This is a genomic window from Stenotrophomonas sp. Sm6012 (assembly GCF_030985895.1).
Taxonomy (GTDB): Bacteria; Pseudomonadota; Gammaproteobacteria; order Xanthomonadales; family Xanthomonadaceae; genus Stenotrophomonas; species Stenotrophomonas forensis.
Genome location: NZ_JAPTFX010000023.1, coordinates 1 through 41555 on the forward strand (window position 1 = coordinate 1; position 41555 = coordinate 41555).

40 protein-coding genes and 2 pseudogenes are annotated in these 41555 nt (G+C 64.6%); 16 read left to right on the forward strand and 26 right to left on the reverse strand.

From position 1 onward, the window contains the following. A pseudogene (locus tag O0J73_RS06470) lies at positions 1–75 on the forward strand (GntR family transcriptional regulator); the annotation flags it as partial. 19 nt (positions 76–94) lie between these two features. On the opposite strand, the gene O0J73_RS06475 reads toward O0J73_RS06470, so the two are convergent. Continuing rightward, positions 95–427, reverse strand: a complete 333-nt coding sequence (locus O0J73_RS06475) for a hypothetical protein (RefSeq protein ID WP_308308273.1) — start codon at positions 425–427, stop codon at positions 95–97. Positions 428–578: 151 nt separating this feature from the next. Here O0J73_RS06475 and O0J73_RS06480 point away from each other — a divergent pair, with 151 nt between their 5' ends. After that, positions 579–1526: a nucleoside hydrolase gene (locus O0J73_RS06480; RefSeq protein ID WP_049458919.1), complete on the forward strand. Its 948-nt coding sequence runs from the start codon at positions 579–581 to the stop codon at positions 1524–1526. A 4-nt stretch (positions 1527–1530) separates the two neighbouring features. Here the strand turns inward: O0J73_RS06480 and O0J73_RS06485 are convergent, their stop codons facing one another. From O0J73_RS06485 to O0J73_RS06515, 7 genes are all read right to left on the reverse strand, one after another. Further along, positions 1531–2790: an MFS transporter gene (locus O0J73_RS06485; protein WP_006423946.1), complete on the reverse strand. Its 1260-nt coding sequence runs from the start codon at positions 2788–2790 to the stop codon at positions 1531–1533. Between the two features lie 78 nt (positions 2791–2868). Continuing rightward, on the reverse strand, positions 2869–3882 hold the full coding sequence (locus O0J73_RS06490; RefSeq protein ID WP_308308275.1) for a hypothetical protein: 1014 nt from the start codon (positions 3880–3882) through the stop codon (positions 2869–2871). A 97-nt stretch (positions 3883–3979) separates the two neighbouring features. Next, positions 3980–4390: a hypothetical protein gene (locus O0J73_RS06495; protein WP_308308276.1), complete on the reverse strand. Its 411-nt coding sequence runs from the start codon at positions 4388–4390 to the stop codon at positions 3980–3982. 31 nt (positions 4391–4421) lie between these two features. Continuing rightward, a complete protein-coding gene (locus O0J73_RS06500; RefSeq protein ID WP_308308277.1) occupies positions 4422–5558 on the reverse strand; it encodes a metallophosphoesterase in 1137 nt (378 codons plus the stop codon). Positions 5559–5619: 61 nt separating this feature from the next. Beyond that, positions 5620–7158, reverse strand: coding sequence for a TerC family protein (locus tag O0J73_RS06505; protein ID WP_279943727.1), 1539 nt, complete (start codon positions 7156–7158; stop codon positions 5620–5622). 43 nt (positions 7159–7201) lie between these two features. Then, positions 7202–7426 carry a helix-turn-helix transcriptional regulator gene (locus O0J73_RS06510; protein WP_005408494.1) on the reverse strand — a complete coding sequence of 75 codons (225 nt, stop codon included), beginning with the start codon at positions 7424–7426 and terminating at the stop codon, positions 7202–7204. Between the two features lie 13 nt (positions 7427–7439). Next, positions 7440–7907, reverse strand: coding sequence for a DUF2975 domain-containing protein (locus tag O0J73_RS06515; RefSeq protein ID WP_197563856.1), 468 nt, complete (start codon positions 7905–7907; stop codon positions 7440–7442). 250 nt (positions 7908–8157) lie between these two features. Here O0J73_RS06515 and O0J73_RS06520 point away from each other — a divergent pair, with 250 nt between their 5' ends. Continuing rightward, positions 8158–8469 (forward strand): metalloregulator ArsR/SmtB family transcription factor, encoded by a 312-nt coding sequence (locus tag O0J73_RS06520; RefSeq protein ID WP_006423919.1) that lies wholly within the window; start codon positions 8158–8160, stop codon positions 8467–8469. 24 nt (positions 8470–8493) lie between these two features. Further along, positions 8494–9885: a DUF2867 domain-containing protein gene (locus tag O0J73_RS06525; RefSeq protein ID WP_308308278.1), complete on the forward strand. Its 1392-nt coding sequence runs from the start codon at positions 8494–8496 to the stop codon at positions 9883–9885. A gap of 22 nt (positions 9886–9907) precedes the next feature. On the opposite strand, the gene O0J73_RS06530 is transcribed toward O0J73_RS06525, so the two are convergent. The 6 genes from O0J73_RS06530 to O0J73_RS06555 form a co-directional block, all read right to left on the reverse strand. Next, on the reverse strand, positions 9908–10411 hold the full coding sequence (locus O0J73_RS06530; protein ID WP_006423917.1) for a GNAT family N-acetyltransferase: 504 nt from the start codon (positions 10409–10411) through the stop codon (positions 9908–9910). 13 nt (positions 10412–10424) lie between these two features. Continuing rightward, a complete protein-coding gene (locus tag O0J73_RS06535) occupies positions 10425–10862 on the reverse strand; it encodes a hypothetical protein (protein ID WP_197563850.1) in 438 nt (145 codons plus the stop codon). A 70-nt stretch (positions 10863–10932) separates the two neighbouring features. After that, on the reverse strand, positions 10933–12675 hold the full coding sequence (locus tag O0J73_RS06540) for a GGDEF domain-containing protein (RefSeq protein WP_308308279.1): 1743 nt from the start codon (positions 12673–12675) through the stop codon (positions 10933–10935). A 160-nt stretch (positions 12676–12835) separates the two neighbouring features. Continuing rightward, the gene (locus O0J73_RS06545) at positions 12836–13861 is read right to left on the reverse strand and encodes an AI-2E family transporter (protein WP_006423859.1); all 1026 of its coding nucleotides are present in this window, start codon (positions 13859–13861) and stop codon (positions 12836–12838) included. 81 nt (positions 13862–13942) lie between these two features. Further along, positions 13943–15010: a sensor domain-containing diguanylate cyclase gene (locus O0J73_RS06550; RefSeq protein ID WP_308308280.1), complete on the reverse strand. Its 1068-nt coding sequence runs from the start codon at positions 15008–15010 to the stop codon at positions 13943–13945. A 116-nt stretch (positions 15011–15126) separates the two neighbouring features. Then, positions 15127–16161 carry a LacI family DNA-binding transcriptional regulator gene (locus O0J73_RS06555; RefSeq protein ID WP_006423855.1) on the reverse strand — a complete coding sequence of 345 codons (1035 nt, stop codon included), beginning with the start codon at positions 16159–16161 and terminating at the stop codon, positions 15127–15129. Positions 16162–16256: 95 nt separating this feature from the next. On the opposite strand from O0J73_RS06555, the gene O0J73_RS06560 reads away from it, so the two are divergent. Genes O0J73_RS06560 through O0J73_RS06580 form a run of 5 tightly spaced genes read left to right on the forward strand, consistent with a single transcriptional unit; the run spans position 16257 to position 20892 of the window. Then, entirely contained in the window at positions 16257–17309 is a 1053-nt protein-coding gene (locus tag O0J73_RS06560) for a sugar phosphate isomerase/epimerase family protein (RefSeq protein ID WP_308308281.1), read from the forward strand. Positions 17310–17336: 27 nt separating this feature from the next. After that, positions 17337–18554: a nucleoside permease gene (locus tag O0J73_RS06565; protein ID WP_006423851.1), complete on the forward strand. Its 1218-nt coding sequence runs from the start codon at positions 17337–17339 to the stop codon at positions 18552–18554. A gap of 12 nt (positions 18555–18566) precedes the next feature. Further along, positions 18567–19691, forward strand: coding sequence for a Gfo/Idh/MocA family oxidoreductase (locus O0J73_RS06570; protein WP_308308283.1), 1125 nt, complete (start codon positions 18567–18569; stop codon positions 19689–19691). Positions 19692–19710: 19 nt separating this feature from the next. Next, entirely contained in the window at positions 19711–20577 is an 867-nt protein-coding gene (locus O0J73_RS06575) for a sugar phosphate isomerase/epimerase (RefSeq protein WP_308308284.1), read from the forward strand. An 18-nt stretch (positions 20578–20595) separates the two neighbouring features. After that, a complete protein-coding gene (locus O0J73_RS06580; RefSeq protein WP_040008546.1) occupies positions 20596–20892 on the forward strand; it encodes a cytochrome c in 297 nt (98 codons plus the stop codon). Between the two features lie 30 nt (positions 20893–20922). Here O0J73_RS06580 and O0J73_RS06585 read toward each other — a convergent pair whose 3' ends face one another. From O0J73_RS06585 to O0J73_RS06605, 5 genes are all read right to left on the reverse strand, one after another. Then, positions 20923–21696 carry a DUF1080 domain-containing protein gene (locus O0J73_RS06585; protein ID WP_197563845.1) on the reverse strand — a complete coding sequence of 258 codons (774 nt, stop codon included), beginning with the start codon at positions 21694–21696 and terminating at the stop codon, positions 20923–20925. Next, complete coding sequence (locus O0J73_RS06590; RefSeq protein WP_197563844.1) at positions 21681–22256, reverse strand: gluconate 2-dehydrogenase subunit 3 family protein; 576 nt, start codon at positions 22254–22256, stop codon at positions 21681–21683. The genes O0J73_RS06585 and O0J73_RS06590 overlap by 16 nt, the downstream gene beginning before the upstream one ends. After that, a complete protein-coding gene (locus O0J73_RS06595; RefSeq protein WP_308308285.1) occupies positions 22256–23941 on the reverse strand; it encodes a GMC family oxidoreductase in 1686 nt (561 codons plus the stop codon). The genes O0J73_RS06590 and O0J73_RS06595 overlap by 1 nt, the downstream gene beginning before the upstream one ends. 27 nt (positions 23942–23968) lie before the next feature. Continuing rightward, the gene (locus O0J73_RS06600; RefSeq protein WP_308308286.1) at positions 23969–24865 is read right to left on the reverse strand and encodes a TIM barrel protein; all 897 of its coding nucleotides are present in this window, start codon (positions 24863–24865) and stop codon (positions 23969–23971) included. Between the two features lie 217 nt (positions 24866–25082). Then, positions 25083–25886 (reverse strand): hypothetical protein, encoded by an 804-nt coding sequence (locus O0J73_RS06605; RefSeq protein WP_308308287.1) that lies wholly within the window; start codon positions 25884–25886, stop codon positions 25083–25085. A gap of 2723 nt (positions 25887–28609) precedes the next feature. Between O0J73_RS06605 and O0J73_RS06610 the strand changes: the two genes are divergently transcribed. Then, the gene (locus tag O0J73_RS06610) at positions 28610–28879 is read left to right on the forward strand and encodes a helix-turn-helix transcriptional regulator (RefSeq protein ID WP_032966097.1); all 270 of its coding nucleotides are present in this window, start codon (positions 28610–28612) and stop codon (positions 28877–28879) included. Between the two features lie 155 nt (positions 28880–29034). Here O0J73_RS06610 and O0J73_RS06615 read toward each other — a convergent pair whose 3' ends face one another. Then, entirely contained in the window at positions 29035–29994 is a 960-nt protein-coding gene (locus O0J73_RS06615; protein WP_231347508.1) for an NIF family HAD-type phosphatase, read from the reverse strand. A 399-nt stretch (positions 29995–30393) separates the two neighbouring features. Between O0J73_RS06615 and O0J73_RS06620 the strand changes: the two genes are divergently transcribed. Beyond that, entirely contained in the window at positions 30394–30858 is a 465-nt protein-coding gene (locus O0J73_RS06620; RefSeq protein ID WP_231347569.1) for a protein-tyrosine phosphatase family protein, read from the forward strand. A gap of 51 nt (positions 30859–30909) precedes the next feature. Here the strand turns inward: O0J73_RS06620 and O0J73_RS06625 are convergent, their stop codons facing one another. Continuing rightward, complete coding sequence (locus O0J73_RS06625; RefSeq protein WP_231347509.1) at positions 30910–31344, reverse strand: helix-turn-helix domain-containing protein; 435 nt, start codon at positions 31342–31344, stop codon at positions 30910–30912. A 104-nt stretch (positions 31345–31448) separates the two neighbouring features. Between O0J73_RS06625 and O0J73_RS06630 the strand changes: the two genes are divergently transcribed. From O0J73_RS06630 to O0J73_RS06650, 5 genes and pseudogenes are all read left to right on the forward strand, one after another. Beyond that, entirely contained in the window at positions 31449–32066 is a 618-nt protein-coding gene (locus O0J73_RS06630; protein ID WP_114618997.1) for a cation diffusion facilitator family transporter, read from the forward strand. Positions 32067–32269: 203 nt separating this feature from the next. Then, entirely contained in the window at positions 32270–33547 is a 1278-nt protein-coding gene (locus O0J73_RS06635) for a TolC family protein (protein WP_114618996.1), read from the forward strand. A gap of 137 nt (positions 33548–33684) precedes the next feature. Then, positions 33685–34491 (forward strand): annotated as a pseudogene (locus tag O0J73_RS06640) (efflux RND transporter periplasmic adaptor subunit); the annotation flags it as partial. 8 nt (positions 34492–34499) lie between these two features. Beyond that, the gene (locus tag O0J73_RS06645) at positions 34500–37697 is read left to right on the forward strand and encodes a CusA/CzcA family heavy metal efflux RND transporter (RefSeq protein ID WP_308308288.1); all 3198 of its coding nucleotides are present in this window, start codon (positions 34500–34502) and stop codon (positions 37695–37697) included. After that, positions 37694–37972 (forward strand): hypothetical protein, encoded by a 279-nt coding sequence (locus O0J73_RS06650; RefSeq protein WP_231347512.1) that lies wholly within the window; start codon positions 37694–37696, stop codon positions 37970–37972. Before O0J73_RS06645 ends, O0J73_RS06650 begins: the two co-directional genes overlap by 4 nt. Before the next feature lie 30 nt (positions 37973–38002). On the opposite strand, the gene O0J73_RS06655 is transcribed toward O0J73_RS06650, so the two are convergent. Genes O0J73_RS06655 through O0J73_RS06675 form a run of 5 tightly spaced genes read right to left on the reverse strand, consistent with a single transcriptional unit; the run spans position 38003 to position 41343 of the window. Next, complete coding sequence (locus O0J73_RS06655) at positions 38003–39307, reverse strand: arsenic transporter (RefSeq protein ID WP_308308289.1); 1305 nt, start codon at positions 39305–39307, stop codon at positions 38003–38005. A gap of 18 nt (positions 39308–39325) precedes the next feature. Next, positions 39326–40051, reverse strand: coding sequence for an arsenical resistance protein ArsH (gene arsH, locus O0J73_RS06660; RefSeq protein WP_262243038.1), 726 nt, complete (start codon positions 40049–40051; stop codon positions 39326–39328). Next, the gene (arsC, locus tag O0J73_RS06665) at positions 40048–40461 is read right to left on the reverse strand and encodes an arsenate reductase (glutaredoxin) (RefSeq protein WP_338322621.1); all 414 of its coding nucleotides are present in this window, start codon (positions 40459–40461) and stop codon (positions 40048–40050) included. The genes arsH and arsC overlap by 4 nt, the downstream gene beginning before the upstream one ends. A gap of 7 nt (positions 40462–40468) precedes the next feature. Next, positions 40469–40999, reverse strand: coding sequence for an arsenate reductase ArsC (locus O0J73_RS06670; protein WP_231347514.1), 531 nt, complete (start codon positions 40997–40999; stop codon positions 40469–40471). Beyond that, positions 40996–41343: a metalloregulator ArsR/SmtB family transcription factor gene (locus O0J73_RS06675; protein ID WP_099484974.1), complete on the reverse strand. Its 348-nt coding sequence runs from the start codon at positions 41341–41343 to the stop codon at positions 40996–40998. The genes O0J73_RS06670 and O0J73_RS06675 overlap by 4 nt, the downstream gene beginning before the upstream one ends. Positions 41344–41555 lie beyond the last annotated feature (212 nt).

Below are 41555 nucleotides of genomic sequence, written 5' to 3' on the forward strand. Positions count from 1 at the left end.
CACCTGCACCGCATCCTGAAGATGCATCGCGGCCGCCAGCTGCTGACCCCGGGCCGTACCGCGCAGTCGCTGGCCGGACCCCCTTGACGTCTCATCAATCGCCGCCACCGCAGCTGCCGCCGTCACTGCCACCACCATCACCGCTGCAGTCGGAGCTGCTGTGGCCGTGATGGCTGTGGCTGTCACTGGAATGGCCACCCGAGTAGTCGTAGGCGCCGCCGAGGCCGTTATCGCCCCGGCTGCCCGAGCCATCGGTGGTGGCCACCGCCATGCACAGGATCGCGCCGACCAGCGGCAGTAGCCAGACCAGCAGCAGCTGCACCGTGCGACCGCCTGCCGACAGGCCGTCGCGCCGGACAATGAGCACCGTGGCGACCAGATTCAGGCTCAGCACCAGCAGGACCAGCAGAAGGGCGAGGATCAACATGCGGCGGTTCCGTGCCTGGACTGGCCGCATTATGCCGCCCCGCCCCGGCATTGGCCCTGCCTGTCATGAAGATGGGACAATGTAGGGCGCGCCGGCCTGCCCCGTGGCCGCCGGCGCCCCCCGCACCACACGGAAGAAGAAGAACAACAACATGCTGAAAGTCATTTTCGATACCGACCCGGGCGTCGACGACGCCCTGGCCCTGCTGTACCTGCACAAGCACCCGCAGATCGACCTGATCGGCGTCACCACCACCTTCGGCAACGCCTCGGTTGAATCGACCACGCACAATGCGCTGTACCTGAAGCAGGCCTGGGGCTTTGCCGCCCCGGTCGCGCGCGGCGCGGCAGGCCCGCTGCAGCCGGAAGCCACTCCGGAAGCGTGGCCGGTGCACATCCACGGCCACAACGGCCTGGGCAACCACCCGGTGCCGGCGCAACTGGACGTAGCCGCCGACGCGCGCCCGGCCGCGCAGCTGATCATCGACCTGGTCCGCGCCCACCCGGGCGAAGTGACCCTGGTTGCCGTGGGCCGCATGACCAACCTGGCGCTGGCCCTGCAGCAGGCCCCGGACATCGCCGGCCTGGTGCGCGGCGTGGTGATCATGGGCGGCGCCTTCCACGTCAACGGCAACATCACCCCGGCCGCCGAGGCCAACATCTGGGGCGATGCCGAAGCGGCCGACGTGGTGTTCACCACCAATTGGCCGGTCACCGCGATCGGCCTGGACGTGACCACCCGCGTGGAGATGGACCGTGACGGCCTGGACACGCTGGCCGGGATCGGCGGTGCCGACGCCGAGCTGGTGCGCGCGCTGTCGCAGGACTACGTGGACTTCTACCTGCAGGCCGGCCACAAGGGCATGGTCGTGCACGACTGCTGCGCCTGCATCGCGCTGACCCGCCCGGAACTGTTCCAGTTCGAGCGCGCCAGCGTGCGCGTGGCCACCGACGGCGTCGCCCGCGGCATGACCATTCCCAAGCCGGAAGGCATGGGTTTCGGCCCCAGCGTGTGGGATGGGCATGTGCTGCAGTCTGTCGCCATCGGCGTGGATGCGGCCGCCGTACTGGCCGACATCGAGCAGACCCTGAAGGTCTGATCGGCTAGCGCCTGGACCTGCCCGGGACCGTCTCGGGCAGGGTCCACAGCACCGGCAGCACCAGCACCGCCACCAGCGCGATCATCGCGCCCGGCGCCGCCGCCCAGCCGCTGTGTTGCACCCACCATTGCGCCAGCCATGGCGTTGCGCCACCGAACACCGCCGTTGCCATGGTCACCCCCAGTGCCAGCCCGCTGACCCGGCCTTCGCCGGGGAACTGCTCGGCCGTGGCCGGTGCCGCCACCGCACTGACCCCACCGGCCACGCAGGCCAGCAGGACCGCCGCCAGCGCGATGCCCCATGCCGTTGCCTGCGCCATCCACGCGAACAGCGACAGCGGCAGCAGCGCCGCCAGCACGGTCAGGCCCAACAGCATCGGCCGCCGTCCAATGCGATCGGACAACGCCCCACACAATGGCGTGATCGCGATCACCGCCACCGCCGCAATCGTCGACAACCACAGCGCATCGCCTTCGTCGTGGCCCTGCGCATGCAGGAACGCCGGCACATAGGTGATGCCCACGTAGTAGGTGATCGAGCCCAGTGCTGAGATCGCGAAGGTGCGCGCCACCGCCCGCGGATGATGGCGCAGCACGTGCCTCAGCGGCGTGGCCGGAATGCTGCCCTCGCGGCGCTGGCGCTCGAACTCGGGCGACTCGTGCATTCCCGAGCGTGCGACGAGGATCACCAGCGCCAGCGCCGCGCCGACGAAGAACGGAATGCGCCAACCCCAGCTGTCCAGTTGCACGGTGGGCAGCAACGCCACCGTCGCTGCCGAGATCGCCACCGCCAGCAGCGCACCGACTTCACTGGCGGCAGAGGCCAGCGAGGTCACCAGGCCGCGTCGCCGTTCGGGCGCGCTTTCCAGCAGATACGCGACCACGCCGGTGTATTCACCGCCCACCGAGAACGCCATCACGCAGCGCAGCACCAGCAGCAGCACGCCGGCGGTGGTGCCCGCCGTTGCAGCAGTCGGCAGCAGGGCGGTGGCCAGCATCGCCGCCGCCATCAACGCCATCGAGGCCAGCAGCATCCAGCGCCGGCCCAGCCGGTCACCCAGGTGGCCAAAGCACAGCGCGCCGAGCGGGCGCATCAGGTAGGACACCGCGAAGCCGGCCAGGGTGACCAGCATCGCCTGCTCGCCACCGCCAAAGAACACCCGCGACAGTACCGTGGCGAAGTACAGGTACAGGGTGAAGTCGTACCACTCCACCACCGTGGACAGGCCGGCCACCCACATCGAGCGCTGCCGCGCCACGGTCATTGCGTATTCGCCTTCAACAGACTCGATCCCGGTTGCACAGGTTCGAAGCAGGATGTCATGGCCGGGGTGAAATACCGGTCATCGGCTGTCCGTCGCCTGCATGTACTGGGTTTCATGGCCGGTGAAACGCTCGCCGTCAAAGCCGAAGCAGAAGCGCCCCTCCTCGAACACGCGGTAGACCAGCAATGCGCCATCGAGGCAGAACTGCTGCTGGTCCACGCCCGTCTCCAGAGTCCCGTAGCCGGTAGCCTCTCCGCCCTTCCCCGCTGCTCCGGTGAAGGCGTCGATCGGCAGCGGTGTCGCCTCGCCGGTGCGGGTATCGACCAGCACCACCGTGCGCTGGAAGTACTCAGGGCGATCATCGGTCTGCACCAGCAGATAGTGCTGGTTGAAATTGGGCTTCTGGTTCTGCAGCGCATCCTCGATGCGCGCGCGATGCCGCGCATCGCAGAAGTCGACCGGGCTGTAGCGGTAGCTGCAACCGTCGTGGTCGTAGGGCAGGTTCATGCCGGCATAGCGGACGCTTCCCTCACTGTCCACGTCGTGCCCCAGTTCCGGGGTGCTGCACAGCAGCCACGAACGCTGCGCATCCTCGGGGTCGGCCATCAGTTTCGGCTCGCGCCCCTCTTCGTAGGCGGCACCGCCCGGAAAATCCTGCCCGAAGTGCTTGCGGATGATCGGGCGCGCTTTCTCCAGCGGCAGGCCGATCTTCGCCCCACGGAACGACACGAACGTCATCGTCGGCAGAATCACTTCGTCCACGGGCAGCCCCTTCCACTGGCCCTGTACGCAGAACGTGGCGATCTCGTTCTCCGCGTCCTCCCGGCAGGGCGTTGGTGCATTCGCGGCCAACCAGGGGTGGGCCGGGCGATCGGTTTGTTGATCGATGTACCAGCCCTCCAGCGCACACGTCGGCATGGCATCGAGCAGCGGGGAGAGGTCGGTGCTGGCCACTGGCGCGGCAACCTGCGTGTCTGCCTCGGGTGCCTCGCCAGGCACCTCCGGTGTGCGCTGGCAACCGGCCAGCAGCAGTGCACCGACCAGCAGTGCGACGAAGCGCGAACGCCCGCGTGAGTGATGTGCTTCCTGCATGGTGTCTTTCCCTATTTGAGAACCCCGTGCAGATGATCTCTGATCCGGAGCCCGTTTGAATGCTGGATGCAGGGCGATCTTGCTGGATGGCCTGGAGCTAACGGGAGTGCAGGCGTGCCCCCCGGTAAGCGCCGTAGGCATCGAGGATTCTCTGCATCCGCGCCTGCTGCTTCACGCCCATCGGCACCCGCTGCACGCGCTTCAACAATGTCTTCCACATGTAGCCGGACCGGAAGTAGTAGGGCCGCACTTCGAGGAAGGTAAGCACTACATCCAGCGCGCCCGGGTCATGCTCGGCCAGCAGTTTCAACGCCTGGTCATAGCCGCCCGGAAAGGCAAGCTGATCGTAGCGCAGTTGATACTCGGCGCAGGCCGCAGCGTGCAGCGCCCGCTGCTCCGGCCCACGCCAACGCGTACCTGCGGTATCGCGGATCACCTGGCGAAGCCGGTTGATCTCATCGGCATTGGCGCGGATCAGGCGTTCCATCGGAGCGCGGGAATGCGCCATCGCCTCTTCCTCCATGAAGGCGTGTGCAGCATCACGGCGCGCGGCGCAAGGTCAGCAGGGTGATCTCGGACGGAACACCGATGCGCGCAGGGAACCCGGCCCACAGGCCTGCACCGTTGCTCACGTACAGGGTCATGCCATCCACCTCGTAGCGGCCGGAGACATAGCCGCCGTTGGCGCGTTTCACCAGCTGGTCCATACCGATGATCTGGCCGCCGTGGGTATGCCCTGACAGCTGCAGCTTGACGCCGCGCGCGGCGGCCTCGCGCGCATTGCGCGGACGATGATCGAGCAGGATCACCGGAGCGGACGGATCGGCACCGGCCAGCGCCGCGTCCAGATCCGGCAGCGGCAGTCCATAGCGTGCCGCCACCGGATCGGTGACACCGGCGATGGTCAACGCCGCCTCACCACGCCGTACCTGCAGGTGGCTGTTCTCCAGCACCTGCATGTGCAGCGCGCGGAACGCCTGCATCCAGTCCTGGTACTGCGCGTAGTACTCGTGGTTGCCGGTGATCGCGATGACGCCATCCGGCGCATGCAGGTCGGCCAGCGGGCGCGCGTCGTCGCGACGGGCCTCGACGCTGCCATCGATCAGGTCGCCGGTGATCACGATCAGGTCCGGCTTCAGCGCATTGCTCTGCTCCACCACCCTGCGCACCCAGTCGCCGGTCAGCAGGCGGCTGGCATGGATGTCGGTCAGCTGCAGCACGCGGTAGCCGTCGAAGGCGGCCGGCAGATCCTTGATCGCCACGTCGATCTGCCGGGGCTTGGGCACCGCCATGCCCTGGCTGACACCATAACCGCTGACCAGCAGCGCCAGCACAGCGGCCACGGGACGCAGCCAGGGGGCGCGCAATGCCGATACCGCGCGCGGCCGGCGGAGCAGGCGCGACAGCAGCAGTCCTGCGTCCAGCACCAGCATCACCAGCGCAAGCAGCAGCACCGCCGTCGAGCCGGTGGCCAGCGTGGCGATCGCCAGCTTCGGTATCTCCGGCGAGGCCATCGTGCCCCAGAAGGTGGCGACGATGCGCAGCTGCACGGCCACAGCCACCAGCAGCAGCGACAGCACGACCTTCAATGCGGTGGGCAGGCGCAGCGGCCAGAACAGGCGCCAGGCCACGTACAGGCCCATCAACAAACCGATCGTACTCAGCACTGCAACCATCCAGGAAGAAAAGCGGGCCCGCCATGGTGACGGGCCCGCGTGTCATTGGGTAGAGGCAGCATCACGCCCCGGGCAGGCGCTCCACCCGCAGGCGGGCGATGCGGCGCTTCTCCATCGCCAGTACGGTGATGCGCACGTCGGCGATCTCCACCACGTCGCCGATGTCCGGCAGGCGGCCCAACCGCTCCAGCACCAGCCCGGAGATGGTCATGTAGTCCGCGCTGCGCGGCAGCGAGACACCGGCCAGGCGCTGCAGGTCATCCAGGGTCAGCGCTCCGTCGGCCTCCCACTGGCCTTCGCCCTGCGCGACCACGCCATAGCGTTCGTCCTGGGTATCCACCAGGTCACCGGCAATCGCGGCCAGCAGGTCGTTGGCCGTCACCAGGCCTTCCACGCTGCCGTACTCGTCCACTGCCACCGCCAGCGGCACCGGGTGCTGGCGGATCAGCTCCAGCGCCTGCAGTGCACTGGCACTGGACAGCACGTACTGCGGCTCGCGCAGGTTGCCTTCCAGCTGCAGCGGCCTGCCCTGCAGCAGGTCGGCCAGCAGGTCGCGGCTCTGCACCACGCCGCGCAGGCTGTCCAGATCGCCGTCGCCGACCAGCAGGCGGGTGTGCGGCGATGCCACCAGGCGCGCCACCACATCATCCTGCCCGCGTGCCAGGTCGATCCACTGCACGTCGGCACGCACGGTCATCACGCTCGACACCGGTCGATCGGCCAGCCCGAGCACGCTGCGGATCATCTCGTGCTCGGCCGGCTGCAGCCGCTCTTCGGCATCGGCGTGTGCGTCCTCGCTTTCGTCGTCGTGTCCGTTGGCCGGACGCGCCCCCAGCATGCGCAGCACGGCGTCGGCGGTGCGCTGTCGGAACGGCTGGCGCCGCTCGTTGCGCTCGCGGTTGAAACGCACCCACTGGTTGAACGCTTCGACCAGGATCGAGAAGGCAATGGCCGCGTACAGGTAGCCCTTCGGGATCTTGTAGCCCAGGCCCTCGGCCACCAGGCTGAAACCAATCATCAGCAGGAAGCCCAGGCACAGCACCACCACCGTGGGATGCTTGTTGACGAAACGGGTCAGCGGCTTGCTGGCCACCAGCATCAGCGCCATCGCGATGGTCACCGCGGCATACATCACGCCGAGGTTGTCGACCATGCCGACCGCGGTGATCACCGAGTCCAGCGAGAACACTGCGTCGAGCACCACGATCTGCGCCACCACCATCGCGAAGCTGGCATAGACCTTCTTGCCATCCTCGTGGTGCTCGCGGCCTTCCAGCCGTTCGTGCAGTTCCATCGTGCCCTTGAACAGCAGGAACAGGCCACCGCCCAGCAGGATCAGGTCACGCCCGGAGAAGCTGTGATCGAACAGCGTAAGCAGCGGCTCGGTCAGCTTCATGATCCAGGCCAGCGCCGCCAGCAGCACCAGCCGCATCAACAGGGCCAGGGTGAGGCCGATCACCCGTGCGCGGTCGCGCTGGTGCGGCGGCAGCTTGTCAGCCAGGATCGCGATGAACACCAGGTTGTCGATGCCGAGAACGATCTCCAGCACGACCAGGGTTGCAAGGCCCATCCATATCGAGGGGTCAGCCAACCATTCCATTTCAGGTCCGTTTCGTCAGTAGGTAAGGGAGAAAAGCAGTCATTCAATCGGCATCCTGCGCCTGCGCCGGGTCATGACCGAGCAGGTCGCCGGGCGTGCACTGCAGCTCGCGGCAGATCGCATCGAGGGTGGAAAAGCGGATGGCGCGTGCCTTGCCGGTCTTCAGGATCGACAGGTTCGCCAGGGTGATGTCGATGCGCCCGGCCAGCTCGGACAGGGTCATGCCCCGTTCCTGCAGCATGCGGTCGAGGGTGATGACGATCGCCATCAGCGCGTGCCCATCAGACCAGACCGTCCAGGTCATCGCGCATCGCCGCGCCTACGGCAAACACGCGTGCCAGTACGAACAGCATCAGCACCGCGACCAGGCCGGTGATCGACATGCCACCGCCGACTTCCATCCAGGTGAAGTCCGGGCCCATCCAGGCCGCGTAGGCACCGATCAGGATCGACAGCAGCTCCATCGCCAGCATCAACCACGCCATGCGCTGCAGGCGCTGTGCATTGGTGTGGGTGAACGGCTGCTCGCGCGCCGCCGAGTCCAGCAGCCGCAGCAGATGACGCAGGAACACCAGGCACAGCACCAGCAGCACGACGATGGCGCCCAGCCCCAGGCAGAAATGCAGGAACAGATCGTTGCCATGCGCGGCCGCAGCAGCGGCATCGTGGACGCTGTCCAACAGCCAGCGGCGGTCGTGGCCAACCAGGGGAATGGCCAGCAGTGCGGCCAAGATGCCCAGCCAGCACATCGCGCGCACGGCCTGCACGGCGGCCTGGGCCAGGGTGAACAAGCCTCGCGCGGGTCTGGCGCGGGCGGGTCGAGCGGTCAAGCGGCCTCCGGCATTGGGGTGGCATGCCACCCCGGGATGAATTTATCGATAAACGATATATCACAACCCGCGTGAAAGGGTGAATCGCGAGCGAAGCAGTCAACGCGGCGCTTGACAGCCGCCCTGCACAGGAAGACCATTAATTAACGAATTAGTTAATTAGCTCGCCATGGACCGTATCTTCGAAGCGCTCGCCTCCACCGCCCGCCGGCAGATCCTGGCCTACCTCAGCGCTGGTGAGCTCAGTGCGGGCGAGCTGGCCGGGCGCTTCGATTTCAGCAAGCCGGCGCTGTCCAGCCACCTGCGCATCCTCGAGGAGGCAGGGTTGATAGAACGCGAGAAGCGCGGTCAGTTCGTGTACTTCCGGCAGGTGCCCGACCGCCTGGCCAATACGCTGTTTTCCTGGGCGGCTGAAGTCTGCCCGGTGGGCGGTCCGCTCAAGCGCGAGGCCCGTGCCCGCCGCAAGTCCCCTGCCCGCTGAGCATCCCTGCCAAGGAGCGCGACCATGCCTGGCTCGACCCGCGCCCGCCGTTCGTTTCCAGCCGTCCAGCTTCCCGGCCAGGAAGGAGCCAGTCCCACCGAAGTCACGCTGATCGCACAATTGGGGATCGGTGCCGGTGATGCCCTGATCACCGACGCCAGCCAGCGCCAACGCCACCACCCGGCCTTCATCGATGCGCTGGATGAGCCCTCCGCACGGCTGGGCAGCATGCATCTGCAGCAAGGCGACCCATCCTCGCTGTACAGCTTCGCTGTCGGAGCTGGCGGCCATCCATTCCATCGCCATGCCGGTCCGCGCATGTTCACGGCCATCGCCGGAAGCGGTGGCACCGAGCTGCGCTTTGCCAGCGCTTCCGACGCGCAGCTGGCGCGGGACCCCGGCTGCATCCCACGCACGCTGCGGCGCATCCGCATCCCACCGGACTGCCTGTTCACGGTGCGCTTCGGTGGCGGGACCTGGCACCAGTTCGCGTCGACCCACCCCCAGCACCCGGCGCTGTTTGCGCTGTCGTGCCACAGCAATGAACTGGCCGGTGCGATGAGCGAGCACACCCGTGCGCAGGTACTGCTCAATGCCGCCGACATTCCCAGCCTGACCGATGTGCTGCCGGAAGCATGCTGGCCCACCGCCGCCGCGCTGGCGGCCACACCACTGGTACAGCTGTCACTGCAGGCCGCGCCACCCAGCCTCCGCGCACGGCTGTGCACGCGCACCCGAGCGGTGTTCGGCCCGCTGCGGCGGATCGCATTGCAGCGACATCGCGGGTTCGTCGAACGCGCTACGCCCGCCTATCCCCTCCATTCGCAGGTGCCACCCAGCGATGGCCTGCTGGCCGCAGCATTGCCGCTCAGCCATTACCAGGACCTGGCCACAGTGCGGCTGGACAGCATGCAGGCAGTCCACCGTTCCGCGTCGGCACTGCTGGCCGACGTACTGGAAGGCTTCCTCCGCAATCGCCCCAGCGGCGTGGGCCGGTTGATGGCGCTGCGCAACCGCCTGGTTGCACCGATGCGGCTGCGCACCTCCCCGCTGGGCTGCCCGGTATCGTCGCTGCTGTCCAATGACCGCAGCCGGCTCTTCGCCGGCCGCTATCCGGTGCTGGATTCACGGGTCGATGCAGATGACCAGTGCGCGGAAGTACTGCTCGGTGCCGATGATCGCCACCTGCGTTTCCGCAGCAGCGTGCGCGTGCAGCTGCGTGCCGGCGGCCACATCGAGATCAGCCTTGGTTCGCGCGTGCAGACCCACAATGCGTTCGGCCGCGTCTACATGGCGTTGATCGATAGCACGCACCGCCACTATGTCGCGCCGGCGCTGCTGCGCCGTGCGGTCGAGCATGCGCTGGCGCCGGAACTGGCCGACCTCGATGAGTGCGCGGCGGGCGCAGTGCATTGAGGAAACCCGCCCGCGGCCGGCACTACCCGGCGTTGTAGCGGTACACCAGATCCTCCGCATCGCTGCGCACGGCATGCTCATCCAGCACACCGCCGAGGCGCTGCGCAACGGCCTGTGATGCGAGGTTGTCCGGCGCCATGTAGCTGACCAGGGTCGGCAGCTGTGCCACCACGAAGGCCCAGTCGCGCAGTGCCCCGGCCGCTTCAGTGGCGAAGCCCTGCCCTTCGTGGCCGTCATACAGCAGCCAACCCAGTTCCTTCTCCGGAAACAGCGGGCCATGGTTGATACCCACCTGGCCGATGCAGGCACCGGTGTCGGCCCGTTCGATCATCAACGCACCATGGCCGAACAGATGCCAGCTCGCCAGGTCATGGCAGAACTGGCCCCACGCGGCAACCTCATCGAATGGACCGCCCATGCCGCGCGCGCGTGGCGACGCCAAGAACGCGGCATAGATGCCGAAGTCATCCAGCTGTTGAGGACGCAGCCGCAGGCGCGCGGTGTGCAGGGTGGGAATATCGAGCATGCTGCCGGTCGGCTCAGTACACCGCGAGGTGGCCGCAACCGCGTCGCTGCGGTTGCCCTTCCATCGTCACCTGCACGCTGGCCAGGGTGTCGACACCATCGGCATTGCGGCACGACTCGCGCTTGATCTCGACAATGGCGGGCTGCCTGTCCAGCTCACCATTGAGCACGATCAGCGAACTGGGCGCATCGGCCGGCTGCCCGAGATAGCGCAACGTACCCTTGTGGGTACGGCCATCGGCGCTGAGGCTGGCATCGTGGTTGCCGTTGCCGGTGGACGCGATCTCGATGCTCCACCCTGCCCCGCCACCGGTGAACGCAGGCACCGGGCTCATGCCGGCCGCGATCGAGGGAGGGCGCGGCTCATCGGCCGTGGTCTTCGATGCGGGGCTGGCGCAGCCGGCCAGCAGGCCCGCAAGCAGTGCGGCGAAGGCAAGGGGATGCACGGTCATGGTGGGCTCCTGCAGCGATCGGGCCGCCAGTGTAGGGCGCGCCACGTGCGCCGGCGATGAACATGACCGGTCAACGTGAGGTGCGTCCCCCACCGGCAACCCGCACGCGGTCGCGGCCTTGTGCCTTGGCCTGGTACATCGCCGCATCGGCCGCGCGCAGCAGGGTGCGCCAGCCCAGTGCGTCGGTACCGCCCTCGGCCACGCCGAAGCTGGCGGTCACGCGCAGCGTGCTATCGCCGCCCACCACGATATCCAGCTGCTGCAGCGCCAACCGCAGCGATTCGGCCAGCCGGCGACCGGCATCCAGATCGCCATCGGCCAGCAGCACCAGGAACTCTTCGCCACCGTAGCGGGCGATGCTGTCGCTGCGGCGCAGGTGGCGCTGCAGCAGCTGCGCGACCTGCACCAGCACCTCGTCGCCGGCATCATGCCCATGGCCGTCATTGATCGACTTGAAGCGGTCCACGTCCAGCAGGATCACCACCGCCGCCGCAACGCCCTCGGCATGGCGCTGCTGCACCCGCTGGTCCAGCGCGCGGCGGTTCAACAGCCCGGTCAGTTCATCGGTACCCGCCAGCTGCCGCAGCTCACTGGTCAGCGCCGAGCGTTCGCGCGAGGTTTCGCGCAGGACTTCGATCGCATCGAACAGGCGCTGCATTTCCGCCAGCGGATGGGTGACGTGCTGCTCCGGCCCCGGCGCGTCGGAGGCGATCTGGATCACCTGCCGCTGTGCCTGCAACAGCGGGCGCAGGATCTGCACATGGGCAATGCGCAGGGCCACGCCCAGCACCAGCAGCGTACCCACGACCGTCGCTACCAGCACTGCCAGGCGCATGGCCGCGCGGTTGCGGGTATGTTCGAAGCGGGCAATGGACACACTCAGGTAGCCATCGCGCAGCGCCTCCAGCGACTGCAGCGTCGGCACATAGCGCCGGGTGAACTCGGCAGCGGTCCACGGCGGAGGTACACCACGACGACCGCCTTCGATCAACTGCTCGACCATCGGCAGCGATTCACCGAAAAACTGCCGCCGCGCCATGTCCCAGTGCCAGGACAACGCCGGGTCACTGCGGAACACTGCCTCGTGGCTGCCGGCCAGCCGCCACAGCTCCAGCAGGCGGCCCTCGGTCTGCAGCGCCGCGCGCACCTGCTCGTTGCGCCACGCACCCGGCACCGCCACCGGCGCCATCACGTTGGACGCCAAACGCCCGCCGTGCTCGCGCAGGTCGATCAGCACCTGGCCCTGCATCGCCGGAATCGCTGCCTCGCGGTCGGTGCGGACCAGTACGTTGATCTGTGCGGACGTCAGCAGGTGCAGGCGGTCGACCACCGCGAACATGCTGCTGATCGCGCGCTCCACGTCTTCGACCCGGCGTGCGTCCTGCGGCTGCGCCGCCACCCGGTCCACACTGGCACGTGCCGACTTCAGGCGGCGTTGCGCATCGGCCAGCATCGCATGCGCATCAACCTCGCCCGGATCGGCCTTGAACGCGGTGTCCAGCTGCAGCATGGCGGCGTCGACCCGCCGCCGCACCACGGCCAGCTGCATGGCCAGCCGCGCCTGCTCGGCGCCTTCGTCCGCGCGCGCGCCCAGCAGGCTGTTGGCCGGGCCGCGTTCGGAGGAAACCAAGTTGGCCAGATCAAACGTCTGCCGCAGCTGGCGCAGGCTGACCAGATTGTCCTCGGCGGCGGCATAGCGCATCGTGCCCTGGACCAGGGCGATGACCATCAGCGGCAGGGTGCAGACCACGAACAGTCCCGCCAGGATCCAGACCCAGGTCCGCAACCCGATGGGCGATACCTTGCCGGCCATTCAACTTTCCCCTGACGTGCGGATCACTGTACTGAGCGGCCCCGGCAGTGCCAAGCCAGCACTGCGCGGCCCCTGCCCCTGCGTATACCCCAGTCATCGCGAACGTGCCGCCAAGAGGCGGCACCCGGCTCACCGAAACAGATCCGTCACGTCAGCGGGGTCAGATCCAGCGTTGATCCACCAGTTCCCGCTTCACATAGGCATAGAACACCGGCGCGGCCACCAGCCCCGGCAGGCCGAACGCCGCCTCCATCACCAGCATGGCCAGCAGCAGTTCCCAGGCGCGTGCCTGGATCTCGCCACCGACGATGCGCGCGTTGAGGAAATATTCCAGCTTGTGGATGACGATCAGGTACAGCAGCGCCGCCACCGCCACGTAGAACGACACCGACAACGCGACGATGGTGATGATGGTGTTGGAGATGATGTTGCCCACCACCGGCAGCAGCCCGGCGACGAAGGTGATCAGCACCAGCGTCTTCGACAACGGCAGGTGCACCCCGAACAAGGGCAGCACACCCAGCAGGAAAATGGCGGTGAACACGGTGTTGAGCAGCGAGATCTTCACCTGCGCGAACACCACCTGGCGGAACGCAGTGGCCAGGCGGCTGGTGCGGCCGATCAGTTCCTGCGCCAGCGGCCCCATTTTCGGCAGCGGCAGTTCGTCATACAGCGCGATCATCGCGCCCAGCACCATGCCGATCAGCACGCGCACGCCTACCTGCACCACCGAGGTACCGGCCACGCCCAGCTGGCGCTGGTGCTCGGCGGCCCAGTCGTTCAGCGCTGCGCGCAGCGCCGGCATGTCTTCGGGAATGTAGGGCTGCAACAGCGCCGGCACCTGGTGCCGCGACGAATTGAGGATCTCCATCAGCCGCGCCAGCAGCGCGTCCGGCCCGCCGGTCTCGTTGCGGAAGAACGAGGCCACGCCGATCCCGGCCAGTACCAGCGCGCTGATGATGACCGCCGACAGCACGATCACCGCGATCGCCCGCGCCCGACCCGGTGGCAGCCGGCCTTCCACGGTGGAGGCCAGCAGGTGGGTCAGCTGGAACACCAGCAGGCCCGACAGCAGGGTCACCACCAGGCCCAGCTTCAGCGCCAGCCACATGCCCAGCAGCATCATCAGCCAGGCCGCGATCCGCGGAACGGGGGGCTTGGGCTGCACAACAGGGGCGTCTTGCATGGGGGCACGTCCGGGCGGGGTGGCCCATGGTAGAGGATTGGCCGTGCGATTCCGTGTGCAGGATGAACGGCCGTTACGCCGTCATTGGGCGGCGCCGTGTTCGCCGTAGCTGGCGTTGTTCTTGCCCTGCCGCTTGGCGTGGTACAGCGCCCGGTCGGCCTGCGCCAGCCAGTCCTCCACGCTACCGCCGCGTGGCGTGGCAGCAATGCCGATGCTGACGCTGAACTCCACGCCCGGGGTGGCCTGGCGGGCGGCCTCGAGCAGGTGCAGGCGCACCCGCTCGGCCACATGCATCGCATCCACCGGCGCGCAGTCGTGCAGCAGCACGACGAACTCGTCGCCACCGAGGCGGGCCGGGGTGTCACCGGGCCGGGCAAACGCGCGCAGGGTCGAAGCAATGTGCCGCAGGACTTCATCACCGGCACGATGGCCATGCGAGTCATTGATGCGCTTGAAATCATCCACGTCCAGCATCAGCAGGCAGGCAAAACCGCCCTGGCGCTGCGCCTTGTCCAGCGCCTGTTGCGCGCGCAGGATCAGGAAGCCGCGGTTGGCCAGCTCGACCAGCGGGTCCATCCGGCTCAAGCGCTGCAGCTGCCGGTTCTGCGATTTCACCCGACGCGCCAGCTGCCAGCTGAGGATGCTCAGACCGATGCCGTAGACGAACAGGAACGGCACGCTGAGCACGATCGTGCGCTGCGAGGTCACCGGTTGGTAGGGAAACCCGAGGGCCCACCAGGTGATCGCAAAACCCAGCACCAGTGCCAGCGTGGCGCGCATTGCCAGGCGCACGCCGCCGGCCGCGATCTTGTCCGCAACCAGCAGCGCCGCGAACAGTGCACTGGGCACCGCGCTCAACCCAATGAAGGCGATCCAGCCACCGCCGAACAACGAATCGGCCACCATGCAGCGGAACTGGACCACGGCAGGCTGCCGGGAACGGTGGGTCAGCAGCAGCGCGAGCGCGGGCCAGGCCAGTGCATTGAGCAGCAGCAGGACCCAGGCCAGCGCACCGTCATGGCGTTCCAGGATGATCGAGGCGATCGGGATCGCGCCCAGGCCATTGCCCACGAAGCGCATCCAGCCGATGCGCCGCGCCGCGCCGATACCTTCGACCGCGACCTCGGTCGAGTCAGTCAAGAACGGCATTGCCGACCCCCTTGCGCGATCGCACCTTCCATCTCAGAACTCCACCCCAGCACTCCAGCCCGGCACTCCACCTCGACGCGTGCCGGGCTGCCTGGCGTGAGTCTGACAGCTTCGCGTCAATTCGGGATCAAGGGATCAAGGTCGCGACCTGGCCCGGGCGCCGCCGTCGAGCCCCGCAGCATCAGGCTGAAATCCAGCGTCTGCTGAAGCGGCACATCGGCATGCTCGATGATCGCCAGCAGCAGTTTGACTGCGCGCTCGCCGATCTCGCGCATCGGCTGCCGGATGGTCGTCAACGGCGGCGTGAGGTAACGCGAGGACGCCAGGTCGTCGAACCCGACGATGGACAGGTCATCCGGCACGCGGACACCCCGCTCACGGCAGGCCGCCAGGGCGCCCAGCGCCATCTGGTCGCTGAAGCAGAAGATCGCGGTCGGTGCCGGTGCCACGTCCAGCAACGCCATCGCCGCCGCATGGCCGGATTCCACGGAAAAGTCGCCTGGCACGATCCGCTGCTGGCGCAGGCGTCCGCGCGCCTTGCCCGCGGCCCGGACGCCCTGCAGCCGCTGCTGGTGCAGGGGGTTGTCGGGCGGCCCGCCGACCACGGCGATCTGCTCGTGACCCAGTCCGTAAAGGTGTTCCATCACCGCGCGTGCAGCCGCCGCGTTGTCGATGTGGACGCTGGGAATGCCGAGCGCAGGGTCGAACTCGCATCCGTTGACCACCGGCGCGGCGACGCCGCGTTGCTGCACGATCTCACGCGCCGTTGGCGGCAATCGATGCCCCAGCACGATCATGCCGTCGGCCTCGTTGCGCCGGAGCATCTGCGCATAGCGCTCCTCGCGGTCGGGTTGATGCTGGGTATCGCCCAGCAGCACCGCGTAGCCGACCGCCTGTGCCGCCTCCTCTGCACCTTGCAGGATCTGGGCGAAAAATGGATTGGCGATATCCGGCACGGTGACCAGGATCTTGCCGCTGCGCTGGGTCTTGAGTGTCCTGGCGACCGTGTTGGGCACGTAGCCGAGCGCGGCAGCCGCCTGCTCGATGCGCGCGCGCGTGGCGGGCAGCACCTTGTCCGGCCGGGAAAGCGCCCGCGACACCGTACCGGCAGAGACGCCCACGTGCTTGGCGATGTCGTAGATGGTTGCCATGGTTTCAGCTCTTGTTTCCGCTGTGCACTGCACAACGGGTCTGCGGAAGGCCCATGCTAGGGTAATGCAATCGATTGCATCGAGGGCGAATCATCTTGAAGACGCTCAAGGGTCCGGCGCTGTTCCTGGCGCAGTTCATCGGCGACAAAGCTCCTTTTGATCGGCTGGACACGTTGGCCGGATGGGCCGCGGGGCTGGGCTATTCTGGCGTACAAGTACCCACCACGGCGCCCCACCTGTTCGATCTGGCCCAAGCGGCGCGCAGTCAGAGCTACTGCGACGATGTGTCCGGCATGCTGGCCGGGCACGGTGTGCAGATCACCGAACTGTCGACCCATCTGCAGGGACAGCTGGTCGCCGTCCACCCCGCCTATGACAGCCTGTTTGACGGCTTCGCACCGCCTGCGGTGCACGGCAACCCCGCCACCCGCCAGGCCTGGGCAGTCGATCAGCTGATGCTGGCGGCCAAGGCCAGCCAGCATCTGGGACTGACCGCGCACGCCACCTTCTCCGGCGCGCTGGCCTGGCCGTACTTCTATCCCTGGCCGCAGCGCCCGCCCGGTCTGGTGGACGAAGCCTTCGCCGAACTGGGCCGCCGCTGGCGCCCGATCCTGGATGCGTTCGACGCCTGCGGCGTGGACCTGTGCTTCGAGATCCACCCCGGCGAGGACCTGCACGACGGCGCCACCTTCGAGCGCTTCCTCGACGTGGTGGATCATCACCCGCGGGCGAAGATCCTGTACGACCCCAGCCACCTGCTGCTGCAGCAGATGGACTACCTGGGCTTCATCGACCGCTACCACGACCGCATCGGCATCTTCCACGTCAAGGACGCTGAGTACCGTGCGAGCGCCAGCAGCGGCGTGTATGGCGGCTACCAGGACTGGATCGATCGTCCGGGCCGGTTCCGCTCGCTCGGCGACGGCCAGATCGACTTCAAGGCGATCTTCTCGAAGATGGCGCAGTACGACTTTCCGGGCTGGGCGGTGCTGGAGTGGGAGTGCTGCCTGAAACACCCGGAGGACGGCGCGCGCGAAGGCGCTGTCTTCATCCGCGACCACATCATCCACGTGACCGAACGCGCCTTCGATGATTTCGCCGACAGCGGCACCGACGCCGCTTCACTGCACCGCATGCTGGGAATCTGAGTCATTACCGCCCCGGGAGGGCAAGCCATGACGCACGCCATGTCGCGCTTGGGCGCGATGATGTTTCTGCAGTTCTTCATCTGGGGAGCGTGGTTCGTCACCCTGGGCACGTACCTGGTGCAGGGCCCGCTGCAGGCCAGTGCAAGCCAGGTCGCGACCGCCTTCCTCAGCCAGTCGATCGGTGCCATCGTCGCGCCCTTCCTGGTCGGCCTGATCGCCGATCGCTACTTCGCGGCGCAGCGCATCCTCGCGGTCCTGCACCTGGCCGGTGCGGTGCTGCTGTGGCTGGCGTCCACCGCGACGGACTTCACCACGTTCTCCGCCTGCGTGATGGGCTACATGCTGCTGTTCATGCCGACCCTGGCACTGGCCAACAGCGTGGCGATGCGGCACATGCAATCGCCTGAAAAACAGTTCCCGCTGGTGCGCGTAGCCGGCAGCATCGGCTGGATCATCGCCGGCGTGCTGATCGGCTTGATGGGCTGGGAGCAGGCACACCGGCTCGAGCTGACCTTCCAGATGGCCGCGCTGGCGTCGCTGCTGCTCGGCCTGTATGCCTTCACCCTGCCGCACACGCCGCCGCTGGCCCGGCAGCGCGACGCCGGGCTGGGGCAGATCCTCGGGCTGGATTCACTGCGGCTGCTGAAGTCGCGCTCCTATCTGGTGTTCTTCCTGGCCTCCATCGCCATCTGCATCCCGCTCTCGTTCTACTACAACTTCACCAACCCCTATCTCAACGATCTGGGCGTGCGCGGCGCCGCGGGCCTGCAGTCGCTGGGCCAGGTTTCGGAAGTGCTGCTGATGCTGGCCATGCCGTTCCTGTTCGTGCGGCTGGGGGTCAAGACGATGCTGGCGGTGGGCATGGCTGCGTGGGTGGTGCGCTACGGCATGTTCGCCTTCGGCGATGCCGGCAGTGGCTTCTCGCTGCTGGTGATCGGCATCGTGCTGCATGGCATCTGCTACGACTTCTTCTTCGTCACCGGCCAGATCTACACCGATGCCCATGCCGGCCCCGACGCGCGCAGCAGTGCGCAGGGCTTCATCACCCTGGCCACCTATGGCGTGGGCATGCTGATCGGCACCTTCCTGTCCGGCGCGGTGGTGGAGCACTACACCACCGCCGCAGGGCCCGACTGGCAGCAGATCTGGCTGTTCCCGGCCGGCGTCGCGCTCATCGTGCTGATCGCCTTCCTGCTGCTGTTCCGCGACCGGCCGGTGGTTGCGGCCGCAGCGTCCACTCCCTGAGGACCGCAGCCGATGCCCAAGCCTGGAATCGCCATCATCGGTACCGGCATGATCGCAGCCGTGCATCGTCGCGCGGCCTTGCTGGCCGGTGCCGAAATCCGTGGCGTGGCCGCCTCTTCCGCGCAACGCGCCGCCGATGTGGCGCAGGCGTGGGGTGTCCCGCGCGGCTATCGGGATATCGAAGAGGTGGTCGCCGACCCGCAGGTGCAGGTCGTGCACGTCTGCACGCCCAACCACCTGCACCGGTCCATGGCCGAAGCTGCACTGCGGGCCGGCAAGCACGTGGTCTGCGAGAAGCCGCTGGCAACCACGCTGGAAGACGCGCGGGCGCTGGCCGCGCTGGCCAGCTCGAGTGGGCTGGTCGCCACGGTTCCCTTCGTCTACCGCTACCACCCGGTGGTGCGGGAAGCCCGCGCGCGCATCGCCACAGGCGACATCGGGCCACTGCACCTCATCCATGGCAGTTATCTGCAGGACTGGCTGCTGGACCCGGCCAGCAACAACTGGCGCGTGGATCCGGCGCTGGGCGGCGCTTCGCGTGTGTTCGCCGACATCGGCTCGCACTGGTGTGACCTGGTGGAATGGGTCAGCGGCGAGCGTTTCACCGAGGTCAGCGCGGCGTTTGACACGGTGATCGCCGAGCGCGGCACCGCGGGTGGGCAGAGTTTCAGCACCCCGGCAGCCGGCGGTGCGATGCAGGCGGTCGCCAGCGAGGACGTGGCAGCGGCGATGTTCCGCACTGGCAACGGCACGCTGGCCTCAATGACGGTCAGCCAGGTCTCTGCCGGACGCCGCAACCGTCTCTGGTTCGAGATCGATGGCGCCAGGGCCAGCGTGGCGTTCAACCAGGAAGATGCCGAGCGGCTGTGGATCGGGTGGCCCGACCAGCGCGAAGAAACCTTCGTGCGTGGGCCGGGAGCCGGCAGTGCCGAACAGCGCCGGTTGTCGGTGTTGCCGGCCGGGCACGCACAGGGTTACGCCCAATGCTTCGAGGCCTTTGTCGCCGACACCTATCGCGCCATCGACGGCGAGCGGCCCGAGGGCCTGCCTACCTTCGACGATGGCGTGCGCTCGGCGCTGATCGTCGACCGTGTCATCACATCGGCCAGGACACGCGCCTGGACCACCATCGCTTGAAACCCGGGAGGATCTCTTGATGAAAGCCCCTGTCCGTAGAACCGCCGGCCTCGTCCTGCTGCTGCTCGCTGCCCTGCCCGCCTTCGCGGGCGAAGTGGCAAGCACGCAGAAGCCGATCGCGGTGCAGATGTACACCCTGCGCAACGCCGGCTCGCTCGAGCAGCAGTTGAAGATCGTCCACGACGCGGGCGTGCATGCGGTGGAAACGGTCGGCACGCAGAACGCCAGTGCGGCGGACCTCAAGCAGCTGCTGGACCGCTATTCGATCAGGGCCATTTCGTCGCACGTGCCATTGGCCGAGCTGCGCAACAATCTGGATGGCGTGGTGACCTTCAACCGCGCGATCGGCAACAGCACGCTGGTGGTGCCCTACCTGGACCAGAAGGACCGGCCGGCCGATGCCGCAGGCTGGACCGCATTGGGCCAGGAACTGGGCCGCATCGCCAAACAGGTGCGGGCCAAGGGCATGCGCCTGGCCTACCACAACCACGACTTCGAGCTGGCCGACTTCAACGGCAGGACGGGGCTGGAACTGCTGTTCGCCGCCGCCGGTCCCGACCTGCAGACCGAGCTGGACCTGGCCTGGGTCGCGCGTGCCGGCCTGGACCCTGCGGCGATGCTGGGCAAGTTCCGCGGCCATGTCTTCGCCGTTCACGCCAAGGACAATGCCCCCAAGGGCCAGGCCGAAGACGAGGGCGGATTCGCCGCAGTCGGCCAGGGCGTGCTGGACTGGAACGCGATCCTGCCGGCCGCAGCGGCCGCTGGCGTGCACTGGTACATCGTCGAACATGACCAACCACGCGATCCGGCCAAGGTCATCCAGACCGGCGCGGACTACCTGCGTGAACACCTGACCGTCGATGCGCCCGCCCTTGCGCAGCCCTGACGCATGAAGGAGCCCCACATGAAAATGATCCTGGCAATGGCCGTGGCCCTGGGCGGCTTGGGCTCTGCAACGGCCGCGTGGTGCAAGGACGACCCGGCTGCAGGTGCAAAGCTCTACACCGCGAACTGCGTGGCCTGCCACGGCGCCGATCGTGCGGGCATGCCGGGCGCCTTCCCGGCGCTCACCGACATCGGCAAGCGCATGGCACCGGCGCAGATCAAGGAAAAGATCAGCAAGGGCGGTGGGCTGATGCCGCCCTTCTCCCAGCTCTCGCAGCAGGAAATCAACGACATCGCCAGCTACCTGGCGAAGTAAGCGGCCGGCGACCACGCCGGCCGTATGCCACTACAGTTCGCGCACCCAGATGTTGCGGTAGCTGACCCTGGAATCATGTTCCTGCAGATAGAGCGGTGCGCACGCGTGTGGCGCATAGGAAGGTGCACCGATGTATTCGGTTCTGCCCGCCAGCACGGTGTCGTCCTGCACCAGCACGCCGTTGTGCAGCACCGTGATGCGCGCGGGCGACACCAGCCCTCCGCCCGCCGAGAAGCGCGGTGCCTTCCAGAGGATGTCGTAGGCCTGCCACTGGCCCGGCGCGCGCGAGGCATTCACCAGCGGCATGGCCTGCTTGTAGATCGAGCCCGCCTGGCCGTTGGCATAAGTCGGATTGTTGTAGCTGTCCAGCACCTGCAGCTCATACAGCTCCTGCAGGAAGATGCCGCTGTTGCCGCGGTTCTGTCCATCGAAGCCCTTCGTATCGGTTGGGGTGCGCCACTCGACATGCAGCTGCACGTCGCAGAAGCGTTGCTTCGTGCGAATGCCCTTGCTGCCGGGCACGACAGTCATGGCGCCATCAGCAACCTTCCAGGGCACGCGCCCACCCTGCTCGGACTCCCAGGCCGAGACATCCTTGCCATCGAACAATACGATGGCGTCGGACGGCGCCTTGCCTGGCGGCGTGGCCACGGTTGCAGGCACCGGCGTCCACACCTCGGTCTTCTTCGGATCGCGCGCAGGGTCGGCGCCCTCCTGTGCGAACACGGAACCGGCGGCCAGTACACCGGCCGCAATCAGCAGCGGCTTGATCATCATGCAGCGCTCCATCAGCTGGTCCCCCATGCAGGCGTGCCGGCAACATAGGCCAGGTCGCCATCGTAGCGACCCGGTACCGCAACGTAGTGCAGCACTTCGGTCGCACCGACCTTCGACGTGAAGAAGCCGAAGATGGCCAGCTGCTTGAGCATCGTGAAGTAATGCGGCATCGCCTCGCCCTCTTCCGGAGTGCCCGTCTCGGTCACCTCGGCCGTGCGTGCCTTTGCCTCCGCATCCAGCGTGCGCAGCAGCGTGGTACGGGCGTCTGGCGTGAGCGATGCGAAGCGGCTACCGGAGCGCGCGTCGATATCGGCGAGGCCGGCGCGGAACGTCGCCTGCTGCCGGGCGGTGTAGCAGTCGGTGACGAAGGTCGCCATGAACCGGCCGGCACCGGCATCCTTCGCTCCCGGTGTTTTCGTCCGTGGCAGGATCGTCTCGGCGATCTCGTCCAGCAAGGCGATGTCGGCGTCGGAGAACGCAGGCATCACCCCGGCAGCCGGTGCCTTGCCCTGCACCAGCGCAGGCAGACCGACCATGGCCGCACCCGTGGCAGCGACGATCATCTTCAGCAGTTCGCGGCGATCCATCAGAGGTTCCCCGCTTTCAGTTCGCGCACGGCATGGTCGGCGGCGCGGGCGGTCAGCGCCATGTAGGTCAGCGACGGATTCACGCAGGCGCTGGAGGTCATGCAGGCACCGTCGGTGACATAGACGTTGGGTGCATCCCAGACCTGGTTGTGCTGGTTCAATACCGAGCTCTTCCGATCACGGCCCATGCGCGCGGTTCCCATTTCATGGATGCCCTTGCCCGGCGCGTAGTCGTTGTCGTGCATCTTCACGTCCTTGACCCCGGCTGCCTCCAGCATCTCGGCGGCATCGGCGGCCATGTCCTTGCGCATGGCAAGTTCGTTGGCGCGCATGGCAACGTCCATCGCCAGTACCGGCAGCCCCCACTTGTCCTTGCGCTCGCGGTCCAGGCGGATCGTATTGTCGTGGTGCGGCAGCATTTCACCGAACCCGGTCATGCCGATGCGCCAGTCACCGGGCACGGTCAGCGCGTCCTTCAGATCGGCACCGATGTTCAGCTCGGCGATCTCGCGCGACCAGCCTGTGCGGCTGGCGCCGCCCTGGTAGCCGAACCCGCGCAGGTAACCGCGCTTGTCGGCGGCAACGTTGCGGAACCGCGGAATATAGAAACCGCACGGACGACGGCCAAAGTAGTACTTGTCTTCGTAGCCCTCGACGCGGCCGGAAGCACCCGCTCCGAAATGATGGTCCATCACGTTGTGGCCCAGTTCGCCGGACGAGGAACCCAGGCCGCCCTCCCATACATCGGTGGCCGAGTTCATCAGCAGCCAGGTCGAGTTGAAGGAGGAAGCGTTGAGGAAGATGACCTTGGCGGTGTACTGGTAGGTCTTGCCGGTCTCGGCATCGATGACCTCCACGCCGCGCGCACGCTTTCGATCTTTGTCATAGAGCACTTCCTTGACGATCGAGAACGGCCGCAACGTCAGGTTTCCGGTTTTCATCGCCGCTGGCAGCGTCGCCGCCTGGGTCGAGAAGTAGGCACCGAAGGGGCAGCCCAGGATGCACTTGTTGCGGTACTGGCAGTTGACGCGCCCCTGCTCGGGCATCGGCTTGGTGATGTTGGCGGTGCGCGAGTGGATCATGTGCCGGGTACCGCCGAACGCCTTTTTGATCCGTGCAGCTACGTCCTTCTCGACGATGTTCAACGGGATCGGCGGCAGGAACTCACCATCCGGCAACACATCCAGTCCTTCGCGCGTGCCGGCGATGCCGGCGAACTTTTCCACATGGTCGTACCACGGCGCGATGTCGGCGTAGCGGATCGGCCAGTCGGTGGCGATGCCGTCCTTGAGGTTGGCCTCGAAGTCCAGGTCGGAGAAGCGATAGCTCTGCCGGCCCCACAACAATGAGCGACCACCGATGTGGTAGCCGCGGAACCAGTCGAAGCGCTGGGTTTCGATGTAGGGCGAGTCCTGTTCGTTGGCCCACATCCCTTCCAGGTTCTCGGCCAGGCCGTAGTCGCGCATCAGCACCGGGAAGTCGGCCTTCATCGCCTGGGTGGGCCGGTTGCGATGCGGGAAGTCCCACGCTTCCTTCATCGCGTTCACGTAGTCCTTGACGTGCTCGATGTTGCGACCGCGTTCCAGCATCAGGACCTTCAGTCCCTTCTCGGTCAGCTCCTTCGCCGCCCAACCGCCACTGATTCCCGAGCCAACAACGATGGCGTCGTAGTGATTATCTGCCATGGGTTTCTCACCTGGGTGGATATCGTTTCAGACGTCGCAGAGGCGGATCGCCTCGCGCAGAGAGTTGATGGGGTCTGGCGCCGCAGGCATGAATTCCTGCGCCAGATAGCCCTCGAAGCCGGTATGGCGGATCGCGCGACAGATGGCCGGATAGTGGAGTTCCTGCTGGTCTCCGATCTCATTCCGGCCGGGCACGCCTGCGGTGTGGTAATGCTTGAAGCAGGCGTGATGCCTGCCGATGGTGGCGATGATGTCGCCCTCCATGATCTGCATGTGATAGATGTCGTAGAGCAGGCCGAAGTTGTCCGAGCCCAGCCGCTGGCACAGCTCTACGCCCCAGGCGGAGTGGTCGCACAGGTAGTCGTGATGATCGACCCTGGAATTCAGCAGCTCCATCACCAGCACCACGCCGCGCTTCTCGGCATGGCCGAGGATGCGCTTGAGGCCGGCCTCGGCATTGGCCATGCCGTCCTGCGGGTCCATGCCGTTGCGGTTGCCGGAGAAGCAGATCAGGTTTCGATAGCCCGCATCGGCGACCAGGTCAATGTGCCGCGTGTAGCGCTCCACCAGTTGATCGTGGAACTGGCGGCCGGCAAAGCCCTGGGTCAGGCCCAGCTCTGCGCCGTTGCACATCGAGCTGTACACGTCATGGGCCTTCAGCGTGGGCCAGTCCTCCGGACCGACCAGATCGATGGCGGCGAAGCCGATGCCCTTCACCGTGCTGCAGAGCTGGGCCACCGACAGCTGCGGGAAGGTCCAGCGCGCGACGGAATGCTTCAGGTGGCCCTTGAGCGGCGCATCGGCTGCGAAGGCAGGGAGCACGCCTGCCGCCCCCAGGCCGATGCCGCCGGCAACCGCAAGGCGCAGCGCGTCGCGCCGCGTGAGCCCCGTCGCCGGGGCCGGTCTGATCGAATGGATGGACATCCACCTTCCGGCCTCCCAACCGGTATCAAACGCAACGATTCACAGCAATGCAATCGATTGCACCATAGGGGAGGAAATTGCCGGTTTGCAAGTTGCGCTGCAAGAAATGCAATGCTGCGAGGCACAACTCCGTAGGTGTCGCGGAAAAAGAAAGCCCCGCATGAGCGGGGCTTTCGTTCTGCCGGGAAACGAGCGTGGCACCATTCATTGGCTGGATCTAAGGCGCTGGCCGCTTCGCCATTTTCCTCATGGTGGCGTGCAGCTGTGACACCAGCTTCGGATTGCCAGCAGGTGATTTCGCTTCGTAGTCAGCCATCAACGTCTCTGCCCGCCGATCCCCCAGTTCTGCAGCCATCGCCATGGCAGCGGGAATGGGTTCCGGGCTTCCCGTCGCGGCGGAGAAGGCGACTCCGTACTGATAGGCGGTGAAGGGCGTTGGCCCCTCCGAGAAAACATCTGCAGAGCGATTGAGTACCTCCAGCCGATCCTTGTCCACGGAGGATCGCTCTGCCTCTGGCAGGGCTTTCACCACCTCCAGGTAGTTTTCCGCGCCGGCTTGCGCGGTAACTGCGGCCATTTTTGCCAGCAGCCGATCAACAAGAAATATCTCGGCTTTATGGTCTCCGCGATCGCTCATTGCTCTCAGCTCGGCTTCACTCATACCTTTTGCTGCCAGCCACTCCTCAGGAAGTGGGAAACCCAGCCGGAGCAACGCTTCGCGATCTTCCGCGCCCGAAAAATGCACCGTTCCAAAGTAACGATCTGATATGTCCTCCAAGTACCTTCGGTCATCCTGATGCAAGCTCCGCAGGTACAGGTCCCAACTTGCTGTGCCTGAGTCCTTTGCACCGTCGAACAGCGCGTAGGCTCCGGGTTTCGCGCTCGCCTGTACGTCCATGGGACGTTCGGAGGTCAAAGCGACTGCAGGCACGGATTCAATTCCCGCTCCATCGTTCTGGCAACCGATCACGGTCACAGGGGTCATTGCGAACAACGCTATGGAGAGAAGCGCATTCTTCATCACGTGGGGCACCCGTTGATAGTCATGTCATACGTCCAAGCAGCGCATATCTCTCGCGGTTTCACTGCATCCAGATACTGAGAATCCGTTGTCACAGCCTGGATCGTCGCCGCATCAGCAGTCGCGATGGTACTCCCAGCCCGTAGGGGAGCAATGAGAAAGCGTGCAGGCGCTATGTTCTTCCGCATATTCCATTCCTTGGATCCGTAGGTAATCTCTGCTTTGCATTTATTTCGCAGCCTATGGAACGCAGCGAGCAATGCGGCCTTTACCGTCTGCCCAAGTGGCTATCGCGTCTTGACCTTCCTGCCGATCCTTGAAGAAGGCCTTGATCGGACTCTTTTTCTCCCCCGGGAAGATACTGCGCGGCCCTGAAGGAAGAGGTACACGCCGGGTGTCCACCTGGCTCCGCCGTTGCCAGCGCCGAATCCCCTGTGCATAGAAGAAAGGGCCCGTAACCACATGGTTACGAGCCCCTTTTACACACGCTTCAATGCGTTGTCTGTCAGAAGGGTTGTGCACACATGTTGTGCATACCTCATTACTAGAAATCTCTCTAAAACACTGCCATTCTAGGAATTCATTCACCATTGATAGCACCAGTTATTCTACCAAATGGAAAATTTGGGTGAGAAAGAGTGCCCGCTGACCTCAATCCTATATTTTTCTCAACACTGCAGAGGCTCCAACTCACCGGCGTCCCGGCAATCCCCGCAAATCAGATGACCTCAAATTGGAATTCCCTCGAAATCTGACCCGAGGAGGTTCCATGAGAAAGCCCCTATTTTTTGATAGCCAGATCATTGCCATGCTCAAGCAAGCCGAGGCAGGCACCCTAGTAGCAGAGCTGCGTCGTCCCAATACACCTAGGGCGTGAAGGCCTCAGCGTCAACGTAGAAAGGACAATGGCTATGGAAATTGACTGAGCTGCGGCCGGCCACGGGGCTGTCCCCACCCACATTCTGAACAGCCAGATTGCAGCGAAGAAAATAGCATTGAGCCACAGCACAATTTGGATAATTTTTTTAACTCATCCCGTGGAATGCTCCCCGTATCTGCGGACAGGTTTCCTTACTTGCGCGCCGGTTAGCATAGCGCGCCGAAACTCCCGGGGTGAGCGGAAGCGCAGAGCGCTATGTCGATGGTGCTCGCTGTAGCGCTCGAAGGCCAATGCCACCTGGCCAATGGTGGTGACCGCATCGGGTTGCGTCGATCGTTCGCAACCGTTCCAAGGAGCCGCTCAGCCATCTACATTGAGCTAAGGTCCGAGGAGCTTAGGCAAGATCTGCGGATGCCAGCTACTGCTGATCCCTGGCGTTCAGACGACACGGGAGTTGCCGCATACGTACGGTCGCTGGAGCAAAGGCTCAGCGTGATCGAGCAGATGGTGATTGGTCTTTCACAGACACTGCGTGGCCTTAGGCCAGTCTCGCTCCAGCAGGCGCTCATCTCCGGGACGCGAGAAGGAGATTCCCTTGGCTTGGTCGCTGGAGCGCAGGAGAGGCCATCCGACACCGAAGTATCCGAGTTGATACAGAAGTTACTGAACGAGCGCCATGTCAGTCGGTTCGGTCTTCGGTTAGATCGCTCTGTCTTCAACAGCGCCACTGGGGAGGAACTGCTCTCATCCGAGGATGTCTCTACCCTTCAGCGTCTGAGGTAGATCGCTGCTTCTCAACCAGGCGCTGATCGGCTGGCGGGAGCTCTGACCCACGACGTGTGCGGTCTTCGGTGCCGCGCGACCCGCCTCCGCCTTCGGCTGTGCGCTAGGCCAAGCCAGCAGGTGCATGCTGGAACGTTTTAGCGACGAGAACTTGCGGCATGTGTAAGACGTATCGCGGAAGGGCAAAGCGTCCAGTAGTCACTGTCCGATCCCAAGAGGCTCCCTAGCGCGACCTCAATAGCTATAGGTCTGCGCCAGTCGGCGTTGGGCAAGAAGGAGAACTCCCTCGGGCCGAGTCTTGCTTCTTGCTCCCGTCGCTGAAGCCATCGCGATCTGATCTGCATCTCTTTACAAAGTGCTTGCATGGCGGCCTCTTCGTTCATCTCAGTCTGCAACATGACACTAGCTGCCACACGCATCCCCGACCATGCGACATATCGCCGTCTGCCCGAGCTGAGGTTGAACCACGGGCTCTCCTGCATTGCGATGACTCCGTTTGCTCGCTCAGGACTTATTCGGTGCCGTCGAAGAAGGTTCGCCAAGTATGCGGATATCTCGTCGTTGACAAGCCGCCCCCACAGAGCGACGCGAGCTTCTGTATGCGCCGGCCCTTGCCAGCCATTTAGTGCAACTGCCAGCGCATTGCGAAGGTTTGGGAGAGCCTCCCACGCCGGAGAGTATGTCCAGGCGAAAGGGTGGTAAAGGGACCTTCGAGTGGATGGTGAATCGCTGGTCTCGGTCAGCAGTACTCCCGCCGCCTGGAGGTTTCGCAGCAAACTCCACACAGGCCCGTCATCTGAGGCGACCGGGGCATTTCTTGTAACAGAGTCTTCGAGTGCACACCACAGGCACGAGTAGTACGGTCCAAGGGACGCGACCAGTGAGGCCAAGTCTGGCCTTGCAGTCGATAGGGTCAGTTGATCAAGTCCATGGCGCACTCAGTTCCAAGGGCTCCCACCAGTGAGCGATCTTACCCACCAGCCAGTTGCACTGTCTACATGATTTTCATGTAACGCGGCACTGGGCCATAGATTGCTGTCCGCTTCCTCGAGCGGGCGGAATGGCAACCAAGACGATCTACCAAGAAGCATACCGGCGTCTCGTAGAGCAGCTTCGGGCGAGACGGGAGGCTATGGGAATTAGCCAAGTATCGCTTGCCTCGCACTTGGATTGGCCGCAGCAAACTATCTCTTCCATTGAGGCCGGTGCCCGGAGATTGGACTTGCTCGAGTACCTCAGGCTCACCTCGGCCCTTGGCATGAGTGCTGCAGAGGCAAGCTCGCTTTTGATGTCAGAGTGGAGGGCGATGCGCGTCCCTCCAATTCGCTAAGGCGCGATGGCCAACGCCCGGTTATCAGGGGCGAACTGCTCCTTCTGTTGCTGGTGGTCAGTTGATCACTATTACGATTCCGGCGTAACGCTTGCCATTGATCGGTCTCCAAGCTGCGATTTGGGTGCATTGAGCGAAGTCGATTGACGGGGACGCTATGAGTCCTCTTGCCCGAACTCGGTACGGGCTGCCCGCAGCACGCGAGCTGGATCAGAGGTCAGGGCTTCGGCAGGTGGCATGCCGTTGAGCAGAGCGTGCGGTGAGAGAAACCACTCTGCCTCACTCCATCCGGTGCTGCGAAATAGCCCGTCCGGCTCGATCTCGAAATGATCGAGTGCACGCAGTACTGACAGGATTTCTGCCAAATATTCAACGGGTTCGCCATTTTCACCAAACTGCCAGTCTGGGTAGCGATAGCCGGGCACAGGCTTCGTTACATAGACCCCGAGTAGCTGGCCGGCTCTGCGCAGCTGACCGGCTAGGCCGCTACCACTGGTCAATGACGGGCCGAGCTGTGAACTGACTTCGGCGGCGCTATGCCACTGTGCGGCAAGTTCATCTCGCCTGACGGCGGCGTCGGACAGGATCTTCTGGGCCGATGAGCAGGCGTCGGAACGCCGTGGTGCGCCCGTTGCTTCTGCCTGTGGCTTTAGCTGTACTTGGAGAGATGCTTCAGTGAAATTGCCCGTTGCGTGGATGCGATCGAGCAGGAGTCGAAGCGCGATCGCTAATCCCTCGTCCTCTGACGGGTAGGGAGACGCAAACAGAGGTATCTGAACCCACAGATGCTCCTGTCCTGGGTGTACATAGGGGCGATGATCATCAAGCAGCAAGGCCGCGCCTAATTTTGGTGTGGCTAGCCGTAGATCCTTCGTGCTGCCCGTCCAATGGATGTATTCAAGGCTCGCGAACCACGGAGGCGCGCTTCCTTCACGAACCAACAAATCGGCAATGCTGCGAAAGCGCTCTTCCGGCACAGTCGTAAACATCATGAGCTGACTGAAGTGCGATCGGACGTCCTCCAAGAACCGACAGAGGCCGGGTCTTGGAATCTGGCTTATCGCATTGGAAATGAGTGTCCCTTCGAGGTCCAATGCCAGAATGCTCGGCTTCATGTGTTGTCTCTAGCGAGGAGCGTGTGTACACCTTGCTCCTGGACACTCTCGCTGTCCAACACGTGAGCCTACTGGTGCACATGCAGCGTGAGCCTACTGGTACGCATGCAGCGTGAGCCTACTGGTACTTGTTGCCTGCAACTGACAAAAGGATCACCTTTGCTGTGCTGCTCGGCAGGGCGGCACCACTTGGTCGGCTGGAATGTTTAGCTCAAGGATCGGCATAGGAGCCATGGGTGGTCGCCGCTGCGCTGCGGCTCTCTTTGTTGCCGCGATGAGGGATCGACAATGTTCAGAACCAGTCACACACATCCTCTGCATATCGCCACGATCCCTGTCGGAGTCAGTGGCGGCGCAGTAGGTGTAACTTTCGCGCCAGGGAAGTTTCAGGAGGCCGCGATGACGGGGCCATGGAGTCGTGACATTGACGTGGATCTTTGCGCGATTCGCCAGTGGGGCGCGGGGTACTTGATCTCCCTGATTGAGCCATGGGAGTTCGATGAGCTTAGGATTGCCGCGCTGCCAAAGCGGGCGATGGCGCAGGGAATCAAATGGTACGGACTTCCAATCGTAGACGGCGCAGCGCCGAACAGTTCTTTCTTGGAGGCATGGCGCGAGCTGGGTCCAGCACTCAGTCGTGAATTGTTGCGCGGAAGCCGCGCAGTTGTTCATTGTAAGGGCGGGCTAGGACGAGCTGGCACCGTAGCGTGCTTGTTGCTTTTAGAAACAGGCACGGCTGCCACAGGTGAGCAGGCCATGAGCATGGTTCGTCAGGTCAGGACGGGTGCGATCGAGACGCGTGAGCAGGAGGACTTCATACGCGCCTGGAGTCCAGGTCCGGGCAGCCAAGCTACAGGCAACTGACACCGTCGACCGGTCGGACTGCGAAAGGCATAGGTTTTGGACCGCGGGCGCCTAGGTAGCGCTCTTGCTCGATTCCTTACGTAGGGAGTCCTCGGAAGCCGGCCGGCGCAGCGTCGACAGGATGGTGCACTCAGCTCGCTGTCCGCCGTGACAACTGGCGATTACCCGTTCCAGCTCGTTGGCCATACGTTGCAAGTCTGTCATCCGGGCGCGAATGTCGGACAAGTGGCTGCGGGCCAGACGATCCACATCCACGCACGACAGGCCCTCGTCGCCGGCCAGCTGCAGCAGGCTACGGACCTCTTCCAGGCTGAAACCCAAGTCCCGACCGCGGGCAATGAAGCGCAGGCGCTCAATGTCCGGCAATCCGTAGACCCGGTAACCATTGCCTGATCGTCCCGGCCTCGGGAGCAAGCCGATGCGCTCGTAGTAGCGGATCGTCTCCAGATGGCACCCGCTGGCGGCGGCGGCGTCACTGATTTTCATTCGTAGTAGGCTTGACTCCGTAGTAGCTACGGACTTTACCCTCATGGACCCTGCCATGCCAGCGGACCGCGCCGGCCCGGCTCCCCTGCGATGGAGAAGATCCGATGAGTGATTGCGGCTGCCACCACGAGGCAAAGAACGCGCAGGAACGGCGCGTGCTGTGGATCGCTCTGGCACTGAACGCTGCAATGGCGGTGATTGGCGGCATTGCCGGCTGGATCGCCCATTCCACCGGCTTGCTTGCCGACGCACTGGACATGCTCTCCGACGCCACGGCCTACGCCATTGGGTTGGTCGCTATCGGTCGGACGGCGCGCTTCAAGGCCAACGCTGCTTGGGTTAGCGGTAGCGTGCTGCTGATTCTGGGCGTTGGCGTGCTGGTCGAGGTCGGCCGCCGCGTACTCCACGGGGCTGAACCGGTAAGCGGGTGGATGATCGGTACGGCTCTATTGTCGCTAGTGGTCAATCTCGCGGTCCTTCGCATGCTGGCGCCACTGAAGTCTGGCGAAGTACATCTGCGGGCAACGTGGCTTTTCACCCGAGCCGATGTGGTAGCCAACGTGGGCGTGATCCTGGCTGGCCTACTGGTGTGGTGGCTGGCCAGTCCATATCCAGATTTCGTAATCGGTGCCTTTATCGGCCTCTACGTAATGAAGGAAGCCTTTGAAATATTGGGCGACGCGCGCCGGGCACGCGCCGACGCGCGCAAGACCCCTGCATGACCGCGGGCGGCCAGCTGGGATTTTCCCTGCGCTGATTGCTGCTGGCGAAATTGGCTGTCGGCCGGGATTTGCCTGAAATCGAGGCCGAAACGCGTACAGATGCGTATGAGCATCAGGTCGCGCCCTTTCGACCGCCAATTGCCGGGTGACGCATGTAGGCGCAGGCCGATCCCTGTGATCTCAAGAACCTTCGGAGTACTTCCATGTCTGTGCGATGGGCGGCCTTGGCCGCGTTGCTGTTAACGGGCGCAGTAGCGATGCCTGCGGTGGCGGCCGAATTGATGACCTTGGACGATGCCTTTGCACGCGTAGCCCAAACCCATCCGGAGCTGCGTCTGGTCGATGCGCGAGCCACTGTCCTCGCTGCCGAGCGAGATAAGGCGATGCAGCGTCCACCGTGGACGCTCGGTGCCGAGGTCGAAAACGCGCTGGGCACCGGCGCGGCCGGTGGCTTGGACAGCGCCGAGCTAACCTTGAGCCTGAGTTCGGTGCTGGAGCGCGGCGGCAAGCTCGAAGCCCGCCGTACCTTGGCACAAAGCCGGATTGATGCGCTGGCCGTGCAGCGCGAGACCGGGCGCCTGGACTTGCTAGCCGAGACGGCGCAGCGCTATTTGGCTGTCGTTGGTGCCGACCGGCAACGAAGCCTAGCGGACATCGATGTTGGCCAGCGCCAGCGAACCGTGGTGGCCGCCAGGCAGCGCCTGCAGGCCGGCGCCTCACCCGAGTCGGTGCTGCTCACCGCGCAGGCAGCGCTTGCGCGGGCCGAGCTGAAGCGTGATCGGGCCGAGCAACAGCGACTCGCTGCTCGTCAGCATCTGGCTGCTTTGTGGGGCGAACGTACTCCCACCTTCGAAGTGGTCCCGGCCGATCCGATGGCCCTGCCGGCGATCGCCTCCATGCAGACGCTGGCCGATGAGTTGGAACGGACTCCGGAATTGGCGCAGTTTGCCGACGCCCGCCGGATCGCGCAGGCACGCCTGCAGCTGGCGCGTTCAGCGGCCTCACCGGACCTGTCCTGGCAGCTCGGAGTGCGCCGACTACAGGAGACCGATGACACCGCGCTGGTCGCCAGCTTATCCATGCCGCTGGGCAGCCGCAGCCGCGCACAGCCAGAGATTCGAGCCGGCGAAGCCGAGCTGCAGGTCCTGACGATCGAGCGCGAGGCCAAGGGCCTGTCGCTGTACTCCACGCTGGTCGAAGCCCATGGCCGCTACACCGTGGCACAGGCCGAGGTGGCGCGCCTGCACGACGACGTGTTGCCGAAGCTGGCCCGAGCCGAGCAGGCCGCTGAGCGTGCCTATCGTGCTGGGGCGATCAGTTACCTGGAATGGGCACAGTTGCAGTCCGAACGTACCGCCATGGCCCAGCAACAGCTGGACGTCGCCTTGGATGCGCAGCGCGCCCTGATCGAAATTCAACGACTGACCGGCCAGGCGCTTGTCACGCCGCCGGCTGCCGCTTCCACTGGAGAGACCCCATGAATCGCTTTTCCTGGACCGCACTGGGCATGGCTCTGATGCTGGCGGCCTGCAACGCGTCGACCCCCAACGAAGCATCCGAAGGAAGCCACGCCGCTGAGGGCGAAGAGCACGGCGAGCACGAGGAAGCGCCGCTGGAAACCGAGATCTCGGCCAAAGCTGCGCAGGCGGCGGGAATCCAGGTCGCGCCGGCTGGACCCGGTGAGATTGCCGATGAGCATGAGGTGCAAGGGCTGTTGACCCCAATCGATGGGCGCATCGCGCAGGTCACTGCACGCTTCCCCGGACCGGTCCGTTCCGTGCGAGTGGGCGTGGGTGACCAGGTACGCACCGGCCAGGTGCTCGCGACAGTGGAGAGCAACCTCAGCCTGACCACCTACACCGTTACCGCGCCGATCAATGGCGTGGTCATGGCGCGTACGGCCGCCGTGGGCATGTCGGCGCCTGAGGGCGCCCCGCTGTTCGAGGTAGCTGACCTGTCCACGCTGTGGGTGGACCTGCACATCTTCGGCGCCGACGCCCAGCACATCGGTGCCGGCGTGCCGGTGACGGTCACCCGCTTGAGTGATGGCGTCACGGCGCAGACCACATTGGAGCGCGTCCTGCCCGGCACCGCCACTGCCAGCCAAAGCACTATTGCCCGCGCAACCGTAGCTAACACCGATGGGCTGTGGCGGCCGGGTTCAGCGGTCAAGGCGCGGGTCACCGTGGATCGCCAATCGGCGTCGCTGGTGGTTCCGATCACCGCCCTGCAGACCGCACAGGACCAGGACGTTGTCTACGTGCAGCAGGGCGAGACGTACCACACCCGGCCGATCAAGCTGGGGCGCCGTGACGCCGAACGCGCCGAAGTGCTGGAAGGGCTCAAGGCGGGTGAACGAGTGGTGGTGGCCCAAAGCTTCCTGATCAAGGCCGACATCGAAAAATCCACTGTGGAAGAGGAATGAGGCCCGCCATGCTCGAACGCCTCATTGGTCTGTCCATCCGCCACCGCTGGCTGACGCTGGTGCTCACCGCTGCGCTAGTCGCACTGGGCGTGTGGAGCTACCGTCACCTGTCCATTGACGCCACGCCCGACATCACCAACGTCCAGGTCCAGATCAACACCCAGGCCCCGGGTTACTCGCCGCTGGAGGCCGAGCAGCAAGTGACCTTCGTCATTGAAACGGCCATGGCCGGGCTACCAAAGCTGGACTACAGCCGCTCGCTGTCGCGCTACGGACTCTCCCAGGTCACTGTCGTCTTCAAAGACGGCACCGACCTGTACTTTGCCCGCCAGCAGGTCGCCGAAAGGCTACAGCAGATCGCATCTCAGCTGCCCGAAGGGTTGGACCCGGAGATGGGTCCCATCTCTACCGGCCTGGGCGAGATCTTCATGTACACCGTGGAGGCTGAGCCCAACGCCCGCAAGCCCGACGGCACCCCGTATACCGCCACGGACCTGCGCACCCTGCAGGACTGGGTGATCCGGCCGCAGCTGCGCACCACGCCTGGAGTGACCGAGGTCAACACAATCGGTGGCTTTGAGCGGCAGATCCACATCACCCCGGATCCGGCCCAGTTAGTGGCACTGGGCTTTACGCTGAACGATGTGGTCGCAGCGGTCATGCGCAATAACCAGAACATCGGCGCCGGCTACATCGAGCGCAACGGCCAGCAATTTCTGGTGCGCGTGCCCGGCCAGCTGGCCAATCTGGACGCGATTGGGAACATCGTGCTGGACCGGCGCGATGGCGTGCCCATTCGCGTCCGCGACGTCGCTAGCGTAGGCGAAGGCAAGGAGCTGCGCACGGGTGCGGCGACCCAGAATGGCCATGAGGTCGTGGTCGGTACCGCCTTCATGCTGTTCGGCGCAAACAGCCGGGAAGTCTCCCAGGCAGCCGCGGCCAAGCTGGACGCCGCCAACGCCAGCTTGCCCGCTGGCGTGCATGCAAAGGCCGTCTATGACCGCACCGCGCTGGTGGATCGCACCATTGGCACGGTGTCCAAGAACCTGATCGAAGGCGCGCTGCTGGTGGTGGTGGTGCTGTTCCTGCTGCTGGGCAATGTGCGCGCTTCGTTGATCACCGCGGCAGTGATCCCGTTGGCAATGCTGTTCACCATTATCGGCATGGTGCGTGGCGGCGTGTCGGGTAACCTGATGAGCTTGGGCGCCCTGGACTTTGGCCTGATCGTGGATGGGGCGGTGATCATCATCGAGAACTGTCTGCGCCGGTTTGGGGAGGCGCAGCACGCACTGGGCCGCCAGCTCAACGACGAAGAGCGCTTTGATCTGACCGCCTCGGCCACGGCTGAGGTGATTCGCCCCAGTCTGTTTGGTCTAGGCATCATCGCGGCGGTCTACCTGCCGATCTTCGCGCTGTCCGGGGTGGAAGGAAAAATGTTCCACCCAATGGCGATCACGGTGGTCTTGGCCCTGACCGGTGCCATGGTGCTGTCGCTGACCTTCGTACCGGCGGCCATTGCCACCTTCCTGCGCGGCCGTGTGGCCGAGCACGACAACCGCTTGATGCGCTGGTCACGTGCCCGCTACACGCCGCTGCTGGAGTGGGCGCTGCGGCGGCGGGTCGTAGTGCTGACAGGCGCGGCCGTGCTGGTGGTGGGGTGTGGCGTGATGGCCACCCGTTTGGGCTCGGAGTTCGTGCCGAGCTTGGATGAAGGCGACATCACCTTGCAGCCCATGCGTATCCCCGGCACCAGTCTGGAGCAGTCGGTGGCGATGCAGGAAACGCTGGAGAAGCGCTTGGCCCAGTTCCCGGAGGTGGCCAACATCTTCTCCAAGATCGGCACCGCCGAAGTGGCCACCGACCCGATGCCCCCCTCCATGGCCGATACCTTTCTGATGCTCAAGCCCCGCGACCAATGGCCCGACCCGCGCAAACCCAAGGCCGAGCTGGTGGAAGAGCTGGAGGCGGCGGCCAAGGAGATCCCGGGTAGCAACTACGAGTTCACTCAGCCCATCCAGATGCGCACCAACGAATTGATCTCCGGCGTTCGCTCGGACGTTGCGGTCAAGGTCTACGGCGACAATCTTGACCAGCTGACCCGCCTGGCCAGCCGGGTCGAGCGCGTCCTGCGCGGGGTCCCCGGCGCCGAAGACGTCAAGGCCGAGCAGGTTACTGGCCTACCACTGCTCACCATCACGCCAGATCCGGCGGCATTGGCGCGGTATGGATTGAATCCGGGTGACGTGCAGGACACGGTGGCAACCGCCATCGGCGGTAGCGTCGCTGGCCAGCTGATCGAGGGCGACCGCCGATTCGACCTGGTGGTGCGTTTGCCCGAATCGCTGCGGCAAGACCCGGCTGTGCTTGCGGACCTGCCCATTCCACTGCCGGAGAGCACCAGTATCGATGAGTCCAGCCGTGTAGCCGCTGGTGCCAACGGTGGGCCTCGCACTGTTCCACTACGAGAAGTGGCGAAGATACAGGTAGAGCGCGGGCCCAACCAGATCAATCGTGAGAACGGCAAGCGTCGAGTGGTGATCACCGCCAACGTGCGTGAGCGTGATCTTGGCGGATTCGTTGGCGATCTGCGTACCCGCATCGGCCAGGATGTACCGCTTCCAGAGGGGTACTGGATCGATTATGGCGGCACGTTCGAGCAGCTGATCTCGGCCAGCCAGCGCTTGGCGGTGGTTGTCCCGGTCACATTGGCGCTGATCTTCGCCCTGCTGTTCATGGCCTTCGGCTCGGCCAAGGATGCCGCCATCGTGTTCAGTGGCGTTCCCTTGGCATTGACTGGTGGCGTAATCGCCTTGGCTCTACGCGGAATTCCGCTGTCAATCTCTGCGGGCGTAGGCTTCATTGCGCTTTCGGGCGTGGCAGTACTCAATGGCTTGGTCATGATTGCCTTCATCCGCCGACTGCGTGAGCAAGGCGACGCCCTCGAAGATGCTGTCCGGGATGGCGCCCTGGGGCGACTACGACCGGTCTTGATGACTGCCCTGGTGGCTTCCCTTGGTTTCCTGCCGATGGCTTTGAACGTAGGCGCTGGTTCTGAAGTACAGAGGCCGCTGGCCACGGTCGTAATCGGCGGTATCGTGTCCTCGACCGCGCTGACGCTGTTGGTCCTGCCGGTGCTGTACCGCTGGCTACATCGCCACCGCGGCAGTCGTGGCGATGGCGCTATCCAAGAGCCCTCAACCTCATGAACGAGATCAATTTGGAAGAGGTCCGGGCAGCGATGTTCACGGACCCGAGCGTGAAAGCAGTAGACGGCCTGCGGCTGGTCCCAGGCCCGGCAACTGGCCGCGCGATTGTGGCCACGATCACTGTCGCTGCCCCCTCGGCGGACCTTGACGTGGTCCACGCTGTGATCGCCCGGGTACTTTTCGATCAATTCGGCATCGAGCAGGCAGTGCTTTCTTTCAACGACCTTGGGCCGGCGCCGCCGCCACCCACGACGGCGCCATTGAAGAAATTGTGATCGCTGCGACTCTCCTGAGTGCCTACGCAGTTATCGTGTAAACGGCAGCCAAATCCAAAGCGCGATGAGCGTGGTCAGCAGGACGGGGGGCGTCAGGATGAGCCCTACCTTCATGTACTGCCCCCACGTAATCCGTTGGCCTTTTCCGGCAAGGACATGCAACCACAGCAGGGTCGCTAGCGACCCAATTGGGGTCAGCTTGGGACCAAGGTCGTTGCCCACGACGTTGGCGTAGATCATCAGCTCGCGAGTGGCCGTCGATACGTTCGCCCCATCGATAGCAAGCGCACCGACCAGTGTCGCAGGCATATTGTTCATAATGGAAGCGAGAGCAGCGACCGCAAAGCCCGTACCAATCGTTGCCACGAAGCTACCCTGCGTTGCCAACCACTCTAGGATTGCACTCGCCGCGTCAGTCAGCCAGGCATTACCCAGTCCGTAGACGACTAGATACATGCCGATCGAGAACAGCACGATCTGCCAGGGTGCGTCACACAGGATCTTGGTCACAGCCATTGTGGCGCCCCGGCCTCCAGTCGCCCAGCGGCCTGCAATACCCATCAGCACTAGTGCAGCTGCACCCGTCACCAAAGCAATAGGAACGCCGAGCGGCCCGGTTACGAAGTACGCAATCAGTAGCAGTACTAGAAGAGGCAGCGCTGCGCGAAAAACTGCCACGTCGCGTATCGCGTCGCGGGGCGCTTCTAGATCCTGGACTGGATACCTACTGGGGATGTCGCGCCGGAACCAGAGCCATAGGACGATCAAAGTAGCTCCGACCGATACCAGGTTCACCGGCATCATGATCGCGGCGTAGCGCCCAAAGGACACGTCAAAGAAGTTCGCTGTAACGATGTTGACCAAGTTGGAGACAATGAGCGGAAGGCTGGCGGTATCGGCGATAAATCCGCAGGCGACCGTAAATGCCAGCGCGCCGGCAGGCGGGAAATTCAAGCGCAACAGGATCGCAAGAACAATCGGAGTCAGCAGAAGAGCCGCGCCGTCGTTGGCAAACACTGCAGCAATTGCAGCTCCCAGCAGGACAATGAGCGGAAAAAGCTTCCGACCATTGCCGCCGCCCCAACGGGCCACATGCAGGGCGGCCCACGCGAAGAAACCGGCTGCGTCGAGAATGAGAGAGATGATGATAAGAGCGACGAAGGTGAACGTTGCATCCCAGACAATTCCCCACACCGTTCCAACATCGTTCCACCCGACAACCCCAGTGGCTAAAGCAACGGCGGCACCGGCGAGTGCCGACCAGCCTATGCCAAGCCCGCGAGGTTGCCAGATCACGAAAACAAGAGTGACGATAAAAATCGCGAGAGCAAGCATGTAACCCACCGTTGGAAGTCAGATAGAGCGCTGATTGACGCGCTTGGAAAGCTCATCGGCGCTCTCAACGCGCTCGGAATAGCGATCAACGAGATAGGCTGCGCGTCCTCGTACGAGCCAGGTGAACTTCACTAGCTCCTCGCATACGTCAACGACACGCTGGTAGTAGGCCGATGGCTTCATGCGCCCGGCCTCATCGAACTCCTGGAAGGCTTTGGCCACGGACGACTGGTTCGGGATGGTGACCATTCGCATCCATCGGCCAAGGACACGTAGCTGGTTTACTGCATTGAAGCTCTGCGAGCCGCCGGAAACCTGCATGACGGCCAGAGTCTTGCCCTGTGTCGGTCGCTTGGCACCGTCGGCCAGAGGTATCCAATCGATCTGAGCCTTCATAATGGCGGTCATGGCGCCGTGACGCTCAGGGCTGACCCAGACCATGCCCTCGGACCAGTACGCGAGCTCGCGAAGTTCGCTCACCTTAGGATGATCGGGAGACGCGCCGTCGGGCAATGGCAAGTCGTGCGGATCGAAGATACGCACATCGCAGCCGTACCAGCGTAGAAGCCGACCGACCTCCTCTGCGAGCAGGCGGGAAAAGGAGCGTTCACGCAGTGAGCCGTAGAGGATGAGCATCCGCGGTGGATGGATCGGGTCGCCAAGCCCGATGAGGGTGTCTACGTCGATCGGCGCAAGTTGTGTGGGGTCGATGTTTGGCAGATCTGCCGCAATGCGATCAATCACGGTGACGTCCCGGTTGTAACGATCTCGCCATCTTCCTTGGTAAAGGAAGACACGGGATTCGCCAGCAGTGCGAGCACTTTCTCAGACGGTCGGCACAATGCAACGCCACGGTCGGAGACCACGATTGGACGGTTGATGAGAATGGGATGAGCCATCATCGCGTCCACCAGCTGGTCGTCGGTGAGGCCAGGGTTGTCCAGGCCCAACTCCTCGTATGGCGTTCCCTTCTTGCGCAGGAGGTCGCGAGGCGTGATGCCCATTGCGGCAATTAGTTCGACAAGTCTCTCGCGCGTCGGCGGTGACTGCAGGTACTCGATGACCTGCGGGTCTTCGCCCGACTGGCGCATCATTTCCAGAACGTTTCTGGACGTGCCGCAGGCCGGATTATGATAGATCGTTAGTGTCATGATGGATCCCTCAAGCAACGTCTGGTCGGGAGAACGAAGTGCCTTCGAGCTGGCCGATTGCGCAGACTTGCGCTGTCAATGCTGCTCGAGACAGCGTATGGAGTGGCAGCGCGACGAAGGCTCGGATGCGGTTTTCCAGGTACATCAGCGCCTTTCGGAAGGCGGCGCGTTGCCACATTTCCCCGTGAGCTTCGCGGATGGGATCCTCGATACCCCAATGCCCCGTCAATGATCGCCCGGGCCACATTGGGCACGCCTCGCCAGCAGCGTGGTCGCAGACAGTGAAGACAAAATCCATGCGGGGGGCACTTGCCGCGGCAAACTCCTCCCATGCTTTGGACCGCAGGCCTTCGACCGGGTAGTTGGCCTCGTACAGCGTCTCAATCGCCAGCGGGTGGACCTCGCCCTTGGGGTGACTGCCGGCAGAGAACGCGTTGAAACGGCCATCGCCAATACTCCGCAGGGCGCTTTCCGCCAGTATCGATCGCGCAGAATTGCCCGTGCATAGGAACAGGACGTTGAAGGGCTGAGTAAGGCTCATCCGCAGGTCTCCGAGGTACATGGGCGGGCGAGTTTGAAGAGGTCACCGCAAATCTCGGGAGTCCCGGAGCAGCAGTCCTCAGTCAGAAACGCGAGCAGTTGGCGCATGTGCTCATAGCTAGCGGCGTACAGCACGCGCCGCCCGTCTCGCCACGAGCGCAGCAGGCCAGCTCGCTCCAGGGTCGAGAGGTGAAAGCTCATGCGTGGTGGCGCGATCGCGAGAGCTTCCGCAATTTCGCCGGAGGGCATGCCATCCGGGCCAGCACGAACCAGCATCCTGAATGCAGCTAGGCGATCAGACTGGGCGAGCGCAGAGAGTGCGAGGACGGCGGAATCATCTTTCATGCCTAGATCCTACAACTATTCTTGTAGGATGCAAGTGTCTGGCCGGCGATCCCATCTCCGGACGTACCTGTCCGGAATCGAGGTCTGCTGCGTGTCCTGCGAGCTACCGCTCCGCTAAGGCGTTTAGGATTGAGGTGGACCGGCCAGAGTTCTGTAGACACTCAGTTGCCGCTCTGCGCGTAGCGCCTTTCAAACTCTACCGGTGACACGCC

What these genes read in the sequence shown, in the direction of transcription:
- O0J73_RS06565 (WP_006423851.1), top strand. Translation starts at nt 17,337, where the DNA reads ATGACGCACGCCATGTCGCGCTTGGGCGCGATGATGTTTCTGCAGTTC.
- O0J73_RS06475 (WP_308308273.1), bottom strand. Translation starts at nt 427, where the DNA reads ATGTTGATCCTCGCCCTTCTGCTGGTCCTGCTGGTGCTGAGCCTGAAT.
- O0J73_RS06530 (WP_006423917.1), bottom strand. Translation starts at nt 10,411, where the DNA reads ATGCTCGATATTCCCACCCTGCACACCGCGCGCCTGCGGCTGCGTCCT.
- O0J73_RS06525 (WP_308308278.1), top strand. Translation starts at nt 8,494, where the DNA reads ATGCCTGGCTCGACCCGCGCCCGCCGTTCGTTTCCAGCCGTCCAGCTT.
- O0J73_RS06540 (WP_308308279.1), bottom strand. Translation starts at nt 12,675, where the DNA reads ATGGCCGGCAAGGTATCGCCCATCGGGTTGCGGACCTGGGTCTGGATC.
- O0J73_RS06500 (WP_308308277.1), bottom strand. Translation starts at nt 5,558, where the DNA reads ATGGTTGCAGTGCTGAGTACGATCGGTTTGTTGATGGGCCTGTACGTG.
- O0J73_RS06510 (WP_005408494.1), bottom strand. Translation starts at nt 7,426, where the DNA reads ATGGCGATCGTCATCACCCTCGACCGCATGCTGCAGGAACGGGGCATG.
- O0J73_RS06605 (WP_308308287.1), bottom strand. Translation starts at nt 25,886, where the DNA reads ATGAAGAATGCGCTTCTCTCCATAGCGTTGTTCGCAATGACCCCTGTG.
- O0J73_RS06585 (WP_197563845.1), bottom strand. Translation starts at nt 21,696, where the DNA reads ATGGGGGACCAGCTGATGGAGCGCTGCATGATGATCAAGCCGCTGCTG.
- O0J73_RS06595 (WP_308308285.1), bottom strand. Translation starts at nt 23,941, where the DNA reads ATGGCAGATAATCACTACGACGCCATCGTTGTTGGCTCGGGAATCAGT.
- O0J73_RS06645 (WP_308308288.1), top strand. Translation starts at nt 34,500, where the DNA reads ATGCTCGAACGCCTCATTGGTCTGTCCATCCGCCACCGCTGGCTGACG.
- O0J73_RS06480 (WP_049458919.1), top strand. Translation starts at nt 579, where the DNA reads ATGCTGAAAGTCATTTTCGATACCGACCCGGGCGTCGACGACGCCCTG.
- O0J73_RS06495 (WP_308308276.1), bottom strand. Translation starts at nt 4,390, where the DNA reads ATGGCGCATTCCCGCGCTCCGATGGAACGCCTGATCCGCGCCAATGCC.
- O0J73_RS06620 (WP_231347569.1), top strand. Translation starts at nt 30,394, where the DNA reads ATGACGGGGCCATGGAGTCGTGACATTGACGTGGATCTTTGCGCGATT.
- O0J73_RS06580 (WP_040008546.1), top strand. Translation starts at nt 20,596, where the DNA reads ATGAAAATGATCCTGGCAATGGCCGTGGCCCTGGGCGGCTTGGGCTCT.
- O0J73_RS06600 (WP_308308286.1), bottom strand. Translation starts at nt 24,865, where the DNA reads ATGTCCATCCATTCGATCAGACCGGCCCCGGCGACGGGGCTCACGCGG.
- O0J73_RS06520 (WP_006423919.1), top strand. Translation starts at nt 8,158, where the DNA reads ATGGACCGTATCTTCGAAGCGCTCGCCTCCACCGCCCGCCGGCAGATC.
- O0J73_RS06615 (WP_231347508.1), bottom strand. Translation starts at nt 29,994, where the DNA reads ATGAAGCCGAGCATTCTGGCATTGGACCTCGAAGGGACACTCATTTCC.
- O0J73_RS06490 (WP_308308275.1), bottom strand. Translation starts at nt 3,882, where the DNA reads ATGCAGGAAGCACATCACTCACGCGGGCGTTCGCGCTTCGTCGCACTG.
- O0J73_RS06545 (WP_006423859.1), bottom strand. Translation starts at nt 13,861, where the DNA reads ATGCAAGACGCCCCTGTTGTGCAGCCCAAGCCCCCCGTTCCGCGGATC.
- O0J73_RS06575 (WP_308308284.1), top strand. Translation starts at nt 19,711, where the DNA reads ATGAAAGCCCCTGTCCGTAGAACCGCCGGCCTCGTCCTGCTGCTGCTC.
- O0J73_RS06630 (WP_114618997.1), top strand. Translation starts at nt 31,449, where the DNA reads ATGAGTGATTGCGGCTGCCACCACGAGGCAAAGAACGCGCAGGAACGG.
- O0J73_RS06610 (WP_032966097.1), top strand. Translation starts at nt 28,610, where the DNA reads ATGGCAACCAAGACGATCTACCAAGAAGCATACCGGCGTCTCGTAGAG.
- O0J73_RS06555 (WP_006423855.1), bottom strand. Translation starts at nt 16,161, where the DNA reads ATGGCAACCATCTACGACATCGCCAAGCACGTGGGCGTCTCTGCCGGT.
- O0J73_RS06625 (WP_231347509.1), bottom strand. Translation starts at nt 31,344, where the DNA reads ATGAAAATCAGTGACGCCGCCGCCGCCAGCGGGTGCCATCTGGAGACG.
- O0J73_RS06650 (WP_231347512.1), top strand. Translation starts at nt 37,694, where the DNA reads ATGAACGAGATCAATTTGGAAGAGGTCCGGGCAGCGATGTTCACGGAC.
- O0J73_RS06675 (WP_099484974.1), bottom strand. Translation starts at nt 41,343, where the DNA reads ATGAAAGATGATTCCGCCGTCCTCGCACTCTCTGCGCTCGCCCAGTCT.
- O0J73_RS06515 (WP_197563856.1), bottom strand. Translation starts at nt 7,907, where the DNA reads ATGTGCTGGCTGGGCATCTTGGCCGCACTGCTGGCCATTCCCCTGGTT.
- O0J73_RS06635 (WP_114618996.1), top strand. Translation starts at nt 32,270, where the DNA reads ATGTCTGTGCGATGGGCGGCCTTGGCCGCGTTGCTGTTAACGGGCGCA.
- O0J73_RS06655 (WP_308308289.1), bottom strand. Translation starts at nt 39,307, where the DNA reads ATGCTTGCTCTCGCGATTTTTATCGTCACTCTTGTTTTCGTGATCTGG.
- O0J73_RS06570 (WP_308308283.1), top strand. Translation starts at nt 18,567, where the DNA reads ATGCCCAAGCCTGGAATCGCCATCATCGGTACCGGCATGATCGCAGCC.
- O0J73_RS06535 (WP_197563850.1), bottom strand. Translation starts at nt 10,862, where the DNA reads ATGACCGTGCATCCCCTTGCCTTCGCCGCACTGCTTGCGGGCCTGCTG.
- O0J73_RS06670 (WP_231347514.1), bottom strand. Translation starts at nt 40,999, where the DNA reads ATGAGCCTTACTCAGCCCTTCAACGTCCTGTTCCTATGCACGGGCAAT.
- O0J73_RS06590 (WP_197563844.1), bottom strand. Translation starts at nt 22,256, where the DNA reads ATGGATCGCCGCGAACTGCTGAAGATGATCGTCGCTGCCACGGGTGCG.
- O0J73_RS06485 (WP_006423946.1), bottom strand. Translation starts at nt 2,790, where the DNA reads ATGACCGTGGCGCGGCAGCGCTCGATGTGGGTGGCCGGCCTGTCCACG.
- O0J73_RS06550 (WP_308308280.1), bottom strand. Translation starts at nt 15,010, where the DNA reads ATGCCGTTCTTGACTGACTCGACCGAGGTCGCGGTCGAAGGTATCGGC.
- O0J73_RS06505 (WP_279943727.1), bottom strand. Translation starts at nt 7,158, where the DNA reads ATGGAATGGTTGGCTGACCCCTCGATATGGATGGGCCTTGCAACCCTG.